We start from the raw sequence: 55,935 nt of genomic DNA, 5'->3' as shown, positions 1-55,935 counted from the left end.
GTAGCCATGGCGGAAAGCGAAAGCGGCGCCGACAAGAGCGAGGAACCCACAGGCAAGCGGCTCGAAGAGTCGCGGAAAAAAGGCCAGATCGCTCGTTCCAAGGAGCTCAACACCCTGGCGGTGACCTTTGCCGGCACGACGGCGCTGATCCTGTTCGGTGCCCAGATTGGCAGCGCCTTGCTGGATCTGATGCGCGGCACCTTCAGCCTGCCGCGCGAGGTGCTGATGCGCGAAGACAGCATGGCGCTCTACCTGCTGGCCTATGGCAAGCAGACCCTGCTGGCCCTGCAGCCCTTCTTCATCGTCCTGCTGATCGCGTCGGTGATCGGCCCCATCGGTCTGGGCGGCTGGTTGTTCTCCTCCGAGGCGCTGTTGCCCAAGGGCAGTCGAATGAACCCGCTGGCGGGCCTCAAGCGCATGTTCTCGGTACAGGCGCTGGTGGAGCTGCTCAAGGCCTTCGCCAAGTTCCTGGTGATCCTGGCGGTGGCTTTGCTGGTGCTGGCCACGGATCAGGACGACCTGCTGGCCATCGCCAACGAGCCGGTGGAGCCGGCCATCCTGCATAGCCTGAAGGTGGTGGGCTGGAGCGCCTTCTGGTTGTCCTGCGGGCTGATCCTGATTGCCGCCGTGGATGTGCCGTTCCAGCTCTGGAGCCACAAGCAGAAGCTGATGATGACCAAGCAGGAGGTCAAGGACGAGTACAAGGACGCCGAGGGCAAGCCCGAGGTCAAGGGGCGCATTCGCCAGTTGCAACGCGAGATGGCCGAACGGCGCATGATGCAGGCGGTGCCGCAGGCCGACGTGGTGATCACCAACCCGACCCACTTCGCCGTGGCGCTGAAATACGACCCCAACTCCGGTGGGGCGCCGGTGTTGCTGGCCAAGGGCAACGACTTCATCGCCCTGAAGATTCGCGAGATCGCCAATGAGCACAAGGTCATGGTGCTCGAGTCGCCGGCCCTGGCGCGGGCGGTCTACTACTCAACCGAACTGGAGCAGGAGATTCCCGCCGGCCTCTACCTGGCCGTGGCCCAGGTGCTGGCCTACGTCTACCAGCTCCGCCAGTTCCAGGCGGGCAAGGCCAAACGCCCCGGCCCGTTGCCGGATCTGCCGATTCCAGACGACCTGCGTAGGGATGAGTGAGCGGCAAGCTGCAAGCTACAAGCTGCAAGAAAGACCAGCTTTGGGGGCGGTGCGCTTTTGCACTTTCTTGCTTGCAGCTTGAGGCTTGCAGCTTGTAGCCGCCTTTCTGGAACACTTCTTGCCATTAGCCAATCAGGACGCAGTTTCGCGTCAAAAGTTTGATTCGGCTGGGGTAGGCAAGTGGCAGTAGATCGCGCACAAATCATCGGTGATGTTCGCAGCAACCTGGCGGGGCTGCGCCAGGGCAATCTGGGCATTCCATTGCTGCTGCTGGTGATGCTCGGCATGGTGATGCTGCCGGTGCCGGCGTTTCTCCTCGATGTGCTGTTCACCTTCAGTATCGCGCTGTCGATCGTGGTGCTGCTGGTCAGCATCTACGCGCTGCGACCGCTGGATTTCGCCGTGTTTCCCACCATCCTGCTGGCCGCCACGCTGCTGCGCCTGGCGCTGAACGTGGCCTCGACCCGCGTGGTGCTGCTCAACGGCCACGAGGGGCATGGCGCGGCGGGGCAGGTGATCCAGGCCTTCGGCGAGGTGGTGATCGGCGGTAACTACGTGGTTGGTATCGTGGTCTTCGCCATCCTCATGATCATCAACTTCGTGGTGGTCACCAAGGGTGCCGGGCGTATCTCCGAAGTCAGTGCGCGTTTCACCCTCGACGCCATGCCCGGCAAGCAGATGGCCATCGATGCCGATCTCAACGCGGGCCTGATCGACCAGGTCGAAGCCAAGAAACGTCGCGGCGAAGTGGCCCAGGAGGCGGACTTCTACGGCTCCATGGACGGTGCCAGCAAGTTCGTCCGTGGCGATGCCATCGCCGGCCTGCTGATCCTCTTCATCAACCTTATCGGCGGTATCGCCATCGGCGTGCTGCAGCACCAGCTGGCTTTCGCCGACGCTGGCAAGGTCTACACCCTGCTGACCATCGGTGACGGCCTGGTGGCGCAGATTCCCTCGTTGCTGCTGTCCACCGCCGCCGCGGTGATGGTGACCCGCGTATCCACCTCCGAAGACATGGGCGCGCAGGTCAATCGGCAGATGTTCGCCTCGCCCAAGGCGCTGGCGGTGGCCGCGGCCATCCTCATCGCCATGGGCCTGGTGCCGGGCATGCCGCACTTTTCCTTCATCAGCCTGGGCCTGGTGGCGGCCGGTGGCGCCTACTGGATCGCGCACAAGAACCGCAAAGTCAAGGAAGAGGAAGTCAAGGAAGTGCAGCGTCAGCAGGAACTGCTGCCGGCGCAGAAGGCCCAGGAGGTCAAGGAACTGGGCTGGGACGACGTAACCCCGGTGGACATGGTCGGCCTGGAGGTGGGCTACCGCCTGATTCCGCTGGTCGACCGCAACCAGGGCGGGCAGTTGCTGGCGCGGATCAAGGGGGTTCGCAAGAAACTGTCGCAGGAGATGGGTTTTCTCATGCCCTCGGTGCATATCCGCGACAACCTCGACCTGGCCCCCAACGCCTACCGTCTGACCCTGATGGGCGTCAGCGTCGCCGAAGCCGAGGTCTTCCCCGACCGCGAGCTGGCGATCAACCCTGGGCAGGTGTTCGGCCCGCTCAACGGGGTTGCCGCCAAGGATCCGGCATTCGGTCTGGAAGCGGTCTGGATCGACCCCAGCCAGCGTGACCAGGCGCAGTCGCTCGGCTACACCGTGGTCGATGCCAGTACCGTGGTGGCCACCCATCTCAACCAGATCCTGCACAAACATGCCCACGAGTTGCTCGGCCACGAGGAAGTGCAGCAGCTCATGCAACTGCTGGCCAAGAGCTCACCGAAGCTGGCCGAGGAACTGGTACCGGGGCTGGTGTCGCTGTCCACCTTGCTCAAGGTGCTGCAGGCGCTGCTGCAGGAGCAGGTGCCGGTACGGGATATCCGCACCATCGCCGAGGCCATCGCCAACGTCGCGCCGAAGAGTCAAGATCCCGCCGCGATGGTGGCGGCGGTGCGCGTCTCGCTGGCCCGCGCAATCGTCCAAGGCATCGTCGGGCATGAGCCCGAGCTGCCTGTGATCACACTCGAGCCCAGGTTGGAACAGATATTGCTGAACAGTATGCAGAAGGCCGGTCAGGGCAGTGAGGATGGCATCCTCCTCGAACCTGGCATGGCCGACAAGCTGCAGCGTTCCCTGGTGGATGCGGCGCAGCGCCAGGAAATGCTCGGCAAACCGGTGATCCTGCTGGTGGCCGGCCCGATCCGGGCGATGCTGTCGCGCTTCGCGCGGCTGGCAGTACCCAGCATCCACGTGCTGGCTTATCAGGAAATTCCGGACAACAAGCAGGTCACCATAGTCGCCACTGTGGGCCAGAACTGAGGTAAAGGGTCATGCAGGTCAAACGCTTCTTCGCTGCCGATATGCGAACCGCCATGAAACTGGTGCGCGATGAGCTGGGCGCCGACGCTGCCATCATCGGCAACCGCCGCGTGGCCGGTGGCGTCGAGCTGACCGCTGCGCTGGACTATCAGGTCACGCCTACGCCAGTGCGGCCGAATCCGGCCCTGGAGGCCGAGCTGCGCAAGACCCAGGCACGCATCGCCAACGCCCAGGCCGAGCTGGCCACCCGTAGCGAAGAAGATGCCCTGAAAGACCGTCAACTTTTTGCCAATGACTCGCTGGTGGCGCCGGAGTTGCCGGTCACTCCGGTCAAGCCGCAGCGCCCGCTGGCGGAGAAGCCTGCACCTGCTCCGAGTGTCGATCCGCGCGCGCTGGACGCCATGCGCTTCGAGCTGCACGGCCTGCGTGAGCTGATCGAAGTGCAACTGGGCAGCATCGCCTGGGGACAGATGCAGAACCGTCGCCCACAGCAGGCCAACCTGTGGCGCCGCCTGCAACGCATGGGCCTGTCGGCCGACCTGGCGCAACTGCTGCTCGAGCGTGTGAACACCATCAACGAGCCGCGCCAGGCCTGGCGCATGATGCTGGCGCACCTGGCTCATGCCATCAAGACGCCCAAGGTCGAGCCATTGGAAGAGGGCGGGGTGATCGCCCTGGTCGGCCCGGCCGGCATGGGCAAGACCACCACGTTGGCCAAGCTGGCGGCGCGCTACGTGCTCAAGCATGGCGCCCAGCAGGTCGCCCTGGTGAGCATGGACAGTTACCGCATCGGTGCGCAGGAGCAGCTCAAGACCCTCGGGCGCATCCTTGGCGTCTCGGTGACTCAGGTCGACCCAGGGCAGTCTCTGCTGCAAGCCCTGGCGCCTGTGGCGAAGAAACGCGTGGTGCTGATCGATACCGCCGGCCTGCCAAGCAATGACCCGGCCCTGCGCCTGCAGCTCGAGAGCCTGGCCGCACGCGGGTTGAAGGCGAAAAATTATCTGGTTCTGGCTGCTACCAGTCAAAACCAAGTGCTGAAAGCGGCCTACCATAGTTATAAGCGCTGCGGTCTTGCCGGCTGCATACTGACCAAGCTGGACGAGGCGGCGAGCCTGGGCGAGGTTTTGGGCCTGGCCATAGGCCAGCGTCTGCCGGTAGCCTATGTCACTGATGGGCCACGTATTCCGGATGATCTGCAGGTGCCGCGTAGCCATCAGTTGGTCAGCCGCGCCGTGAGCCTGCAAGCCGCCGAAGAGCCGAGCGAGGATGCCATGGCGCAATTGTTCGCCGGTCTTTATCAAGGAACCGCGCGGCGAGTCGGCTGACGCGCTAAAGTGTTGCAAGCCCTGCGTTTTTTTCTGCAGGGACTAACGGCCGCTAGGCCAAGTCGAAGTTAGACAAGGTGTGTAGAGAACATGGGTATGCATCCCGTACAGGTGATCGCGGTGACCGGCGGCAAGGGTGGCGTCGGCAAGACCAACGTGTCGGTGAATCTGTCCATGGCCCTGGCCGATCTCGGTCGCCGAGTCATGCTCATGGACGCCGACCTGGGTCTGGCCAATGTCGACGTGTTGCTGGGGCTGACCCCCAAGCGCACCTTGGCCGACGTGATCGCCGGTGAGTGCGAGCTGCGTGAAGTGCTGCTGCAAGGGCCTGGTGGCATCCGCATCGTGCCGGCAGCGTCCGGTACGCAGAGCATGGTCAACCTGTCACCGATGCAGCATGCCGGCCTGATCCAGGCCTTCAGCGACATCAGCGAGAACCTCGACGTGCTGGTGATCGATACCGCTGCCGGCATCGGCGATGCGGTGGTCAGCTTCGTTCGCGCGGCTCAGGAGATTCTCGTCGTCGTGTGCGACGAGCCCACCTCGATCACCGACGCCTACGCCCTGATCAAGCTGCTCAACCGTGACCATGGCATCAGCCGTTTCCGCGTTCTGGCCAACATGGCGCACAGTCCGCAGGAAGGTCGCAATCTCTTTGCTAAGCTGACCAAGGTGACGGATCGTTTTCTCGATGTCGCCTTGCAGTACGTCGGTGCCGTGCCCTACGACGAATGCGTACGCAAGGCGGTGCAGAAACAACGCGCCGTCTACGAGGCCTTTCCACGCTCCAAGTGTGCGCTGGCGTTCAAGGCGATCGCGCAGAAGGTCGATACCTGGCCCTTGCCAGCCAACCCGCGCGGTCATCTGGAGTTCTTCGTCGAGCGCCTGGTGAAACAACCGACTGCAGATTCGGCCGTATGACAGCAGCCTCTGGACTTCGTATGTACAACAAGGCTCAGGCGCAGGATTCCCAGTATCAGTTGATCGAGCGCTACGCGCCGCTGGTCAAGCGCATCGCCTATCACCTGTTGGCGCGCTTGCCGTCCAGCGTTCAGGTCGACGACCTGATTCAGGCCGGCATGATCGGCCTGCTCGAAGCCTCACGCAAATACGACTCCAGCAAGGGCGCCAGTTTCGAGACGTTCGCCGGTATTCGCATCCGTGGCGCCATGCTCGACGAGGTGCGCAAGGGCGATTGGGCACCGCGTTCGGTGCACCGCAACAGCCGCATGGTCAGCGATGCGATCCGCGCCGTGGAGGCCAGAACGGGGCGAGACGCTAAAGATCATGAGGTTGCGGCCGAACTCCAATTGAGTCTGGAAGATTACTACGGCATCCTTGGCGACACTTTGGGCAGCCGCCTGTTCAGTTTCGACGACCTGCTGCAGGACGGCGAACACGGCGGGTTGCATGAAGAAGCCGGGCACACCCACCTCGAACCTTCGCGGGATCTCGAAGATGAACGTTTCCAGGCGGCTTTGGCCAACGCCATTGCCGGCTTGCCGGAGCGTGAACGTCTGGTGCTGGCGCTGTATTACGATGAAGAACTGAACCTGAAGGAAATCGGTGAAGTGCTTGGCGTCAGTGAGTCGCGAGTCAGTCAGATTCATAGTCAGTGTGCGGCGCGTTTGCGCTCGCGCCTGATGGAATGGCGGGCGGGTTGAGGCAGAAGCAACGATATTGCTGGGCCGGTTTCACGATTAGAAGGCGTATCTGCAAGCGCAATACGTTTGGGACTGTACGGAGGTCGACTTGGACAAGAACATGAAAATCCTCATCGTTGACGATTTCTCGACGATGCGACGGATCATCAAGAACCTCTTGCGTGATTTGGGCTTTACCAACACGGCGGAGGCTGATGACGGTACGTCGGCGTTGCCCATGCTGCAAAGCGGCAGCTTCGACTTTCTGGTGACCGACTGGAACATGCCCGGCATGACCGGCATCGACCTGCTGCGCGCGGTGCGCGCCGACGAGCGCCTCAAGCACCTGCCGGTGTTGATGGTCACGGCCGAGGCCAAGCGTGACCAGATCATCGAAGCCGCTCAGGCCGGTGTGAACGGCTACGTGGTCAAACCCTTCACCGCCCAGGTGCTGAAGGAAAAGATCGAGAAGATCTTCGAGCGGGTCAACGGCTGATGTCGGCCGCGAGGGTGCTATGGAACACGATGATTCCACACTGGGCGAACTCGAGTCGTCCCTGAAGAAAAATGCCCGTGAATTGGTCGATAGCCTCGAAAGAGGCAACTTCGGCAATGCGGTGCAACTGATCAACGAACTGAACAAGGTTCGTGACCGTGGCTTGTATCACGAAGTCGGCAAGCTGACCCGCGAACTGCACAATGCCATCGTCAATTTCCAGCTCGATCCGCGCATGCCGCACGCCAAGGAGCTGTCGCAGATCGCCGACGCCACCGAGCGCCTGAATTACGTGGTCACCATGACCGAGCGGGCGGCCAACCGCACCATGGATCTGGTCGAACAGAGCGCGCCGCTGGTCAATGACCTGGCCGATGAAGCGCAGAGCCTGGGGGCCGAGTGGGGCCGCTTCATGCGCCGTGAAATCGGTGCCGATGGTTTCCGTGAGCTGGCCAAGCGCATCGAGCTGTTCCTCGCGCGCAGCGAGCGCGATGGCAACAAGTTGTCCGGCCATCTCAACGACATCCTGCTGGCGCAGGACTATCAGGATCTCACCGGTCAGGTGATCAAGCGTGTCACCCAGCTCGTCACCGAGGTCGAGAGCAATCTGCTCAAGCTGGTACTGATGGCCAGCTCGGTGGATCGCTTCGCCGGCATCGAGCATGACCACGAAGTACTGCGTGCCGAACAACAGAAACAAAAAGCGCCATCTCATGGTGAAGGTCCGCAGATTCATGCCGATAAGCGTGATGATGTCGCCTCCAGTCAGGACGATGTCGACGACCTGCTGTCCAGTCTTGGATTCTAAGGAGCACCCCCATGAGCTTCGGCGCCGATGAAGAGATTCTCCAGGACTTCCTGGTAGAGGCCGGAGAGATTCTCGAGCAGTTGTCCGAGCAGTTGGTCGAACTGGAAAGTCGACCGGATGACATGAGCCTGCTCAATGCCATCTTCCGTGGCTTCCACACCGTCAAGGGTGGCGCGGGCTTCCTCCAGCTCCATGAGCTGGTGGAGTGCTGCCACATTGCCGAGAACGTCTTCGACATCATGCGCAAGGGCGAGCGCCGCGTTGATGCCGAGCTGATGGACGTGGTGCTGGCCGCGCTGGATGCGGTCAACGGCATGTTCAACCAGGTACGCGAGCGTACCGAGCTGACCCCAGCCTCGCCCGAGCTGCTGGCGGCGCTGGCGCGTCTGGCCGAGCCGGCCGGTGCCGAGCAGGCGGCCAGCCCCGCGCCGGTGGCCGAAGAGGTTGCGCAGCCGGAACCAGAGCCTGAGCCCGAGCCTGTTGCCGCGGCGCCTGCCTCTTCCGATATCACAGACAGCGAATTCGCCCAGTTGCTCGATGCCCTGGGCGACGAGGCGGCCGCCGAGTCGCCGGCAGCTGCTTCCAGTGCCAGCGATGAAATCACCGATGACGAGTTCGAGTCGCTGCTCGATCAGTTGCACGGCAAGGGCCAGTTCTCCGCACCGGCAGCCGCAACTGCGCCAGCCGCCGCGGCTGCCAGTGCGCCGGCAAGCGAGCCTGCCGGTGACGAAATCACCGACGATGAGTTCGAGGCGCTGCTCGATCAGTTGCACGGCAAGGGGCAGTTCGCTGCGCCAGCCGCACCGGCCAAGAGCCCGGCGGCCCCGAGCAGTGAGGCGGCGCCAGCGGCCCCGGCCAGCGACGAGATCACCGATAGCGAGTTCGAGTCGCTGCTCGACGAGCTGCATGGCAAGGGCAAGTTCGTGCCGCCCGCTGCCCCAGCGCCTGCTGCTGCGGCCAGCAAGCCAGAACCGGCCAAGCCTGCCCCCATAACCCCTGTGGCGCCCGTGGCCAAGCCCGCTGCCAAGGTCGAGCCAGCGGCAGCCCGAGCACCTGCTGGATCCGCAGCCGCTGCCGAGAAGCCGGCGGCCAGTGAGGCCGAAACCACCGTGCGAGTCGATACCGCGCGCCTGGACGAGATCATGAACATGGTCGGCGAACTGGTGCTGGTGCGTAACCGCCTGGTGCGCCTGGGGCTCAACAGTGGCGACGAGGCCATGTCCAAGGCGGTGTCCAACCTCGATGTGGTGACGGCGGATCTGCAGACCTCTGTGATGAAGACCCGCATGCAGCCGATCAAGAAGGTGTTCGGCCGTTTCCCGCGGTTGGTTCGTGACCTGGCGCGTAACCTGAAGAAGGAAATCAACCTCGAGCTGGTAGGCGAAGAAACCGATCTCGACAAGAACCTCGTGGAGGCCCTGGCCGACCCGCTGGTGCACTTGGTGCGCAACGCCGTCGACCACGGCGTGGAAACCCCGGAAGAGCGTGAGAAGGCCGGCAAGGCCCGGGCCGGTCGCGTGGTGCTGTCGGCCGAGCAGGAAGGCGACCATATCCTGCTGTCGATCACCGATGACGGCAAGGGCATGGATGCCGACATCCTGCGGGCCAAGGCCGTGGAGAAAGGCTTGCTGGACAAGGATGCGGCCGATCGCCTCAACGAGTTCGAGTGCTACAACCTGATCTTCGCGCCGGGGTTCTCGACCAAGACCGAGATCTCCGACGTGTCCGGCCGCGGTGTCGGCATGGATGTGGTCAAGACCAAGATTTCCCAGCTCAACGGCACGGTCAACGTGTTCTCGCAGAAGGGCCAGGGCTCGAAGATCATCATCAAGGTGCCGCTGACCCTGGCGATCATGCCGACGCTGATGGTCATGCTGGACAACCAGGCCTTCGCCTTCCCGCTGGTCAACGTCAACGAGATCTTCCACCTCGACCTGTCGCGCACCAACGTGGTCGACGGTCAGGAGGTGGTGATCGTGCGCGACAAGGCCCTGCCGCTGTTCTACCTCAAGCGCTGGCTGGTACCGCAGGCGTTCCAGGAGGAGCAGCGTGAGGGCCATGTGGTAATCCTCACCGTGGGTAGCCAACGCATCGGCTTCGTCGTCGACCAGTTGGTCGGCCAGGAAGAGGTGGTGATCAAGCCACTGGGCAAGATGCTCCAGGGCACCCCGGGTATGTCCGGGGCCACGATCACGGGCGATGGCCGCATCGCGTTGATTCTCGACGTCCCGAGTATGCTCAAGCGCTACGCTCGACGTTTCTGATGGTTTGCGGCGCGGGCCGTGCTCGCGTCGTCTAGGAGAGTGTATGGCTGTCAAGGTTCTGGTGGTGGACGACTCCGGCTTCTTTCGCCGGCGTGTTACGGAAATTCTGTCCGCCGACCCCAGCATTCAGGTAGTGGGTACGGCCACCAACGGGCGTGAAGCGATCGATCAGGCGCTGGCTCTCAAGCCGGACGTGATCACCATGGATTACGAGATGCCGATGATGGATGGCATCACGGCCGTGCGTAACATCATGCAGCGTTGCCCGACCCCGGTGTTGATGTTCTCTTCGCTGACGCACGAAGGCGCGCGGGTCACCCTCGATGCGCTGGATGCAGGGGCGGTGGACTTCCTGCCGAAGAATTTCGAGGACATCTCGCGCAACCCGCAGAAGGTTCAGCAGATGCTCTGCGAGAAGGTGCACACCATCGCGCGCAGCAATCGTCGTTTCAGCTCCGCAGCCGTGGCGCCGGCAGCCGTTGCTACACCCGCACCGGCCTCGCCGCGCCCAGCCGCGCCTGCCCGGCCGGTACCTGCACCGGCACCGGCGGCGCCCGTGCGTACCCCGGCAACTGGCGGCCATTCTGCCGCGCCCAAGCGCAAGGCCTACAGGCTGGTGGCCATTGGCACCTCCACCGGCGGGCCGGTGGCCCTGCAGCGCGTGCTGACTCAACTGCCCGCCAATTTTCCGGCCCCCATCGTGCTGATCCAGCACATGCCGGCGGCCTTCACCAAGGCCTTCGCCGAGCGCCTGGACAAGCTATGCCGAATCCAGGTCAAGGAGGCCGAGGATGGCGACATCATGCGCCCTGGCCTGGCGCTGCTGGCGCCGGGCGGCAAGCAGATGATGGTCGATGCCCGCGGCGCGGTGAGAATCCTGCCGGGTGACGAGCGTCTCAACTACAAGCCTTGCGTCGACATCACCTTCGGTTCGGCTGCCAAGTCCTTCCATGACAAGGTGCTGGCCGTGGTGCTCACCGGCATGGGGGCCGATGGTCGCGAGGGCGCGCGTCTGCTCAAGCAGAGTGGCAGTCAGGTCTGGGCTCAGGACGAGGCCAGTTGCGTGATCTATGGCATGCCGATGGCGGTGGTCAAGGCCGATCTGGCCGATGCGGTCTACGACCTCGACGAGATCGGTCGCCACCTGACCGAGGCCTGTCAGTGATGATGCTTGATGCGGGCGAGCCTGCATGGATGTTCTGAGCCTCATTGGCGTCATCCTGGCGTTCGTCGCCATTCTCGGCGGCAACTACCTCGAAGGCGGGCATGCTTCGGCGCTGCTCAATGGCCCGGCAGCGCTGATCGTCATTGGCGGTACCCTGGGGGCGGCCTTCCTGCAGACGCCGATCAACGTGTTCAAGCGCTCGATGAGCGTGCTGCGCTGGATCTTCTTCCCGCCGCGCATCGACCTGCTCGGCGGTATCGAGCGCGTGGTCGGCTGGAGCACGGTGGCGCGCAAGGAGGGGTTGCTCGGCCTGGAGGCGGTAGCTGACGCCGAGCCCGATGCCTACGCGCGCAAGGGCTTGCAACTGCTGGTCGATGGCGCCGAGCCGGAGGCCATTCGCAGCATTCTCGAAGTCGATCTCTACACCCAGGAAGCACGCGACATGCAGGCGGCCAAGGTGTTCGAGAGCATGGGCGGCTACGCGCCGACCATCGGCATCATCGGTGCGGTGATGGGGCTGATTCACGTCATGGGTAACCTGGCTGATCCCGCTATGCTCGGCAGCGGCATTGCCGTGGCGTTCGTGGCGACCATCTACGGCGTCGGCTTCGCCAACCTGCTGCTGTTGCCGGCGGGCAACAAGCTCAAGTCCATCGCGCTGCGCCAGTCGCGTTATCGCGAGATGCTCCTGGAGGGCATCCTGTCGATTGCCGAAGGCGAGAACCCGCGTTCCATCGAGCTGAAGCTGCAAGGCTTCATGGACTGATGGAGGTATGGCATGGCGCGCAGACGGCATCAGGAAGAACACGAGAATCACGAACGCTGGTTGGTATCCTACGCCGACTTCATCACCTTGCTGTTCGCCTTCTTCGTGGTGATGTACTCGATCTCCTCGATCAACGAAGGCAAGTACAAGATTCTTTCGGATTCCCTGACCGGGGTGTTCAACCAGCCGGATCGTTCGGTCAAGCCCATCCCTGTCGGAGAGGAGCGCCCGCGTGGCTCGCAGGCGCCGGACGACGACAGCGAGATGACCGACAATACCCTGCGCAGCATCGCCTCCAGCGTGCGTGACGCCTTTGGCGATCTGCTGCAGAGCGATCAGTTGACCATCCGTGGCAACGAGATGTGGATCGAGATCGAGCTGAGTTCGAGCCTGCTGTTTCCCAGTGGTGATGCCTTGCCCAACGACAAGGCGTTCGACATCATCGAGAAGGTCGCCAAGATTTTGGCGCCTTACGAGAACCCGGTGAAGGTGGAAGGCTTCACCGACAACCTGCCGATTCAGACCAGCCAGTTCCCAACCAACTGGGAGTTGTCTGCGGCACGCGCTGCCAGCATCGTGCGCATGCTGGCCATGGATGGCGTCAAGCCTGCACGTTTATCCGCAGTGGGGTATGGTGAATACCAGCCGGTAGCCGACAACTCCACGCCCGAGGGGCGTGCGCGCAACCGCCGTGTGGTACTGGTAATCTCGCGTGATCTGGATAACCGCCGCAACAGCGGCAGTACGGCGGCTCAGCAAGGCGGTGCTGGCACGCAACCTGCTACAGCGCCAGGGCAGGGGGCCGCGCAACCGTGAGCCGTCAATTTATCGGTCACCGTGCGGTATCGGTGACAGCCATTCTCGGCTTCAACGCGTCGCGCCGGGAGGATGAGAGAACATGAAAGTCTGGGCAGTAGCCAATCAGAAAGGTGGTGTCGGCAAGACCACCACGTCCATCGCCCTGGCAGGCCTGTTGGCCGATGCCGGCAAGCGTGTGATCGTCGTCGACCTCGACCCGCATGGGTCCATGACCAGTTACTTCGGGCACGACCCCGATGTGCTGGAACATAGCTGCTTCGACCTGTTCCTGCATCAGGGCAACGTGCCGCAGGGCCTGCCCAAGCAACTGCTGCATGGCACCAGCCATGACAACATCGCCCTGCTGCCTTCGAGCACTGCCCTGGCCACGCTGGAGCGCCAGTCGCCCGGGCAGAGCGGCCTCGGCTTGGTCATCGCCAAGAGCCTGGCGCAGCTCTGGGAAGACTACGACCACGCCATCATCGACAGCCCGCCGCTGCTCGGCGTGCTGATGGTCAACGCCCTGGCTGCCAGCCAGCAACTGGTGATTCCGGTGCAGACCGAGTTTCTCGCGGTCAAGGGCCTGGAGCGGATGATCACCACGCTGACCATGATCAACCGTTCGCGCAAGCAGGCACTGCCCTATACCATCGTTCCGACCCTGTTCGATCGGCGTACCCAGGCTTCGATGAGCACCCTTAAACTCTTGCGCAACACCTATCCCGACAACCTCTGGCCGGCCTACGTGCCGGTGGATACCCGTCTGCGTGATGCCAGCCGGGCAGGGCGCACGCCGTCGCAGTTCGACCCCACCAGCCGTGGCGTGATCGCCTATCGCGCGCTGCTCAAGCACCTGCTGAACCATCAGCCTGCCGCGCAGGTAGCCTGAAATGCCGGTCTATGCTGAACTGCACTCAAGCCGGGTCACTGTGCGGCCGATAAGCTGTACAGGTTTTCATCACGGGATTCATCCATGAGTCGTCCCCTCGCCACCGCCACGCGCTCGCAACTGGCTCTGCAGTCCTACCTCGACGGTCTGCTGCAGGAAGCCGCCGTCGAGCTGGAAATGTCCGTCAGCCTCGACGAGTTCGAGGCGGCGGTGCTCGAAGAACAGATACGCGATGCTCGTATGGTGCCGCCCGTGGCCAAGCCTGTGCTGGTCGAACCCCTGGCGAAGCCGGCGCCCGTCGAGCCGCTGGTGCAGCCAGCACCGGTGGTACCCGAGGTGCGCGCAGTACCCCTGGAGCCCGAGGTGCAGGCGCCTGCGCCAGTGATCGAGCTGGCACCGCCGGTGACGGCAACGCAAGGCGAAGCGCCCACGCCGCCGCTTGGCCCTTCGCTCGATGGCAGACCTGCCTGGGCCGAGGAGCCGTTCGAGTGCCTGTTGTTCGATGTCGCCGGCCTGACCCTGGCCGTGCCACTGGTCTGCCTGGGCTCGATCTATCCGCTCGAAGGCCAGGAGCTGACGCCGCTGTTCGGCCAGCCGGACTGGTTTCTCGGCCTACTGCCCGGCCAGTCTGGCAACCTCAAGGTGCTGGATACGGCGCGCTGGGTAATGCCCGACCGTTATCGGGACGACTTCCGCGAAGGCCTGCAATACGTGATTTCCGTAGGCGGCTACGAGTGGGGATTGGCGGTGCACCAGGTCAGCCGCTCGATCCGCCTCGACCCCAGCGAGGTGAAGTGGCGCAGTCAGCGTACGCAACGCCCCTGGCTGGCGGGCACTGTGATCGAGCAGATGTGTGCCTTGCTCGACGTCGAAGCCCTTGCCGAATTGATCGCCAGCGGTGCCGTCAAGGGCATGGCTGGTGGAAAAGCACACTGAGAATTGGTGAGTCCGGGCAAACGGGCTCTATAGTTAATGACAAGCGGGTTCAACCGCGCGTGCCGCACTGAGCGGTTTTTGACGAGGCTAGGGACATGAAGAAAAGTTCTGCACAAGGTGCCGAAGATCCGATTCTGCAGTGGGTGACCTTTCGCCTGGACAACGAAACCTACGGCATCAACGTGATGCAGGTGCAGGAAGTCCTGCGCTACACCGAGATCGCGCCGGTGCCGGGGGCGCCGAGCTACGTGCTGGGCATCATCAACCTGCGCGGCAACGTGGTCACCGTGATCGATACCCGCCAGCGCTTCGGCCTGGGCTCGGCGCCGGTCACCGACAACACCCGTATCGTCATCATCGAGGCCGACAAGCAGGTGGTGGGCATCCTGGTCGACAGCGTCGCCGAGGTGGTCTACCTGCGCCAATCGGAAGTCGAGACGGCGCCGAACGTTGGCAACGACGAGACGGCCAAGTTCATCCAGGGCGTGTGCAACAAGAACGGCGAACTGCTGATTCTGGTCGAACTGGACAAGATGATGTCCGAGGAAGAGTGGTCGGAGCTGGAGAGCATCTGAGCCATGTCCGAGTTCGCCATGCTCGCTGCGGCCCTGGCCTTGGTGGCGCTGCTATGTGTGGCATTGGGCATCGTCTGCAACGGCCTGTACCGCAGTCAGCAACGCTTGCTGGCGGAGCAGGCCAAGCGCGACGCCGTGCGCGATGCGCGGATTCGCGAGCTGACCAAGCGCCTGGACGCCTACCTGACCGGCAGCATCCGCATGGGTGAGGAGCTGCACGAGCTGCGTCGTGTGGTGGCGCCGTTGCCGGACAAGGTCAGCCAGATCGAACAGCGCGACCCCAACAGCCTGTCCTTCACCCAGGCGGCGCGCCTGGTGGGCATGGGCGCCAGTGTCGATGACCTCACCCAGTCCTGTGGCTTGAGCAAGGCCGAGGCCGAGCTGATCAGCCGCTTGCATCAGCCGCGCAGCAAACAGGTGTAACTCCCAATATTCAGGTTCTTCGCGGAATCTCGGGAAAAACAGTATTGACACTGGACTGGCAATACGGGGTGTTGGTTGTTCTTGTGTCTGTTCCGAATTGCCGCGTTTTTGTTGATGTTTTTTGTTTCGCCCTCCCGGGCGAGTCACTTTTGACGGGCAAAAGTAACCAAAACCCTCCGCCCGGTCATCCGGCCCTGGCTGCGCCAGGGTTCGCTCACTCCATCGCCGTTCCAGAGGCCCGCCGCGGTGGGCCATCCCTGGCCCATCGCGGCTCTCGCGGCATCCATGCCGCTCAACCTCTTCCACGACGATTCCGTTCGCCCTCCTGGGCGGGCTCTGCACGCGCCTGAACCCGAGGTAACCCAGAAGCAGTGCGGAATGCTTGAAGGGGCAGCCGTAGGGCGGACTCAGGAGCGCCAGCGAACAGTCCGCCGGGCCATGTCCAGTTCGGCACCACGGCTCACGTCCAATACTCCCACCAACGGCGTACTGCTCCGCGAGTACGCCCTACGCGAATGAAACTATTGGTTTAACTCGACGACCCAGTCGCGAGTTCACAGCTACCAGAACACGCCGCGCATGCTCGGAACAACTGTACGTTCAGGCGCGCTAACTCCCCCTTCAGGAGGCCGAACGTAGGCATTGCGCAGGGGGCGAGTGGCATGGATGCCACGAGATACCGATGGCGGCCCCGCGTAATGGGTCAGGGATGGCCCATGTACGCCGACCCCGGAGCGGTGCCGGAGTGAGGGGAGACGAGCGAAGCGAGACCCGGATGGCGGGGGTGCGTTTCTTTTGCTTACTTTTCTTTGCGCTGGGCGGCAATCCGATTTCAAAGAAAAGTGAGTCGCCCGAGGGGGCGAAACAAGAAGTTTCCGAACACACCGAAGCGGCGTCCAGAACACCAAATAACACACAAACTCGCCAGCCCGGTGTCAACCAAGCATTCCCCCAAAAATGCGAAGAACCAATATTCACTTATTTGGGCGCCGGGCCAGAAAGGCGGGGCAGGGGCGGGGTGACGTCGCGCTCGTCCTCTGGCGCCTGGAAACCTGGTGGCGTCTTGCCCTTGAGGTGCCAGGCGAAGGCGATGATCTCGGCAATGCAGCGGTACAGCGATTCGGGGATGGCATCGCCCAGCTCCAGGCGTGCCAGCAGACGCACCAGCTCGGCATTCTCGTAGATCGGCACTTCGTATTCGCGGGCGATGGCGAGGATGGCCTCGGCCAGTTCGTCGTCACCCTTGGCGCTGAGCAAAGGCGCGCTCTGCCCGTCGTAGTTGAGGGCGATGGCCTGGCGAGCGGCGGGTTGTTGTTTGCGGCTCATGCGGTTTCATCCACCCAGCGTTGTTCCAGCGAGGTCTTCGGCCCCTGCGGTGGCATGCCCTGGCTGCAGGCCAGTTCACCGACCTCCAGGCCGGCAGCCTGCAGGCGCTCACGCAGGTTGCCCAGCTCGGCGTTGATCAGCGCCGTGGTTTCGGCCCGCTCGGCCCATAGCTGGCTGGACAGGCTGCCGCGCAACAATTGCGCACGTACCTGCAGTGGGCCCAGATGTTCCAGGTCGAAGGCCAGGTCGATGCGCCAGAGGGTTTCCTTCTGTTCGTTCTTCTGCCCCTTGGCATTGCCTTCTTCGCGTTGCAGCTTGATCTGCAGCGGGATGATCTCCTGCTGGTGGCGCATGGGCAGTTCCAGTTGCCAGGTGGTCAGCAGGTTGCCATTGGCATCCACCTGGGTCTGCGCCAGGCTCGATAACTGGTGGGTCTGCAGGCGGGAAATGGCTGCGGCGGCCAGCTTCAGCAGGGCTTCCAGATCGGCTTCACCTTCTTCCATGTTCTGCAGCAGGCGCGAGGGCAGGGGGAAGCTCAGTGCCTGTTGGCGGGCCGAGCTGCCGCTGCTGTTGATACCCAGCATCTGCCGCGCCATGGCCGGCAGGTTCTGGCTGACGGCGCCCTGCAGCCCGGCCAGGGTGGCGGCACCGCCCGGCGTTTGCGGCAGCACCTGGGCGATCAGGCGCAGCAGGTTGGCTTTCAGATCCTGTGGCAACGCGCTGGTCTGGCCATGCAGCAGCTTGGCCTCGAGCAGCGCTCCGCTGCTTTCCAGGGCCTTGGCCAAGCCCTTGGCGGTGCTGAGCTGATCGCTGCTGGGCAGGGCTCCGAGCAGTTTGTCGATGCTGGTACGCAGGCTTTCATCGCCTCCGGCCAGGTTCTGCAAGCCTTTGAACAGGCCCTCCAGAGATCCCTGGCGGTTCTGCTGGGCGGCCAGTTGCTGGCCCAGCACCAGTTGATCCAGGCGGCCGCTCAAAGGCAGGAAGCTCAGGCTCTGGCTGCCTTGCACCTGAGCGCTGAGCAGGCTGCCGACTGGCAATGGCATGGGGCTGTCGACGGCCAGCTTGCTGCCGGCCAGCGGCGTGTTGAGCAGGTTGACCAGCAGGCGATAGACCTGCTGGGCGTTCTGCGCGGGCAGAGGCAAGGGCTCACGGCTGATCACCTTGCCCTGCACCAGAGTGCCGAGAGGCAGTTGTTGCAGGTCGAGGCTGGTCAGCGCCTTGTCGCCCCCAGCCTGCAGCGCCAGGGCCAGGCGGGTGTCGGACAGCGCGGTGACCACCAGGGCGCTGCCCTGGGCTAGCGGGCGCGGGCTCTCGGCTTGCAGGGTGGTCTGCTTGCCACCTTCCAGGGTCAGTTTCAGTAGCAGTTGGAAGCTCTGCGCCTGCTCGCGCACGGCCACCACTTCGGCCTTGGCGCTTTCCCCGGCGGCCAGCATGCCTTCCAGCGGCTGCAGCAGGCGCACGGCCATGTCCGCCGCCGTCGCGCTGCTGCGAATTGGCGGCGAGGAGGGGGGAGGAAGCGGGCGTGGGCTGCTGATCTCGCTCATGGGTTCTCAGGTGTCGGGTGGCGTACTGCTGCGCGAGTACGCGCTATGACCGGTTTGTCTGTTTGCATGGGCGCGCTACTGGGTTCACCCTACGCGATTCACACCCTGTCGAAAATGCCGACTGCGGGTGCCGTGCTGTGACATGTATAATGCCGCCCCGTTGCGTACAGCGCTTCCGGCACGCCTCAGTATAGCGGCCGAACCATCGCCGACTTGAACCCTGCCAGGTATCGATGACCTCTTCCGTTCCTCTTCTCGAAGCCGTGGCGCTCTCTTGTGAGCGGGACTGGCGCATGCTCTTCGAGCATCTGGCGTTTCGCCTCGACAGTGGCGACATGCTGCAGATCAGCGGCCCCAACGGCAGCGGCAAGACCAGCCTGCTGCGCCTGATAGCCGGGCTGCGTCAACCGACCGCCGGGGACATCCTGCTGCAGGGACGGGCGCTGGCCGAGCAGCGCGGCGAACTGGCGCGCAATCTGCTTTGGATCGGCCATGCTGCCGGCATCAAGGGCCTGCTCACGGCTGAAGAGAATCTCGCCTGGCTCTGCGCCCTGCATCGCCCGGCCAGCCGCGAGGCGATCTGGCAGGCGCTGGAAGCGGTTGGCCTGCGCGGTTTCGAGGACGTGCCCTGCCACACCCTGTCCGCCGGCCAGCAGCGCCGTGTGGCCCTGGCGCGCCTGTATCTGGATGACACACCGCCACTGTGGGTGCTCGACGAGCCCTTCACCGCGCTGGACAAACACGGCGTGGCGCAGCTCGAAGCGCACCTGGCCAGCCATTGCCAGCGTGGCGGCGTGGTGGTGCTGACCACCCATCACAGCCTGCAGCACAAGCCGGCTACCTACCGCGAACTCGATCTGGGGCAGCACGCCGCATGAGCAACGTCTTCACTCAATTGCTCAGTCGCGAGATGCGTTTGCTGGCCCGTCGTCCGTCGGATCTGGCCAACCCGCTGGTGTTCTTCGCCATCGTCATCGCCCTGTTCCCTCTGGCGGTGGGGCCGGAGACGCAATTGTTGCAAACCCTTTCCCCTGGCCTGGTCTGGGTGGCGGCGCTGTTGGCCGTGCTGCTCTCGCTGGACGGGCTGTTCCGCAGTGATTTCGAGGACGGCTCGCTGGAGCAGTGGGTCCTTTCGTCGCACCCCCTGCCTCTTCTGGTGTTGGCCAAGGTGCTGGCACACTGGCTGTTCAGCGGCCTGGCGCTGGTATTGCTGGCGCCCTTGCTGGCCTTGATGCTCGGTTTGCCCGGGCGTTGCCTGCCGGTGCTGCTGATCTCCCTGCTGCTCGGCACTCCGGTGCTGAGCCTGCTTGGCGCGGTGGGCGCAGCGCTCACCGTCGGCCTCAAGCGCGGCGGCCTGCTGCTGGCGCTGCTGATTCTGCCGCTGTACATCCCGGTGCTGATTCTCGGTAGCGGAGCATTGCAGGCGGCCCTGCAAGGATTGCCGGCGAGCGGCCACCTGTTGTGGCTGGCGAGCCTCACTGCCCTGGCGGTGACCCTGACACCTTTTGCGATTGCCGCCGGCCTGACCATCAGCGTTGGCGAATAAGAACGAACCGTGATGTAGCCCGGATGCAATCCGGGAGCTCTCGATAGCCTCCCCGGAGTTCCTCCGGGCTACGTGTAGATGATGAGTCGAGCGAATGAACTGGACGTGGTTTCACAAATGGGGTTCGCCCAAGTGGTTCTATGAGATGAGCGGTCGTTGGCTGCCCTGGCTCAGCGTCGCCGCCATGCTGTTGATCATCACAGGCCTGGTCTGGGGCCTGGCCTTCGCGCCACCGGACTACCAGCAGGGCAACAGCTTCCGCATCATCTACATCCATGTGCCGGCCGCCTTCCTGGCGCAGTCGATCTACGTCATGCTCGCCGTCGCCGGCCTGGTCGGCCTGGTGTGGAAGATGAAGCTGGCCGACGTGGCCCTGCAGCAGGCCGCGCCTATTGGCGCCTGGATGACCTTCATCGCGCTGATCACCGGCGCCATCTGGGGCAAGCCGACCTGGGGCACCTACTGGGTGTGGGACGCGCGCCTGACTTCCATGCTGATCCTGCTGTTCCTCTACTTCGGCGTCATTGCCCTGGGCAACGCCATCAGCAACCGCGACAGCGCGGCCAAGGCCTGCGCCGTGCTGGCCATCGTCGGCGTGGTCAACATTCCGATCATCAAGTACTCGGTGGAGTGGTGGAACTCGCTGCACCAGACCGCCACCTTCAAGCTCACCGAGAAGCCCGCCATGCCCGTTGAAATGTGGTTGCCGCTGTTGCTCGGGGTATTGGGTTTCTACTGCTTTTTCGGCGCCGTGCTGCTCTATCGCATGCGTCTGGAAGTGCTCAAGCGCGAGTCGCGCAGCAGTTGGGTGAAGGCCGAAGTGCAGAAGCTGGTGGAGGGGCGCGCATGAGCTTTTCCTCGTTCGCCGAATTCCTTGCCATGGGCACCCATGGCGCCTACGTCTGGAGCGCCTATGGCATCAGCCTGGTGGTTCTGGCGTTGAATGTGGCATTGCCGATCCTGGCGCGCCGCCGTTACCTGCAAGACGAGGCGCGCCGTTTGCGCCGGGAGAAGTCCAAGTGAATCCGGTTCGCAAGAAACGCCTGTACATCGTTCTGGCCATCCTCTGCGGTGTGGGCATCGCCGTGGCACTGGCGCTCAGTGCGCTGCAGCAGAACATCAACCTGTTCTACACGCCGACGCAGATTGCCAACGGCGAAGCGCCGGAAGGCACCCGCATCCGCGCCGGTGGCCTGGTCGAGGAGGGCTCGGTGAAGCGCTCGGCCGATTCGTTGGAAGTGGACTTCGTGGTCACCGATGGCGCCCATGAGGTGACCATCCGTTACCACGGTATCCTCCCGGATCTGTTCCGCGAAGGGCAGGGCATCGTCGCCCTCGGCCGGGTCAACGGCGACGGCGTGCTGGTGGCCGACGAGGTGCTGGCCAAGCACGACGAGAACTACATGCCGCCGGAAGTGATGCAGGCGCTGGAAAAGAGTGGGATGAAACAGCAGCACGACGCGGCGACTGCCGGCAAGCAGGGTTACCAGCAGGAGAACGCGCAATGATCCCCGAGCTCGGCCAACTGGCAATGATCCTGGCCCTGTGCCTGGCGTTGGTGCAGGCCACCTTGCCGCTGATCGGTGCCTGGCGTGGCGACCACCAGTGGATGAGCCTGGCGCAGCCGGCGGCCTGGGGGCAGTTCGCCTTCCTGGCATTCTCCTTCGGCTGTCTGACCTACGCGTTCATGGTGGACGATTTCTCCGTCGCCTACGTGGCGCACAACTCCAACACGGCGCTGCCCTGGTACTACAAGTTCAGCGCCGTGTGGGGCGCGCATGAGGGCTCCTTGCTGCTGTGGGCGCTGATCCTGGGGGGCTGGACTTTCGCCGTGTCGATCTTCTCGCGCCATCTGCCAGAGGAAATGCTGGCTCGCGTGCTGGCGGTGATGGGCATGATCAGCGTCGGCTTCCTGCTGTTCCTGATCATCACTTCCAACCCCTTCGAGCGCCTGCTGCCCAACGTGCCGGTCGACGGTCGTGACCTCAACCCGCTGCTGCAGGACTTCGGCCTGATCGTGCATCCGCCGATGCTGTACATGGGCTATGTCGGCTTCTCCGTGGCCTTCGCCTTCGCCATCGCCGCGTTGCTCGGCGGCAAGCTGGACGCCGCCTGGGCGCGCTGGTCGCGGCCCTGGACCATAGTCGCCTGGGCTTTCCTTGGCATCGGTATCGCTCTCGGTTCCTGGTGGGCCTACTACGAACTGGGCTGGGGCGGCTGGTGGTTCTGGGATCCGGTGGAGAATGCCTCGTTCATGCCCTGGCTGGTGGGCACCGCGCTGATCCATTCGCTGGCGGTGACCGAGAAGCGTGGTGTGTTCAAGAGCTGGACCGTGCTGCTGGCCATCGCCGCCTTCTCCCTCAGCCTGCTCGGTACCTTCCTGGTGCGCTCCGGCGTGTTGACCTCGGTGCACGCCTTCGCCACCGACCCGGAGCGTGGCGTGTTCATCCTCGCCTTCCTGCTGGTGGTGGTCGGCGGTTCGCTGGCGCTGTTTGCGCTGCGCGCGCCTGTGGTGCGCAGCCAGGTGGGCTTCGGCCTGTGGTCGCGCGAGACGCTGCTGCTGGTGAACAACATCGTGCTGGTGGTATCCGCCGCGATGATTCTGCTCGGCACGCTCTATCCGCTGGTGCTCGATGCCCTGACCGGTGCCAAGCTGTCGGTCGGCCCGCCTTACTTCAATGCTCTGTTCCTGCCGCTGATGGCGCTGCTGATGGCGGTGATCGCCGTGGGTGTGCTGGTGCGTTGGAAGGACACCCCGCTGAAATGGCTGGGCAGCATGCTGACCCCGGTACTGGTGGCCAGCGCGGTGTTGGCCGTGATCGCCACCTTCCTCCATGGCGATTTCCACTGGGCGGTGCTAGCAGTCTGCCTGCTGGCCTTCTGGGTGGTTCTGGCTGGCGTGCGCGATGTACTCGACAAGACCCGTCACAAAGGCCTGCTCAAGGGCCTGCCGAGCCTGGGTCGCAGCTACTGGGGCATGCAACTGGCGCATTTCGGCTTCGCCTTCTGCGCCCTCGGCGTGGTGCTCACCAGCCTGGGCAGCTACGAGCGTGACTTGCGTATGGCGCCGGGCGATTCGGTGGAGCTGGGCGGCTATCGTTTCCAGTTCGAGGGTGCCGTGCATCACGAAGGCCCCAACTTCATTTCCGACAAGGGCACGGTGCGCGTCTTCGACGGCGAGCGGCAGATCAAGGTGCTGCACCCGGAAAAACGCCTGTACACCGTGCAGCAGGCCACCATGACCGAGGCGGGCATCGACGCCGGCTTCACCCGTGACCTCTTCGTCGCTCTCGGTGAGCCGCTGGAGCAGGGCGCCTGGGCCGTGCGCATCCATATCAAGCCCTTCGTGCGCTGGATCTGGCTCGGCGGCCTGCTGATGGCCTTCGGTGGCCTTCTCGCCGCTGCCGACAAGCGCTATCGCATCAAGGTCAGAACCCGGGTGCGCGAAGCACTGGGCATGGAGGCAACCGCATGAGACGTCTGTTACTGCTGCTGCCGCTGCTGGCGTTTCTGGCGATGGCCGTGTTCCTCTATCGCGGCCTGTTCCTCGATCCGTCCGAGCTGCCTTCGGCGCTGATCGGCAAGCCGTTCCCGGCGTTCAGCCTGCCGTCGGTGACCGATCCATCCCGTACCCTGACCGAGGCCGACCTCAAGGGCAAGCCCGCGCTGGTCAATGTCTGGGGCACCTGGTGCCCATCCTGCCGCCATGAGCATCCGGTACTGAACAAACTGGCCGAAGCCGGCGTGGTCATTCATGGCATCAACTACAAGGATGAACGTGAGCCTGCGCAGAAGTGGCTGCGTGACCTGCACAACCCTTACCAGCTCAACATCGAGGATGCCAAGGGCACCTTGGGGCTGGATCTGGGGGTTTATGGCGCGCCAGAAACCTTCTTCATCGATGCCAAGGGCATCATCCGCCACAAATACGTCGGCGCCATCGACGAGCGCATCTGGCGCGAACAACTGGCGCCGATCTACCAGCAACTGGTCGACGAGGCCCAGCAATGAAGCGCCTGCTGATCGCCACTGGTCTGGCGCTGGGCCTGCTGGCCAGCGCCCATGCCGCCATCGACACCTACGAGTTCGCCAACGAGGCGGAGCGTGAGCGCTATCGCACGCTGGTCGAGGAACTGCGCTGCCCCAAGTGCCAGAACCAGAACATCGCCGACTCCAATGCGCCGATCGCCATGGATCTGCGCAACGAGGTCTACCAGATGCTCGAAGCGGGCAAGACGGACGCGCAGATCATCGATTTTCTCGTCGCCCGCTACGGTGACTTCGTTCTCTACAACCCGCCCGTGACCAGCCGCACCCTGCTGCTCTGGTACGGCCCGGCCGGCCTGCTGCTGATCGGCTTCGGCGTGCTCGGGGTGATCGTCCTGCGCCGCCGTGGCCAGAAAGCGCGCCCGGACAATGGCCTCAGCACTGACGAAAAGCAGCGCCTCGCCGCACTGCTCGAACAAGCCTCTCAGGACAAGAAAGACCGATGATCGATTTCTGGTTACCCGCCGGGCTGCTGTTGCTCACTGCCCTGGCCTTCCTGCTGATCCCCGTGCTGCGCGTGCGCAAGCTGCAGGCCGAGGAAGACCGTACCGCCCTCAACGTCACCCTCTATCAGGAGCGCCTGCAGGAGCTGCAGACCCAGCACCAGCGCGGCGTGCTCGACGATGCCGGGCTGGAAGCCGGCCGTGCCGAGGCTGCGCGCGAGCTGCTCACCGACACCGAAGGCATGCAGCGCCGTAGCAGCGTGCTGGGCAGCAAGATTCCGCTGCTGGCGGCGATCCTGGTGCCGGTGCTCGGCGTGGGTCTGTACATGCACTGGGGCGCCCTGGAGCAATTGCAGCAGGCCCGCGAAATGGCTGCGCAGCAACCGCAGAGCATCGAGGAAATGACCGCCCGCCTGGAGCGTACGGTGCAGGAGCAGCCGGAGTCCGCCGAAGCCTGGTACTTCCTCGGCCGTACCTACATGGCGCAGGATCGTGCCGCCGACGCCGCCAAGGCCTTCGAGAAAGCGGTGGGCCTGGCAGGCCGCGCGCCCGAGCTGCTCGGGCAGTGGGCCCAGGCGCTGTACTTCGCCAATGGCAAGCAGTGGAACGCGCAGTTGCAGGCGCTGACCGACGAGGCGCTGAAGGCGGATGCGGAAGAAGTCACCAGCCTCGGCCTGCTCGGTATCGCCGCCTACGAAAGCCAGCGCTATGCCGATGCCGTGCGCTACTGGGAGCGCCTGGTCGCGGTATTGCCCGAGCAGGATCCGTCGCGTGCCGCCATCGCCAGCGGCATCGAGCGTGCCCGCCAGCAGATCGGCGAGGGCGAGCAAGCCAGCGCTGCCAGCGAGCCTGCGGCCAAGGTACAGGCCCTGGAGGTCAGCGTCTCGCTGGCGCCCGAGGTGCAGGCGCAGGTCAAGCCGGACGATGCCGTGTTCATCTTCGCCCGTGCCCTCAGCGGCCCGCCCATGCCACTGGCGGTCAAGCGCCTGAAGGTGTCCGACCTGCCGGCGCAGGTCAGCCTGTCCGATGTCGATGCGATGATGCCGGAGCTGAAGCTTTCCCGATTCGACCAGGTGCAACTGGTGGCCCGTGTTTCGCGGGCCGGCAATGCCACCCAGGGCGAATGGACGGGGCAGGTCGGGCCGGTCTCCAGCAGCGCCGGTGATGTGCAGAAGCTGTTGATCGACAGTCCCGAGGCCAAGGCACAATGAAACGACTGGCGCTGCTGTGCACGCTGAGCCTGGCGCTGGCCGGCTGTGCCGGCCTGCAGCCAGGGGCACCGGGTTCCCCCGCGCCTGATGTGCAGCAACCGGCGCACCCGCGCTACGCACCGCCGCCCGGGGTCAAGAGCCACTGGAGCCCGGCATTGGGCGTCTATGTGGTGGAGGGTGCGCATGATCTGTTCTACCGCGAGCGCATCTTCTACCGCTGGAATGGCGGCTGGAGCTGGTCGCCGCAAGCCGCTGGCCCCTGGACGGAAACCGATAGCTCGGGTATTCCGCCGGGCTTGTTTCGGCATTACCAGAATCGTTGAGGCGAAACTCGGCAAACACGCGATATGACAACGGCGCCCGCAGGCGCCGTTGTCATCTCTGCTGAGTCCGGCTCAATGCGCCCAGATCAGCCCCACCAGCAGATAGCTGATCACCGTCACCAGCAGCACCCCGAACAGGTTGAGGGCGAAGCCGGCCTTGATCATCGATTGGATGCGCATATGCCCGGTGCCGAACACGATGGCATTGGGCGGCGTCGCCACCGGCATCATGAAGGCGCAGCTCGCGGCGATGGCGGCGGGAATCGCCAGCAGCTCGGCAGGCATGCCTTGCGACACCGCCAGGGCGCCCAGCAGCGGTAGGAAGGCGGCTGCGGTGGCGGTGTTGGAGGTCACTTCGGTAAGGAAGATGATCACCAGCACCACCACGCCGATCATCGCGATCACCGGCAGTGCGCCCAGCGCACCGAGGCTCTGCGCGATCCACTCGGCCAGGCCGGTGCTGCGGATCACCCCGGCCAGGGACAGGCCGCCACCGAACAGCAGCAACACGCCCCAGGGCAGTTTGCTGGCGCTTTCCCAATTCATCAGGAACACGCGCTGCTTGCTGTCCACCGGGATGATGAACAAGGCTAGCGCCGCGGCGATGGCAATGCTGGTGTCATTGACCCCTGGCACCCAGTCGCCGATCAGCGGCTGGAACACCCAGGCCAGTGCGGTGATCACGAATACCAGGGCCACCAGTTTCTCGCCACGGCTCAAGGGGCCGAGCTCGGTCAACTCGTTGCGGATCAGTTGCGTGCTGTCGTGCCCGGCCAGGTTGAAACCGCCACGGGTCAGCCACCACCAGATGAATACCAGCATCAGGCTCGCCACCGGCAAGCCAATCAGCATCCACTGGCCGAAGCCGATCTGCACCTCGTAATTTTCCTCGAGGAAGGCCGCGAGCAGGGCATTGGGCGGCGTACCGATAAGAGTGGCGATACCGCCGACGCTGGCGGCATAGGCGATGGCCAGCAGCAGGGCGGTGGCGAAACGTTCACGCTCGGCGTTGCTGGCAGCCTGTTCGCCCGCCAGCAGGCCGATCACCGACAGGCCGATGGGCAGCATCATGATGGTGGTGGCGGTGTTGCTCACCCACATGCTGAGAAAGGCGGTGGCCAGCATGAAACCGGCGATCTGCCGGCTCGGCTTGCTGCCTACTGCCAGCAGGGTCATCAGGGCGATGCGCTTGTGCAGGTTCCAGCGCTCCATGGCCAGGCCGAGGATGAAGCCGCCGAGGAACAGGTAGATGGTCGGGCTGGCGTAGGGGGCGGTGGCAGCGTTGAGGCTGTCGATGCCCAGGGCGGGTACCAGCAGGATCGGTAACAGCGAGGTGGCCGGAATCGGAATGGCCTCGGTCGACCACCAGGTGGCCATCAGCAGCGTCAGGCCAACGGTGGCCCAGGCGGTGGCGGACAAGCCGCTGGGCGGGTCGGTGATCAAGCACACCAGCAGGAGCAAGGGCCCCAGGATCAGACCGATCCAGGCAGCCTTGGCTGGTGCCGTGGCATTGTTGGTGGTGACTGCCATCAGGCGCATCCTTCAGCTAAAAAGGCGGTGTTATAGCTCAGTGAGCGCCTTTCAGACCACGCATGGGGCCCATGGTTTTACTTCAAGCTGTGTCCACGTCCTCGTGCTTGCGACTGAACAGCGGCCCTCCGCAACGGTTGCAGAAGGCTGCGCTGTGTTCGTGAAAGGGTTTGCGGCAGTGCGGGCAGTCATGCTCCATCGAGCCGTCCTGGCGCATGGCGTTGGCCAGCTCGGCGGTGAAGATGCCGGTGGGCACGGCGATGATCGAATAGCCGGTGATCATCACCATGGTCGCCAGCATCTGGCCCACGGGTGTCTGTGGGGTGATGTCGCCAAAGCCCACCGTGGTCAGTGTCACCACCGCCCAGTAGATGCTGATGGGAATGCTGGTGAAGCCGTTGCTCGGCCCCTCGATCACATACATCAGCGCGCCGAACACCGTGACCAGGGTGGACACCGTGACCAGGAAGACCACGATCTTCTGCCGGCTGCCGCGTAACGCCACCAGCAGGAAGTTGGCCTGGTTCAGGTACTGGCGCAGCTTGAGCACGCGGAAGATACGGATCATGCGGATGGCGCGGACGATCATCAGGTACTGCGCATCGGCGAACACCAGCGCCAGGATGGCCGGCAGCACGGCGAGCAGATCCACCAGGCCGAAGAAGCTGAAGGCATAGCGCATGGGTTTGGGTGAGCAGTACAGGCGCAAACCATATTCGATGGCGAACAGGGCGGTGAAGAACCACTCCAGCGCGCTGAACAGCTCGGCGTGCTGGCTATGGAAGCGCTCGACGCTATCGAGCATCACCACCACCAGGCTGGCCAGGATGGTCACCAGCAGCCAATTGTCGAAGCGCTGCGCCGCCGGCGTACTGGTCTCGAAAATGATGATGTAGAGGCGTTGACGCCAGCTCTGCTGCTTATCCATGGCCATGTCCTAAGTGGGCGAAGGGGCACAGCCTAGGCAGGAAGCGACTGGCAGGGCAAGGGAGGGAGTGTCTGTCGGATTTCCTCTCCGGTGTGACGAGCGGTCGAGCACAACGGCCGAACGAATGGTCGCCTGTTCCTGTCCTCAGCAAACACACCCATGAACAGGAGGCAGCATGCGTATCACGCTCCCAACGCTCGGCTTCGGTGGCGCGCCGCTCGGCAACATGTTCAAGGCGGTACCCGAAGAGCAGGCTCAGGCCACCCTGGAAAACGCCTGGCAGGCCGGTATTCGCTACTACGACACTTCGCCCCATTACGGCGCGGGATTATCGGAAATGCGCTTCGGCAAATTGCTCAGCGGCAAGCCGCGCGACCAGTTCGTGCTAAGCAGCAAGGTGGGCCGGCTGTTGCAGCCAGCCAATCAACCCGAGAACGCCAAGCCCTTTACCCAGGAGCTACCCAACCGTCGGGTGATCGATTACTCGGCCGACGGTGCGCGGCGCTCCATCGAGAGCAGTCTGGAGCGTTTGGGCGTGGATCGCCTCGATGTGGTGTTCATCCATGACGTTTCCGAAGACCAGCACGGCCCCAAATGGCGCGAATACTTCGCCGAGGCCATGCAGGGAGCGGCGGTGGCGCTTACCCGCATGCGCGAAGAGGGCATGATCCGTGGCTGGGGCCTTGGCGTGAACCTGGTCGAGCCCTGTCGTCTGGCGCTGGAGCAGGCCGACCCGGACGTGTTCCTGCTGGCAGGGCGCTACACGCTGCTCGATCACCGTGAAGCGCTGGATACCCTGTTTCCCGAATGCGCCCGGCGTGATGTCGGCATCGTCGTCGGCGGGCCGTTCAATTCGGGGGTGCTGGCTGGCGGCGAGCATTATGAGTACGACCGCATCCCCGAAGACATCCGCCGCAAGACCGAGCAACTGCAGGTGCTGGGCGAGCGCTTTGGTGTCGATATCCGCGCGGCGGCGATGCAGTTCTGCCTGGCCAACCCGGTGGTGCAATCGGTCATCCCCGGCAGTGCTACCCCGGCTCGCCCGGCGCAGTATGTGCGCCTGCTGGAGGCGGCGATTCCCGCGGGCTTCTGGCAGGCGCTGCGCGAGCAGGGCATCCTGCCCGAGGATGCACCGTTGCCGCGCTGATTCAATGCTGCTGCTCGGCCAGTACCTGCTGGTAGATCGCCAGATCGCTGGCCGAGAAGCAGCAGAACAGCACTTCGTCGATCCCTGGATGGCGGGCCAGTTCCTCATGAACCGTGGTCACGGCCAGGCGGGCCGCAGCTTCGATGGGGTAGCCGTAGATGCCGGTGCTGATGCTGGGAAAGGCAATGGAGCGGGCGCTACATTCGGCAGCCAGGTGCAATTCGTTGCGATAGCAGGCTTCGAGCAGGGCGGGTTCACCCTCGCTGCCGCCGTGCCAGACCGGCCCGACGGTATGGATGATGAACGCGGCGGGCAAGCGATAACCGCGCGTGCGCTTGGCTTCCCCTGTTTTGCAACCGCCGAGTAGGCGACATTCGTGTAGCAGCTCGTTACCGGCTGCGCGGTGGATGGCGCCGTCCACGCCACCGCCACCCAGTAGCGATGAATTGGCGGCATTGACGATGGCATCGACCTTCAACGTGGTGATATCGGCCTGGATAGCCAGCATTCGAGCGCTCATTGGCGAACTCCTGCTTTCGTTCAGTGGTGATGGCTATGAGTGTGCTGTGCATGTGCCGAAATTCGCTAGGCAGGTTGTGCCGCAAGTCCAGCCATGCAGACCTTGGCAAGCTTACACGGGGGTATCTCCCATTGCTCCCTGGCGTTCGCGCGCTCCGATGTGCCGTGGCGCCGTGTTGTTCCCCTCACGAAAATTTGACAAGGCACCGTCCATTTCATAATTTCTGCCTCTCGCAAACGTTTGCGTATCGATAAGAACGACAATAACCACGGAGTACTCCCTCATGTCCGGTTTCCGTCCTGCCCGTCTCTGCGCCGCCATCGCTCTTGGCGCCGCCGCTCTTGTCAGCCTTTCCACTGCATATGCCGCCGAAGGCGAGCCGCCGCGTGTGGCGCTGGTGATGAAGTCGCTGGCCAACGAGTTCTTCCGCACCATGGAGGACGGCGCCAAGGCCTATCAGAAGGAACATCCCGATCAGTTCGAGCTGGTCGCCAATGGCATCAAGGATGAAACCGACACCTCGGCGCAAATTCGCATCGTCGAGCAGATGATCGTGTCCAAGGTCGATGCCCTGGTCATTGCGCCGGCCGACTCCAAGGCCCTGGTGCCGGTGATCAAGAAGGCCAGCGACGCGGGCATCAAGGTGGTCAACATCGATAACCGCCTCGACCCCGAAGTGGTCAAGAGCAAAGGCCTGGACGTGCCCTTCGTGGGCCCGGACAACCGCAAGGGCGCGCGTCTGGTGGGTGAATACCTGGCCAAGGAAAAGCTCAAGGCCGGTGACGAGGTCGGCATCATCGAAGGCGTTTCCACCACCACCAATGCCCAGCAGCGCACTGCCGGTTTCAAGGATGCGATGGAAGCGGCTGGCATGAAGATCGTCAGCGTGCAGTCTGGCAACTGGGAGATCGACCGCGGCAACGCCGTGGCCTCGGCCATGCTCAATGAGTACCCGAACCTCAAGGCACTGCTGGCCGGTAACGACAGCATGGCCCTCGGCGCGGTGTCGGCCGTGCGTGCGGCGGGCAAGAAGGGCCAGGTGCAGGTGGTCGGTTACGACAACATCAACGCCATCAAGCCGATGCTCGAGGATGGCCGCGTGCTCGCTACCGCCGACCAGTTCGCCGCGCGCCAGGCGGTGTTCGGCATCGAAGCGGCGCTCAAGCTGGTCAAGGGTGAGCCCACCGGCGCGAAAGACGGCGTGATCGAAACTCCGGTCGAACTCGTGACCAAACCGTGACCCACGCGGTAGTGGCCGGCGAGACCGTTCTCGCCGCCCGCAATATCGGCAAGACCTACGCTCAGCCCGTGCTGGGCGGGGTCGAGCTGGAGCTGCGCGCCGGTGAAGTGCTGGCGCTGACCGGCGAGAACGGCGCCGGCAAAAGTACCCTTTCCAAGATTTTCTGCGGGCTGGAGCAGCCGACCACCGGCTCTTTGAGTTTTCTCGGCCAGCCCTATGCGCCGGCCAGCCGCCGCGAGGCCGAGCGCCTCGGCGTGCGTATGGTGCTGCAGGAGCTCAACCTGCTGCCCACCCTGACCGTGGCCGAGAACCTGTTTCTCGACAACCTGCCCAGCCGCGCTGGCTGGATTGCCCGTGGTCGCCTACGCGAGATGGCCCGTGAGGCCATGGCCCGGGTCGGCCTGGAGGCGGTGGATCCGGATACGCCGGTGTCGGCGCTAGGTGTCGGCCATCAGCAGATGGTGGAGATCGCCCGCAACCTGATCGGTGACTGCCGCGTGCTGGTGCTGGACGAGCCCACGGCGATGCTCACCGCCCGCGAGGTGGATCTGCTGTTCGAGCAGATTCAGCGCTTGCGTGCCGCTGGTGTGGCCATCGTCTACATCTCCCACCGCCTCGAAGAGCTGGCCAAGGTGGCGCAGCGCGTGGCCGTGCTGCGCGATGGGCAACTGGTGGCGGTGGAAGCCATCGACCGCTACAGCAGCGACGAGCTGGTCACCCTGATGGTGGGCCGCGAGGTCGGCGACGCCATCGACCTGGGTGAGCGGCAGATCGGCGCGCCACTATTGCAGGTGAGCCAGCTCAGCCGGCGCGGCAAGGTGGACGAGGTGTCGTTCAGCGTGCGGGCAGGGGAGATCTACGGCATTTCCGGGCTGATCGGCGCCGGTCGTACCGAATTGCTGCGTCTGATCTACGGCGCCGACCGTGCCGACAGCGGCCAGGTAGCCATCGGTAACCCGCCTGTGCCGGTGCAGGTGCGTTCGCCCGCCGAAGCGGTACGCCACGGCATCGCCCTGATCACCGAAGACCGCAAGGGCGAAGGCCTGCTGCTCGGCCAGCCGATTGCCGCCAACCTGGCGTTGGGTAACATGCCGGCGGTTTCCCGGCACGGCGTGCTGCGCCCGGCGGCCGAACAGGCGCTGGCGCAGCGGCATATCGATGCCATGCGCATCCGTTGCAATGGTGGCCAGCAGGCCGTGGTCGAGCTGTCCGGTGGCAACCAGCAGAAGGTGGTGATTGGCCGTTGGTTGGAGCGTGACTGCCAGGTGCTGCTGTTCGACGAGCCGACCCGTGGCATCGATGTTGGTGCCAAGTTCGAGATCTACGGCCTGCTCGGCGAGCTGGCGCGCCAGGGCAAGGCGCTGGTGGTGGTGTCCAGTGACCTGCGTGAGCTGATGCTGATTTGCGACCGCATCGGCGTGATGTCGGCCGGCCGCCTGATCGAAACCTTCGACCGCGACGACTGGAGCCAGGATCGTCTGCTGGCTGCCGCGTTCGCCGGCTATCGCAGCCGCGAGGCCTTGCTCGACGAGGCCGTTCCCCCGTTACAGGAGCTTTCCCGATGACCACTCCATCCGCCATGCCCGCCAAACGCAGTGGCCTGCATCAGGGCCTGGGCACCTACCTCGGCCTGGCTGGCGCGTTGCTGGCGATGATCGTGCTGTTTTCTTCGTTGAGCAGCCATTTTCTCTCCTACGCCACCTTCACCACCCTGGCCAACCAGATTCCCGACCTGATGGTACTGGCGGTGGGTATGACCCTGGTGCTGATCATCGGCGGCATCGACCTGTCGGTGGGCTCGGTGCTGGCCTTGGCGGCAGCCGTGGTCAGCGTGGCCACCCTTGGCTTTGGCTGGGGCATCCTGCCCGCCGCGCTGCTGGGCATGGCTTGCGCGGCATTGGCCGGCAGCGTAACCGGCATCATCACCGTGGCCTGGGGCATTCCCTCGTTCATCGTCTCCCTCGGCGTACTGGAGATGGCCCGTGGTGTGGCCTATCAGCTTACCGATTCGCGCACCGCCTATATCGGCGATGCCTATGCCTGGTTGTCGACGCCGTTCGCCGCCGGCATCTCGCCGTCCTTCGTCATCGCTCTGCTGGTGATTGCCGCCGCGCACCTGCTGCTGACCCGCAGCGTGTTTGGTCGCTACCTGGTGGCCATTGGCACCAACGAAGAGGCCGTACGCCTGGCTGGAATCAACCCCAAACCCTACAAGGTGTCGGTGTTCGCCCTGATGGGCCTGCTCGCCGGCCTGGCGGCGCTGTTTCAGATTTCCCGCCTGGAAGCGGCTGACCCGAACGCCGGTTCCGGCCTGGAGCTGCAGGTGATCGCCGCCGTGGTGATCGGCGGCACCAGCCTGATGGGCGGGCGTGGTTCGGTGATCAGCACCTTCTTCGGCGTGCTGATCATCTCCGTGCTGGCGGCGGGCCTGGCGCAGATCGGCGCCAGCGAGCCGACCAAGCGCATCATCACCGGCGCGGTGATCGTGGTGGCGGTGATCCTCGACACCTACCGCAGCTACCGCGCCAAACGTCGGGCCTGAGCACGCATGGCCACCATCAAGGACGTCGCCGCACTGGCCGGTATTTCCTTCACCACGGTGTCACACGTGGTCAACGGCACCCGCCCGGTGAGCGATCAGGTGCGGCGCAAGGTGGAGGCGGCCATCGCCGAACTGGGCTATGTGCCCAGCGGCGTGGCCCGTTCGCTGCGCGTGCGCGCCACCGGCACCATTGGCCTGCTGGTGCCCAACGCCAGCAACCCCTATTTCGCCGAGCTGGCGCGGGGCATCGAAGACCACGCCGAGCGCAACGGTTACAGCGTGATCCTGTGCAACTCCGATGACGACGGCGACAAGCAGTTGCGTTACCTGCGGGTGCTGCTGGAGCGGCGCATCGACGGGCTGATCGTCGCCACCGTGGCCAGCGACCCGGCCTTCGCCCAGGCGCTGGCGGCGGTAAAGGTGCCGCTGATGTTGGTCGACCGTTCCCTGGACGGGGTGCAGGCCGATCGCGTGCAGGTCGACCATGAGCTCGGCGGTTACCTGGCGACCCGGCATCTACTGGAGCTGGGGCACCGGCGTATCGCCTGCATTGGCGGGCCGGCCAGTACCCAGGTGGTGCAGTTGCGCGTGGCCGGTTATCGACGCGCCCTGAGCGAGGCGGGCATAGAGGCGTTGCCGGTGGTGGACTGCGCTTTCACCAGCCCGGGTGGGCACGCCGCTGCGCAGGCGCTGCTGAGCAGCGCCGATGCACCCACGGCGATCTTCGCCGGCAACGACATGATCGCTCTCGGCGTGCTGCGCGCCGCAGCCGAGCGTGGGGTCAGGGTGCCGCAGCAGCTCTCGCTGGTGGGCTTCGACGACATCGAGGTCAGCCGTTACCTGCATCCAGCGTTGACCACCGTGGGCCAGCGCATCGGCCAGCTTGGCGAGCAGGCGGCCCAACGGCTGCTGGCGCGGGTGCGTGAGCCGGGGTTGGAGGCCGAGCAACGCCTGCTCGAACCGACCCTGATCGTCCGCGAGTCCAGCGCTGAACATTATTCCAGTGGGCGCAAGGCGCCCTGAGGCAGAGACAGATGCAAGGCAAAGTGCTGGTGGTCGGCAGCTTGAACATGGACCTGATCGTGCGCGCGCCACGCCTGCCGCGTGGCGGCGAGACCCTGGCCGGGCAGGCTTTCGCCACCGCCGCTGGCGGCAAGGGCGCCAACCAGGCCGTGGCTGCCGCGCGGCTTGGGGCGCAGGTGGCGATGATCGGTTGCGTCGGGGCTGACGCATACGGGCAGCAACTGCGCAGCGGGCTGATCGAGGAGGGTATCGATTGCGCGGGCGTGGAAACGGTTGATGGCGTACCCACGGGTATCGCCTCGATTCTGGTGGACGATGCCGGACAGAACGCCATCGTCATCGTCGCCGGTGGCAATGGCGCGCTGACGCCTGCGCATCTGGAGGCCCAGCAGCACCTGCTGGCCGCAGCGCAGGTATTGATCGTGCAACTGGAGGTGCCGGATGCCAGTGTCGAGGCCGCCATGCGCGTGGGCCGCGAGGCGGGGTGTACGGTCATCCTCAACCCGGCACCCGTGGCCGGGCCGTTGCCGGCGCACTGGTACGCCATGGCCGATTACCTGATTCCCAATGAAAGCGAGGCTGCCGCCCTGACCGGCATGCCGGTGGATTCACCGCAGTCGGCGCAGCTTGCTGCGCACAGCCTGTTGCAGGCCGGCGCTTGCCGCGTGCTGATCACCCTTGGCGCGCAGGGCGTGCTTTATGCCGATGCCGAGCAACAGAGGCATTTCAGCGTGACGCCGGTGCAGGCCGTGGACACCACGGCAGCCGGCGACACCTTCGTCGGCGGGTTCGCCGCTGCCCTGGCGGCCGGCCAACCGCTGCCGGCGGCCATCGCCCTGGGCCAGCAAGCCGCAGCCCTGGCGGTGACCCGGCCAGGCGCCCAGCCTTCGATCCCTTATCGTCACGAGTTGCCCGCATGAAGAAGACCCCACTGCTCAACGCCGAACTCTCCGCCGCCATCGCCCGTCTCGGCCATGGCGATGTCATCGTCATCGGCGACGCCGGCATGCCGGTGCCGCCTGGCACGCCCTGCATCGACCTGGCGCTGACGGCCGGCGTGCCGGACTTCGTCACCACGCTCAAGGTGCTGCTCAGCGAAATGCAGGTGCAGGGCCATCTGCTGGCCCGCGAAACCCTGGAGGTAGCGCCGCCGGCGCTGGCGGAGATCGAGGCGTTGACGGCAGATGGCGAGCTGGGCGAGCGGCAACTGCTCAGCCACGATGAACTCAAGGCAGCCTGCCGCACGGCACGCGTGCAGATCCGCACGGGTGAGTGCCAGCCCTACAGCAATATCGCCCTGATCGCTGGCGTGACTTTCTGAGCCGTTTGGGAGGCTGCGCGGGGCAGCGACCTGAAGCCTGTGTTTACAGCGTTTCTTCTGCGATGAAATCCGTGGGCACATGGCTGGTCAGCCACACCCCGTTCTCCGCCTGATAGAAGCAGAAACCCTGCGCATGCATGCGTTGCGCCGCAACCTTCAGCACCACAGGTTTTCCATAACGCTGGCCTACCGCAACGGCGGTGGGGATGTCCTGCGACAGGTGGACATGGTGGCGCGAGCCCGGGATCAGGCCCTGTTGTCGAATCGACTGGAGAAAGCGGGTTGCCGTGCCGTGGTAGAGAAACTCCGGTGGCGTCCTTTCGACATGTTGCAGGCTCACGCTGCTGGTTGAGTGGCCCTGGACTGCACGGATGCGCAGGCCATCGGCGGAAATGCTGAAGCGCTTCTTGTCGCTGCTGTCGACCACCGCCTGGATCAAGGCCTTGTCCAGGGCCCGCCCAGCCTTGGTTGCTGCGCTTATCAGCGATTCGAGATCGGCCCAACCTTCGCTGTCGAGTCGCAGGCCGATGGCTTGTGGCTCATGCCTGAGCACATAGCTGAGAAACTTGCTGGTTTCGTTGAGTCGTTTGCTATCCATACGCTTTGTCATCTCCAAGGTGAGACGGGCTGCTCGTCAGCCATCAATCGCCGCTTACCCGCTCACTGGCGCTGCCCGGCGCAGGTGCGACCTCGCAGCCCTTGAGCACCAGGCGGATGATGGTCTGCGCGGCGGCTTCATAATCGGCGTCGTCGAGCTTGGCCTTGCCGGTGACCACGGAAATCTGCCAGTCGAAGTCGGCGTAGGTCTGGGTGGCGGCCCAGATGCTGAACAGCAGGTGGTGGGGATCCACGCTGGCCATCAGGCCCTGGTCGATCCAGCGCTGGATGCAGGCGATGTTGTGGCTGGCCTGGGCGTTGAGCTGTTCGGTTTGCTGTGGCGACAGGTGCGGCGCGCCATGCATGATCTCGCTGGCGAACACCTTAGAGGCATGCGGCAGTTCGCGGGAAATGCGGATCTTCGAGCGGATGTAGGCGGTGAGTACTTCGCCAGGCTGGCCCGGCTGGTTGAACGGGGCCGAGGCGGCGAGCAGGGGCTCGACGATGCTTTCCAGCACCTCGCGGTAGAGGTTTTCCTTGGACTTGAAGTAGTAGTAGACGTTGGGCTTGGGCAGCCCGGCCTTGGCGGCGATGTCGCTGGTCTTGGCGGCGGCGAAGCCCTTGTCGGCGAATTCCTCGCTGGCGGCTCGCAGGATCAGCTCTTTGTTACGCTCGCGAATGCTGGTCATAAACCCTTGATTTCCCTGGCCGCCGGGCGGCGGCAAGGCATGGTAGCACTGGCCTTTGCGCGGTCTCAAGGCGAGGGGCGTGCACCGCATTTGGTCAGTAACTGCAGAGGCTTTGCGTTTTCCTCGATATGCCGTTTCGGCTATGGCCGAGTGCCGTTGCCGGCTCGCCACGATGGAGTGATAGCCTCTAAACTCTGTGCTTTCTATCTCGCATTTTCTGGAGTCCGGCTTTGTCCAGCACCCAGCTCGTCGACCCCTTCGGTCGCCGCATCACCTATCTGCGTCTGTCGGTGACCGACCGTTGCGATTTTCGCTGCACCTACTGCATGAGCGAGGACATGGTCTTCGCGCCGCGCGCGCAGATCCTCACCCTGGAGGAGCTGTACACCGTGGCCGACGCCTTTATCGGCCTGGGGGTGAAGCGCATCCGCATCACCGGTGGCGAGCCGCTGGTACGCAAGAATCTGCTCAGCCTGCTGCAACGCCTGGGGCAACGCGAGGAGCTGGAAGACCTGGCGATCACCAGCAATGGCTCGCAGCTCAGCGAGCTGGCGCCGCAGTTGCGTGCCGCTGGGGTCAAGCGCCTGAACATCAGCCTGGATTCGCTGCAACGCGAGCGCTTCGCCGCTTTCACCCGGCGTGACCGCCTGCCGCAGGTACTGGCCGGCATCGAGGCGGCGCGGGCGGCCGGTTTTGCGCGGATCAAGCTCAACTGCGTGGTGCAGCGCGGGCGCAACGACGACGAGGTGCTGGACATGGTCGAGTTCGCCATGGCCCGAGGCCTGGATATCAGCTTCATCGAGGAAATGCCGCTGGGCAGCGTGGTCAGCCATAGCCGCGAGCAGACATTCTGCAGCAGCGACGAGGTGCGCCAGCGTATCGAGCAGCGCCATGCCCTGGTGCGCAGCAGCGCCAGCACCGGTGGGCCGTCACGCTATTGGCAGGTGGCGGATAGCGATACGCGCATCGGTTTCATTTCGCCGCACAGCCACAACTTCTGTGGCGACTGCAACCGCGTGCGGGTCACCGCCGAAGGCAAGCTGGTGCTTTGCCTGGGGCATGACGATGCGCTGGATCTCAAGCGCCTGCTGCGCAGCCATCCGGGGGACAGCGAGCGCCTGCGTCAGGCCTTGGTCGATGCCTTGCGCCTCAAGCCGCAGCAGCACCACTTCGCCAGCGACGAGCAGGTGCAGGTGGTGCGCTTTATGAGCGTCACCGGCGGCTAGGCTTTGTACGAAAAGTGCCTGCGCTCGGTGATGCTGCGTTGAAATCGCTCTCAGAATGCTCATTTACAACGCGTAAACTGCGCTTCTTCGAGCGATTTCGCCTTGCCTGACCTTCGCTCGACGACTTTTCGTACAGAGCCTAAGGCGCCGGGTCGCCAGACCTGGCGCAGGCCTGCTTCAGCTACGGAAGCGAGCGCAGGCGGGCAGGTACTGCATCATCAGGTAGTAGCTCAGCCCGGCGGGGAGCAGGCTGGCGTACCAGGACACCGCCGGCAGGCTCAGGGCGACACCGGCGCCGAGCAGCGAGGCGGCGATGGCCGCGTAGTTCACCCCGCGATAGGGGCCGTTCTCGTCGTACAGCTTGGCGATGTCCAGTTGCCGGCGGCGCAGGATGAAGTAGTCCACCACCATCACCGCGAAGATCGGGCCGAGAAACGCCGAGTAGGTCTGCACGAAGATTTGCAGGCCCGCCGAGGATTCGTCCTTGACCAGCTCCCAGGGGAAGGTGGCGAAGGCGAGCAGGCCGACGATGATGGTGGCGCTGCGAAACGGCAGCTTGAACACGTCCATCAGGATGTAGGTCGGTGGCACCACGTTGTTCAGCACGTTGGTGGTCACCTGGGCGAAGGCGATGAACAGCAGGGTGATGATCAGCAGGGGCGTGTTGTCCACCGCGTTGGCGAACACCTGGATCGGGTCGTTGACCCCGGTGGCGCCGGACACCATCAGGCCGATCAGGCCCATGAACAGGGTGCACGGCAGGATCGACATGGCGTAGAGGGTGGTCAGCAGGCCTGGGCCGCTGCCTTGCTTGAGCTCGCGGGAGTAGTCGCTGACGTTGAGCATCATGGTGCTGTAGATGCCCAGAAAGAGCATGGTGGCGCCCCAGAACGGCAGGCCCCAGGTGCCTTCGATGTTCACCAGATTGCTCATGATCTGCTCGCCGTAGCGGTTGATCACGCTGTAGAACATGTACACCAGGGAGAACAGGATGAACACGCTGCCGACGTTCTCCAGCCACTTGATGCCCTGGAAGCCGAAGATCGACAGACCGATCTGCAGCAACTGGAAGACGATGAAGTAGAACACCAGGTTGTCGAAGCCGAACATGGAGGCCGACACGGTGTTGATCGCCGCGGCGCCGATCCAGCTCTGGAAGCCGTACCAGACGATGGCCGGCACCGCCCGTACCAGCCCGGGGAAGCGCGTGCCGGCGAAGCCGAAGGCGCTGCGTGCCTGCACCATGAAGGGGATGCCGTACTTGTAGCCGGCGGCGCCATTGATGGCCAGGGCGATACCGATGATGAAGCAGCCGATGGCGATGGCCAGGGTCGCCTGCAACAGGTTGAGGGTACCGACGATGCTCGAGCCCATGGCGAAGGTACCGATGGACACACAGCCGCCAAACCAGGCCAGCAGGTAAGACACCCGGCCCATGATGCGGGTCTGCTGCGGAGCCAGGGACTCCGCCCCCGCGGCCTTGCTGGCGGTTGCTTGCTCAGGGTAATCGAGTGCTTGCGAGACGACGTTTTCACTGTTCATTGCAGGAGCCTCTCAGGAGGGATCAGAACGGTTTTTCTTGTAGTTGTCTTGTCGTGCCCTATCAGGCTGTTGAAAAATTACCTCGGCTTTGGCTTCCTGCGTCGCTCTACCTCCTGCATCCATGCAGTCGTCGCCTACGTTTTCCAACGGCCTGCTAACTCGGCAGGGGCCATGCGCCTCGATGAGCCGAGGCGCGTGTCTGTCATCAACCGCCCGAGAGGTAGTCGAACTGGCCGCTGAAGGCCTTGGGTCGGGGGAAGTCCAGGTCGCCATGCTTGCTGGTGCCCAGACCCAGGCTGACCAGCGATTCGGCCAGTTTCACCGCCGCTGTCACCCCCTCGACCACCGGCAGGCCGACGGCATCGCTGATCTGCGCGGTCAGGTCGGCCATGCCGCCGCAACCGAGCACGATGGCGCCGATGTTGTCCTCGGCCTTGGCCCGCAGGCATTCGTCGATGATCCGCTGCAGCGCGCTGTCACCGCTGTCTTCCAGATCCAGCACCGGAATCTCGGCGGCGCGAACGCGCCGACAATGATGGGCGAAGCCATAGTTCTGCAGCAGGTGCTCGGCGATGATGCCGGTGCGGCCCAGGGTGGTGACGATAGAGAAGCGGGTGCTGATCAGGGTGGCCATGTGGAAGGCCGCCTCGGCAATGCCGATCACCGGAGCACGGGTCAGCTCGCGCGCGGCGAGCAGGCCGGGGTCACCGAAACAGGCGAGGATGTAGGCACCCGTACCCTCGCGCTCGCCCTTGCGCACCTCCTCGAGCACACCGACGGCACTGATGGCCTCATCGAAATGGCTTTCTATCGAGACCGGGCCGCTGACCGGGTTGCTCGCCACGATCTGCGTGCCCGGTGCGGCGATACGGCTGGCCGCCTCGCCGATCTTCTCGGTCATGCTGGCAGTGGTGTTGGGGTTGATGACGCGAATCTTCATGAGGGCTCTCGTTTCGGTGAGTGGGCGTGCGGCGCCGGTTTCAGACCGGGGCGTCGGCGTTTTTCAGGGCGCGTGCCTGGCCGTGCATCAGGCCGTAGTGCAGCAGGGCACCGAGCAGGGCGCCGAGCAGCCAGGCATAGCCCGAGAGCTGCGCCAGTGCCGGCAGCCAGACGGTGGAGACGGAGAACAGCGAGGCGACGACGAAGGCGATCAGTGCCTTGCGGTTCCAGCCGCCATCGAAGTGGTAGGCGCTGCCGGCTTCGGCGCTGAATAGCTGTTGCAGGTCGAGCTTGCGCCGCCGCACCAGGTAGTAGTCGGCGACGATGATGCCGTACAGCGGGGCCAGCACTGCGCCCAGGGTGTCGACGAAGGCGGCGATGCCGACATGGCTGATGAAGGCCACCCACAGCGCGCCGATGAAGAAGGCGATGGCGGCGGTGATGAAGCCGCCGGTACGTGCGCTGATATGCGCCGGTGCCAGGTTGGCCAGGTCATAGGCCGGCGGGATGAAGTTGGCCACCAGGTTGATGCCCACGGTGGCGGCGAAGAAGGTCAGCGCGGCGATGATGGTCAGCGCCAGGTTGTCCACCCGCGCGACGATGTCGGTGGGGTTGGTCAGCGTCTCGCCGAACACCACCACGGTGCCGGCGGTGATCACCAGGGCGATCAGCGAGAAGAACGCCAGGCTTACCGGCAGGCCGAGGAAATTGCCCAGGGTCATCTGCTTTTCGCTTCTGACGAAGCGGGCGAAGTCACCGTAGTTGATCACCACCGCGGCGAAGTAGGCGACCATGGTGCCGACCACGGCGAAGAAGGCGGCTACCGGGCCGGCCTTGTATTCGCCCGTGCCGCTGAAGATGTTGCCCAGTTCGCTGAGCAGGCTCGGCCCGGCCTTGTACCAGATCAGCAGCATCAGGGCGATCATCACCACATAGACCAGCGGCCCGGCCCAGTTGAGGAAGCGGGTGATCCAGCTCATGCCGCAGACGAACAGGCCAACCTGGAACAGGCAGACGATCACGTAGGACAGCCAGCCGATGGCGGTCAGGCCCAGGTAGAGGGCCGGGTCTTGCGGCTGCAGCAGCGAGTTGAGCAGCAGCGCCACTGCGGTGGAGGCGAAGTAGGTCTGCACGCCATACCAGAAGATGGCGACGATGCCACGGATCAGCGCGGGGAAGTTGGCGCCGCGCACGCCCATGCTGGCACGGGCGAACACCGGGAAGGGGATGCCGTACTTGACGCTGGGTTTGCCGGTGAGCTGCACCAGGCCCATGACGATGAAGCCGGCGAGCACGATGCCGGCCAGCACCGCCCAGCCATTGAGCCCGTAGGAGATGAACAGGGTGGCGGCCAGGGTGTAGCCGAACAGGCTCTGAATGTCGTTGGACCAGACGTTGAAGATCTCGAACCAGCCCCAGGTGCGTTTTTCCGGGGCGAGCGGGGCGAGATCCTCATTGTGCAACGTCGGGTCGATGTGCTTGATGCGGAACTCTTCGGCGGTGGACATGGCAGCTCCCTGATTATTGTTGTGCCCAAGGACGTTTAGGCCACCTCAAAAAACTACCTGCGTTGCCATCGCTGCGTTAAAAACAGGCTCAGAATGCTCATTTACAACACGTAAACCCGAGTGCGGGCCCAGTGCTTTCTTCGCCTGTTTTTGCCTTGCGCTGCCTGCCTCGCCTATGTTTTTAGAGGTGCCCTTAGGAGGTTTGTCTGCAGGTTCCGTTCCGTTTTGTCGCTTCCGGCTGAAAAGATTGCTGTATACAGGCGGTCGACTAACTGAAAGGATTTTTATGAGGGAATTTGTACACATAAATGCTGTGCATGAACATGTTTTGTTTGCATTTTGTGTACAAAATTAATTTTTATTGAGCACATGAATGCCGCCGGATTGAACGGACGACATGGGCTGGAGGAAGGAGAATAAGGCGCTGGCTGCGCCTTTTCAGGGCGCAGAGCAGGCTTGCGCCTTGTCTTGGTGCGGCGGTCGGCCGTGAGGCTTGCCGTTAGCGTGGATACAGGGGCGGCAGGGCGCTGGTTTCCGGCGCTGCGCTGCTTGGCTCCTGGGCGGCGGGCAGGCTGCGGATGGCTTTCCACAATTCCTCACCTTGCCATTGCTGGCCGGTTTCGCTGTACAGCGCAGCATTCAAGCTATCGAGGGCGTCGGACAGCGGCACGTCGCGCGCGGCCATGTCCGCCAGGGTTTCCGGCTGTTGGCGCGCCCAGGCGTCGAGGGCGTGGCGGGTGGCCTGGGCATCGCCCATCAGGCAGGCGCGCTTGAGGTCGTCGAGCAGGGTGCGCGGGCTCGGGCCGCTCTGCGCCGCCCGCAGGATCGCTGGCTGGCGACGCGCGTGCCACCACAAGCCGAAGCCGAGCAGGGTGGTCAGGGCGAGCAGGGCGCAGGCCAGTTGCCAGGGCCACAACGGGGCACCTTCCATGCGCTGCACTTCGCTGGGAATCGGCGTGACCGGCTCGTCCACCTGCAGCGCCGGGTTCTCCGCTACCTGCAGGGTGCGCGCTGGCAGGGTGGTGCGCTCCAGGCTGTCGGTCTTGGTGTTCCACCACACCACTTGCAGTGGCGGTAGCTCGAAGCTGCCGCTGCGGCTCGGCACCAGGGCTTCGCGATCCTCGCGGCTGCCGAGCATACCGGTGTCACTGGGTTGGTCGCTGAGCTGGGGTTGATCCGGGTAGCGGCGCAGGCCGTCGACCTGAGTGGCCGGCAGTGGCGGCAACTGTGCGCTGGACAGGCCATCCACCTTGAGGGTCAGGCTGCGGGTCAGGGATTCGCCCACCTTGGCCTGCTCTGGCTGAGGGTTCCAGCTTTCCGCCAGGCCCAGGGCGCGCGCCGGTAGCCAGGGCACGTCGGCCGGGTAAGCGGCGGGTTTGGGGCGTACCTGCAGGGGGATGTCCGGCGACTTGACCCGCGTCACGCGGCCAGGGCGCGGGCCGAAGGGGTTGAAATCGTTACCGCCGCGCTCGACCAGGGTGGCGCTGAACACCTGGCCGGGGATGATGAGCTGGCCGCTGCGCTGCGGGTAGATGGCATAACGCACTTCGATCACGCCATGGCGTACGCCGCCGATGTCCTTCTCGTAGGTACGCGGCTCGCCCAGGCGCTCGACACGGGCGTCGTCGATCTGCAGCGGCGTCAGGCTGCTGTCGTCATACAGCGACACCGAGTGGTAGATGCGCAGGGTGAGCACGGCCTGGGCCTGCACATAGACGCTTTCCTGATCGAGGCTGGCGTCGATGAACACCGGTGCCAGCTTCTCGCTCTTGCCGCTTTGCCGGGCAGGCTCGACCTGCAGGGTGATGGGCAGGCTGGCGGCGTCTTCCAGGCGGATCGGCGGAATCTCGACCTGGCCGCTGCGTTTGGGTTGTAGCGTGAGGATCCAGCGTGTCGCCGTGCGCGGGGTGTCGCCGAGGGTGGTCAGGCGGTTGACCTGGCGGCTGCCGAGAATCTCGAAGTCGGCGTCCAGCGGGCTGAGGTCGGGGCGACCGAAGCGGGTGGGGTCGGTGGACTCCAGGGTCAGCACTACGGTCTCGCCTTCGCTCAGGTGCGTGCGGTCGACGCTGGCGACGAACGCGTCGGCGTGGGCCAGGCCGCCCAGGAGCAAGAGAAAAAGCAGGCTGACGAGACGCTTCATCGGGATCGTTCCTGACGCTGTTGCTGTTCGTACCAGAATTTACGCCGCAGCAGCTCGCCCGGGTCGTCGGGAATCTGCCGCAGCCATTGTTCCAGCGCCTGCTGGCGCTCCTGGGTGGTGCCCAGGTCGGCATCGCTCATGGGTGTTTGCGGGGTAGCTTGGCCATCGGCCTCGCTCTCGGCGCTCTGGTCGCTGTCGGGGGTATCTTCGTTCGGCGCGGGCTGGGGCTGGTCAGCGTCGGCCTTGGCGTCATCGCTGGGCTTGGCTGCATTGTCTGCAGACTCACCCGACTGCGCGGCCTGGCTCTGATTGGCCTGCTCACCGGCTTGCGCCTGGTCGTTGCGTGACTGCTGCGGTTTCTGCGTCTGCCCGCCGTCCTTCTGTTCGGCCTGACGCTGGTGCAAGGCCTCTTCCACCAGGGCCTTGTTGTGCTGCGCGACGGCCAGATCGGGTTGCCGTTCCAGCGCCTGTTCGTAGGCGTCCAGTGCGGCTTCCAGTTCACCGGCCTTGGCCAGGGCATTGCCGCGGTTGTAGTGGTCGCGGGCCTCGTCGCCCTGGGCGAAGCGCTCGGCGGCGGCGCCATATTCACCAGCTTCGTAGAGCGCCTTGCCTTGCCACTGTGGGTTCTCGAAGCGTTGCGCCGCCTCGGCCGGGCGCTGCGCCTCGAGCAGGCGCTGGCCTTGTTGATCCGGGCGCAGCCAGAGGTCGTCGAAGCCGAAGGCGTAGCTGTTCTGCGTCGGCAGTATCAGCAGCAGGGGCAGCACCAGCAGCCAGCCGCGCCGGCCGGCGCAGGCGGCCAGCAGCAACAGCGGCAGGAGCAGCCAGTAGCCCTGATCGATGCGCGCGTCGAGCTGGGTGGGTTCACCGGCATCGCGCATCACCACGGGGGCGTCGAGCAGGCCGAGGCGCTTGAGGTCGCCGTCGTCCAGGCGAATCTGTGCGTAGCGCCCGCCCTGTGCTTCGGCGAACTGGCGCAGGCCCTGAGCATCCAGGCGCGGAATGACGATGCCGCCGTCGCGATCCTTGAGGAAGCTGCCGTCCTCCTGCGTCACCGGCGCACCTTCGCGGGTGCCAACGCCGAGGATCAGCAAGGGTGTGGCGCGGCGTGCCAGGGCCTGGGCGATGCCGCTGCGCTCCTGTTCGTCCAGGCTGCTGGTGATCAGTAGCAGGCGGCCCTGGCCCAGTTGCGCTTGCTCCAGCAGTTGCAGGGCGCGTTGCACGGCGAGGTCGGCACGTTGTCCGGCCTCGGGCATCAATGAGGGTTTGAGCGCCTCCAGCAGGTTGCGGCTGGTGGCCAGGTCGTCGGACAGCGGCACCAGGCTGTGGGCGCTGCCGGCGTAGACGACGATGGCGGTCTGCGCATCGCGACGCGCTTCGAGCAGGTCGAGCAGCTTGCGCCGGGCCTGTTCCAGGCGCGTCGGCGGCGTGTCACCGGCGAGCATGCGCGGGGTGAGTTCGAGTATGACCACCAGCGGGTCGGCCGGCTTCTGGCTGCTCTGCTGCACCTGCTGCCAACTGGGGCCGAGCAGGGCCAGCACGGTCAGCAGCCAGGCCAGGGCCAGTGCCAGCAGGGGCAGGCGGTTGCTGCGCTGGCCGCTGCCACTGAGCAGTACGGCATGGAAGGCGGGTGGTAGCAGTTGCTGCCAGCGCCCGCTCTGCCGTTCGCGGTGCCACAGGCGCCACAGCAGCCAGGCCAGCAGGGGCAGTGCCAGCAGCCACCAGGGCCGCAACCAGTCGGGCCAGAGCAGGCTCATCCTTGCCTCCGCAGGCGTTGCGGCCACTGCGGCCAGAGCGTGTGGCCGGCCAGCAGCAGGCTGCCGAGCAGGGCCAGGCTCAGCGGCCAGGCGTACAGGGCCTGGGCCGGGCGGGCGAGGATGGGCTGCTGGCTGACCGGTTCGAGACGATCCAGGGTCGCTTCGATCTGCTGCAGCTCGGCCTGGTCGCGGGCGCGGAAGTATTCGCCGCCGGTGGTGTCGGCGATACCGCGCAGGGTCGGTTCATCCAGATCCAGCCCGCTGCTGAAGCCGAACAACCCCAGCACATCGCTTTGCTGCGGATCGGCGCCGATGCCGATGGTATAGATGCGCACGCCTTCCTCGGCAGCCAGGCGTGCCGCGGTCATTGGCTCCAGTGTGCCGCCGTTGCTGGCGCCGTCGGTGATCAGTACCAGCACGCGGCTCTCGGCTGGGCGCTGGCGCAGGCGCTTGACGGCCAGGCCGATGGCATCGCCGATGGCGGTGTTCTTGCCGGCAATGCCGATCAGCGCTTCGTCCAGCCAGGTGCGCACGGTGTGACGGTCGAAGGTCAGCGGCGCCTGCAGGTAGGCCTGGCTGCCGAACAGGATCAGGCCGACACGGTCACCCCGGCGGCCTTCGATGAAGTCGCCGAGCAGGCGCTTGACCAGCTCCAGGCGGCTGACCGGCTCGCCGTCCCACTGCATGTCGGCATAGTCCATGGAGCCGGAGACATCCACCGCTAGCAGCAGGTCACGGCCGGTGGCCGGCAGCGGCAGGGGCTCGCCGACCCATTGCGGGCGTGCCGCCGCGCACAGCAGCAACAGCCAGATGCACGCCAGCGGCACCTGCTGGCGCCAACCGGGCAGGGCAGCACGGGCGCGGCGACCGCTGAGCGCCTGCAACTCGTCGAGAAAGCCGACGCGCAGCGCCGCGTCGCCGCTGTCGGCGGGCGGCAGCAGCAGGCGCAGCAGCCAGGGCAACGGCGCGAAGGCGAAGACCCACCACCAGGCGAACTCAAACATGCTTGCGAATCCAGGTGGCGATGGCCTGCTCGAGTTCCTCGATGGCCTTGTCGCTGAGGCTGCACTGCGGCTTGTAGGCGCCCTCGACCAGGATCATCCAGCGCGTCAGCCCGGCCGCCGGGCAGCGGTTGTCGAGGAAGGCCAGCCAGGCACGGCTGCTCAGGGTATGGCTGGCGCTGTCCGGGTAGCGCTCGCGGCACAGGCGCTTGAGCAGGGCATTGAGCTGTTGCAGCCAGGGGCCTGCCGGCGCGCCGTCATAGGGTTTGCGCAAGGTGGCCAGCTCATCCAGGGCAGCCTGGCGCAAGGCATCGAGCGGCTGCTCGGCGGCCACCTGGCGGGGCCGGCGGCGCCAGCGGCGCAACAGCCGCCAGAGGCCCCAGAGCAGCAGCGGCAGCAGGGCGGCCAGCAGCCACCAGCCAGGCGCCGGCGGCCACCAGGGTACCGGCGGTGGGTCGATCAGCGGCTGCAACTGATCGAGGGGATTCATGGGGTCTTCCTCGGGTGCAGGGCGCTGAGTTGCTCCTGCAACTGCGTCACCAGCTCGAACTGGGTGCTCAGTGGCAGCAAGGGCACACCGAGTTTCTGGGCCAGGCGTTGCCAGCGCGCTTCACGGGCCTGCCCCTGGCTGCGGTAGGCCTGGCGCAGGGCGTCGTTGTGGCTGTCGAGCTCGAGCAGGGCGCCGCCCTGGGTGAAGCGCAGCAGACCGGCGGCTGGCAGGGCATGGTCGAGTGGATCGGACAGCGGCAACAGCAAGAGGTCGGTATGCCGGGCGAGCAGGGTCAGTTGTTGTTCGGCGTTGTCGTTCAGAGCGCGCTCGTCGCACAGCACGATCACCAGGCTGCCGGGGCGCAGCACCTCGCGGGCGCGGCGCAGGGCCAGGCCGAGGGTATCGCGCGTGCTGGCCGCGGCGACCTCGGCAGTCAGCGCCTGGTTGGCGCGGGCCAGCAGGTTGAGCAGTTGCAGCAGGCTCTGCTTGCTGCGCCGAGGTTTGACCTCGTGGTGCTCCTGGTCGGCGAACACCAGGCCGCCGATGCGATCATTGTGTTCCAGCGCGGCCCAGCCGATCAGGGCGGCGGCACGGGCGGCGAGGACGGACTTGAAACACTGTTCGCTGCCGAAGAACAAACGCTGGCTCTGCTCGGCGATGATGAAGATGGGCCGCTCGCGCTCCTCGTGGAACAGCTTGGTGTGCGGCTCCTGGGTGCGCGCGGTGACGCGCCAGTCGATGGTGCGCACGTCGTCGCCAGGTTGATACACGCGCACCTGGTCGAAATCCACGCCGCGCCCGCGCAGGCGCGAATGGTGCAGGCCCACCAGCGGGCTGCGCCGTGCCGGGGTGGAGAATAACGGCACCTCATGCACCTGGTGGCGCATGTCGATCAACTCGCCGAGGGCGATATGGATGCCGGGGGGGGGGTGTAGGTGCATGGCGGCCTCAGACTGCCCTGCCGTGCTCCCTCTCCCATTCATGGGAGAGGGTTGGGGAGAGGGTTGGACGTTTCGATGCCCTCTCCCCCGGCCCCTTTCCCGCAAGCGGGAGAGGGGAGACATGCGTGCAGCCCGTAGCCCGGATGCAATCCGGGGATAGCGCTCGAACCCTCCCGGATCGCATCCGGGCCAGGCGGGGCTGAATGCTGGCTTGCAGCTCATGGCTTGCAGCTTGCGGCTGCATCTATGCCACCGCGACCACGTCGAGGATGCGCTGGATCACGCGATCCTGGTCGACCCCTGAGGCCTCGGCCTCGAAGGAGAGGATGATGCGGTGGCGCAGCACGTCGAACAGCACCGCCTGGATGTCCTCGGGGCTGACGAAGTCGCGCCCGGCCAGCCAGGCATGGGCACGCGCGCAGCGGTCGAGGGAGATGGAGCCACGCGGGCTGGCGCCGTAGGCGATCCACTCGGCCAGCTCGGCGTCGAACTTGGCCGGGGTGCGGCTGGCCATCACCAGTTGCACCAGGTATTCCTCCACGGCGTCGGCCATGTACAGGCCGAGGATTTCCTTGCGTGCGGCGAAGATTGCCTGCTGGCTGACCCGGTGCTCGGGCTTGGCTTCGCCGTTGAGGGCATCACCACGGGCCTGGGCGAGGATCTTGCGCTCCACGGCGGCATCGGGAAAGCCGATCTTCACGTGCATCAGGAAACGGTCGAGCTGCGCCTCGGGCAGTGGGTAAGTGCCTTCCTGCTCGATGGGGTTCTGCGTGGCCATGACCAGGAACAGGGGCGACAGATCATAGGTGGAGCGGCCCACCGACACCTGGCGCTCGGCCATGGCTTCGAGCAACGCCGACTGCACCTTGGCCGGGGCGCGGTTGATCTCGTCGGCCAGCACCAGATTATGGAAGATCGGCCCCTGCTGGAACACGAAGCTGCCGGTTTCCGGGCGGTAGATTTCGGTGCCGGTGATATCCGCCGGGAGCAGGTCGGGGGTGAACTGGATGCGGTGGAACTCGCCCTCGATGCCTTCGGCCAGCTCCTTGATCGCCTTGGTCTTGGCCAGGCCGGGCGCGCCCTCCACCAGCAGGTGGCCGTCGGCGAGCAGGGCCACCAGCAGGCGGTCGATCAGGCGGTCCTGGCCGAGAATCTGGGTGGAGAGAAATTGGCGTAACGCGACCAGCGCTTCACGGTGTTCCATCGGCGGACTCTTAATGGCGGTAGGCGAGTGCGGTTGCCCGGCACGGGCAGGTCGTCGACTTTAATCCATTTGCTGCTTCAGTCGCTATGTCGGGCATCACGGCGATGGCGACAAGCCGCCGGCATCCGACTGCAGTGACGAGCGAAGGTTGGCAATGAATGGGCAACGCCCGAACAGAACTTGCACCGTAACGGTGCAGCCTTGAAAGAAAATGTCGCAGCGCCGCAAGCCTTGGAGGGGCAAGCCTCGTTAAGCTGGCCCGCCAAGCGTGACCGATCGGTCGCCAGTTTCCGTCATGATCGTCCGGCTTCAGCCCGTGTCATCGTCGCTTCAGGGCACCTCTAAAAACGTAGGCGAGACAGCCAGCACAAGGCAAAAACAAGCGAAAAAGCGGAGTTTACGAGTTGTAAATGAGCATTTTGAGCTTGTTTTTAACGCAGTGATGGCAACGTAGGTAGTTTTTAGAGGTGTCCTTCATGGGCTAACGTTGAACTAACGGATGGATGGCGCGATCAAGTCTCGCGACTGCCTCTACCAGAGACACCTGTAAAAGATCGACGTTTTCCAGGTGTCCTTCTGTCGAACCACCAGCCCAATGGAGCAAAACCATGGCGTTCTTTACGGCGGCCAGCAAAGCCGACTTCCAGCAGCAACTGCAAGCGGCCCTGGCGCAGCACGTGAGTGAGCAGGCGTTATCACAGGTTTCCCTCTTCGCCGAACAGTTCTTCAGCATCGTTGCCCTCGACGAGTTGACCCAGCGGCGCCTGTCCGACCTGGTCGGCTGCACCCTGTCGGCCTGGCGTCTGCTCGAGCGCTTCGACCAGGCCAGGCCGCAGGTGCGGGTGTTCAACCCGGACTACGAGAAGCATGGCTGGCAATCGACCCATACGGCTGTGGAGATCCTCCACGGCGACATTCCCTTCTTGGTCGATTCGGTGCGCATGGAGCTCAACCGTCGCGGCTACAGCATCCACACCCTGCAGAACAGCGTATTCAGCGTACGCCGTGACAAGAACGGCGACCTCAAGGAAATCCTGCCCAAGGGCACCCAGGGCGACGGCGTGCTGCAGGAAGCGCTGATGTTCCTGGAAATCGACCGCTGCTCCAGCGCCAGCGAACTCAAGACGCTGGAGAAAGCCATCGACGAGGTGTTCGGCGACGTGCGCCTGGCGGTCACCGATTTCCAGCCGATGAAGGACAAGGCCCGCGAGCTGCTGACTTGGCTCGACCGTGCCAAGCTCAAGGTGGACAAGAGCGAGCTGGACGAGATCAAGGTGTTCCTCGGCTGGCTGCTGGACAACCATTTCACCTTCCTCGGCTACGAGGAGTTCACCGTGGTCGACAACGCCGAGGGCGGCCAACTGCAGTATGACGAAAAGTCCCTGCTGGGGCTGTCCAAGCGCCTGCGCCCGGGGCTGAGCGCCGAAGAGCTGCAGATCGAGCCGGAGGCGGTGGCCTACCTGCGCGAGCCGCAACTGCTGTCCTTCGCCAAGGCCGCTGTGCCCAGCCGCGTGCATCGCCCAGCCTACCCGGATTTCGTCTCCATCCGTGAGCTGGATGCCAAGGGCAAGGTGGTCAAGGAATGCCGCTTCATGGGCCTGTACACCTCGGCGGTGTATGCCGAGAGCGTGTGGAACATTCCCTACATCCGCCGCAAGGTGGCGGTGATCAAGCAGCATTCCGGCTTCGAGAGCAGCGCGCACCTGGGCAAGGAACTGGCGCAGGTGCTGGAAGTGCTGCCGCGCGATGATCTGTTCCAGACGCCGGTGGACGACCTGCTCAGCACCGCCATCGCCATCGTGCAGATCCAGGAGCGCAACAAGATCCGCGTGTTCCTGCGCCGCGACCCTTATGGCCGCTTCTGCTACTGCCTGGCCTACGTGCCGCGTGACGTGTATTCCACGGAAACCCGGATGAAAATCCAGCAGGTGCTGATGGAGCGCCTGCAGGCCACCGACTGCGAGTTCTGGACCTTCTTCTCCGAATCGGTGCTGGCGCGGGTGCAGTTCATCCTCCGTGTCGACCCCAAGAACAAGGTGCAGATCGACCCGCTGCGCCTGGAGAAGGAAGTCATCCAGGCCTGCCGCTCGTGGAAGGACGACTATGTCAGCCTGATGGTGGAAAGCCTCGGCGAGGCCCAGGGCACCAACGTGCTGGCCGAGTTCCCGGAAGGCTTCCCGGCCGGCTACCGCGAACGCTTCGCCGCCCATTCGGCGGTGGTGGACATGCAGCACCTGCTCAGCCTGAGCGCGGAAAAGCCGCTGGTGATGAGCTTCTACCAGCCGCTGGCGCAGAACGAGCAGCAACTGCACTGCAAGCTGTATCACGGCGACACGCCGCTGCCGTTGTCCGACGTGCTGCCGATCCTGGAAAACCTCGGTCTGCGCGTGCTCGGCGAATTCCCCTACAAGCTGCGCAGCGCCGATGGTCGCGAGTTCTGGATCCACGACTTCGCCTTCACCTATGCCGAAGGGCTGGATGTCGATATCCAGCAGCTCAACGACACCCTGCAGGATGCCTTCATCCACATCGTCAGGGGTGAGGCCGAGAACGACGCCTTCAACCGCCTGGTGCTGACCGCCGCCATGCCCTGGCGCGACGTGGCCCTGCTGCGCGCCTATGCACGCTACCTCAAGCAGATTCGCCTGGGCTTCTCGCTGAGCTACATCGCCGCCACCCTGATCAACCACGCCGATATCGCCAAGGAGCTGGTGCGCCTGTTCCGTACCCGTTTCTACCTGGCGCGCAAGCTCAGCGGCGAAGACCTGGAAGACAAGCAGCAGAAGCTCGAACAGGCCATTCTCGCGGCCCTGGACGACGTTGCCGTGCTCAACGAGGATCGCATCCTGCGGCGCTATCTGGATCTGATCAAGGCGACCCTGCGTACCAACTTCTACCAGCCGGGCGAGAGCGGCCAGGGCAAGAGCTATTTCAGCTTCAAGCTCAGCCCACGGCTGATCCCGGACATTCCCCGGCCGGTGCCGAAGTTCGAGATCTTCGTTTACAGCCCGCGTGTCGAGGGCGTGCACCTGCGCTTCGGCGATGTCGCCCGGGGTGGCCTGCGCTGGTCGGATCGCGAAGAGGACTTCCGCACCGAGGTGCTCGGCCTGGTCAAGGCGCAACAGGTGAAGAACGCGGTGATCGTGCCGATGGGCGCCAAGGGCGGCTTCGTGCCGCGCAAGATGCCGGCGGGTGGTTCGCGTGACGAGGTGATGGCCGAGGGCATCGCCTGCTACCGCATCTTCATCAGCGGCCTGCTGGACATCACCGACAACCTCAAGGATGGCGAGGTGGTGCCGCCGCTGGGCGTGGTGCGCCACGATGCCGACGACCCCTACCTGGTGGTCGCGGCGGACAAGGGCACCGCGACCTTCTCCGACATCGCCAACGGCATCGCCGCCGAATACGGCTTCTGGCTCGGCGACGCCTTCGCCTCGGGCGGCTCCGCCGGTTACGACCACAAGGGCATGGGCATCACCGCCAAGGGCGGCTGGGTCAGCGTGCAGCGGCACTTCCGCGAGCGCGGCATCGACGTGCAGAAGGACAACGTCACCGTCATCGGCATCGGTGACATGGCCGGTGACGTGTTCGGCAACGGCATGCTGCTGTCGGACAAGCTGCAACTGGTGGCTGCCTTCAACCACCTGCACATCTTCATCGACCCCAACCCGGACGCGGAAAAGAGCTTCGCCGAGCGCAAGCGTCTGTTCGAGCTGCCGCGTTCGAGCTGGGCCGACTACGACAGCAAGCTGATCTCCGAGGGTGGCGGCATCTTCCTGCGCAGCGCCAAGAGCATCGCCATCAGCCCGCAGATGAAGGCGCGCTTCGACATCGCCGCCGACAGGCTGGCGCCCACCGAGCTGCTCAATGCGCTGCTCAAGGCGCCGGTCGACCTGCTGTGGAACGGCGGCATCGGCACCTACGTCAAGTCCAGCCAGGAGAGCCACGGCGACGTCGGCGACAAGGCCAACGATGCCCTGCGCGTGGACGGCCGCGAGCTGCGTGCCAAGGTGGTGGGCGAGGGCGGCAACCTGGGCATGACCCAGCTCGCTCGCGTCGAGTTCGGCCTGCATGGCGGCGCCAGCAACACCGACTTCATCGACAATGCCGGTGGTGTGGACTGCTCCGACCACGAAGTGAACATCAAGATCCTGCTCGGCGAGATTCTCTCCTCCGGCGACATGACCGAGAAACAGCGCAACAAGCTGCTGGCGCAGATGACCGATGATGTCTCCGAGCTGGTGCTGGCCAACAACTACAAGCAGACCCAGGCGCTGTCGCTGGCCGAGCGCCGCGCGCGCGAGCGCATCGGCGAGTACAAGCGCCTGATGAATGCCCTGGAGAGCGCCGGCAAGCTGGATCGTGCCCTGGAGTTCCTGCCTTCCGACGAGGCGCTGAACGAGCGTGTCACCAATGGCTGCGGCCTGACCCGCCCGGAACTCTCGGTGTTGATCTCCTACAGCAAGATCGACCTCAAGGAATCCTTGCTCAAGTCCCAGGTGCCGGATGACGACTACCTGGCGCGCGAGATGGAAACCGCCTTCCCGGCCATCCTCACCGAGAAGTTCGGCGATGCCATGCGCCGTCACCGCCTCAAGCGCGAGATCGTCAGCACGCAGATCGCCAACGATCTGGTCAACCACATGGGCATCACCTTCGTGCAGCGTCTGAAGGAGTCCACTGGCGTGAGCGCGGCCAACGTCGCCGGGGCCTACGTCATCGTCCGTGACCTGTTCCGCCTGCCGCACTGGTGGGCACAGATCGAGGCGCTGGATTACCAGGTGCCGGCCGAGCTGCAACTGCAACTGATGGACGAGCTGATGCGCCTGGGCCGTCGCGCCACCCGCTGGTTCCTGCGCAGCCGGCGTAACGACCTGGACGCCGCGCGTGACGTGGCGCACTTTGCGCCGCGCATCGAGGCGTTGGTAGGGCGTTTGGACGAATTGCTCGAAGGGCCGGCCCGCGAGCAATGGTTGGCGCGCTACCAGAGCTATGTCGAAGCCGGCGCTCCGGAAGAACTGGCCCGTGTGGTCGCCGGCACCAGCCACCTCTACACCCTGCTGCCGATCATCGAGGCGGCGGACGTCACCGGCAAGGACGCCAGCGAAGTGGCTGCGGCCTACTTCGCCGTTGGCAGTGCGCTGGATCTGTCCTGGTATCTGCAGCAGATCACCAACCTGGCGGTGGAGAGCAACTGGCAGGCGCTGGCCCGCGAGGCCTTCCGCGATGACCTGGACTGGCAGCAGCGTGCCGTCACCGTGTCGGTCTTGCAGATGGCCGACGGCCCGCAGGAACTGGAAGCGCGTCTGGCCCTGTGGCTGGAGCAGCACCAGCGTCTGGTGGATCGCTGGAAGGCCATGCTCACCGAGCTGCGTGCTGCTACCGGCAGCGATTACGCCATGTACGCCGTGGCCAACCGCGAGCTGATGGATCTGGCGCAGAGCGCCTGATCTGCGCTACCTCCAGCCGCAACGACCAGGCCCCGCGATTGCGGGGCCTGGTCGTTTTTAATGGTTCTTCGCGGGATCTCGGGGAAATCAGTATTGGCACCGGACTGGCAAGTTTGTGTGCTTGTTCGGGGGCCTGTTCCGAATAGCCGCGTTTTTGTTGATGTTTTTGGTTTCGCCCTCCCGGGCGAGTCACTTTTGCCCGGATGGCCGGCCCGACAAAAG

At 64.7% G+C, this 55,935-nt stretch carries 52 protein-coding genes (1 of these 52 only partly in view); 36 read left to right on the top strand and 16 right to left on the bottom strand.

Going from position 1 to position 55,935, the window contains the following annotated elements:
* The 16 genes from fliR to ACSVIK_RS19200 all read left to right on the top strand — a co-directional run.
* A protein-coding gene (gene fliR / locus ACSVIK_RS19275; RefSeq protein ID WP_442445832.1) for a flagellar biosynthetic protein FliR crosses the window boundary here: on the top strand, positions 1-4 show its final stretch. The gene continues 773 nt to the left of window position 1, outside the view; only the last 4 of its 777 coding nucleotides appear in the window; the start codon falls outside the window, past its left edge; the stop codon is at positions 2-4.
* A gap of 2 nt (positions 5-6) precedes the next feature.
* Positions 7-1,143, top strand: coding sequence for a flagellar biosynthesis protein FlhB (flhB, locus tag ACSVIK_RS19270; protein WP_442445831.1), 1,137 nt, complete (start codon positions 7-9; stop codon positions 1,141-1,143).
* A gap of 180 nt (positions 1,144-1,323) precedes the next feature.
* On the top strand, positions 1,324-3,453 hold the full coding sequence (gene flhA / locus ACSVIK_RS19265) for a flagellar biosynthesis protein FlhA (RefSeq protein ID WP_442445830.1): 2,130 nt from the start codon (positions 1,324-1,326) through the stop codon (positions 3,451-3,453).
* A gap of 11 nt (positions 3,454-3,464) precedes the next feature.
* Positions 3,465-4,778 (top strand): flagellar biosynthesis protein FlhF, encoded by a 1,314-nt coding sequence (flhF, locus tag ACSVIK_RS19260; protein ID WP_442445829.1) that lies wholly within the window; start codon positions 3,465-3,467, stop codon positions 4,776-4,778.
* Positions 4,779-4,868: 90 nt separating this feature from the next.
* Complete coding sequence (gene fleN / locus ACSVIK_RS19255) at positions 4,869-5,699, top strand: flagellar synthesis regulator FleN (RefSeq protein ID WP_268178234.1); 831 nt, start codon at positions 4,869-4,871, stop codon at positions 5,697-5,699.
* On the top strand, positions 5,696-6,442 hold the full coding sequence (fliA, locus tag ACSVIK_RS19250) for an RNA polymerase sigma factor FliA (RefSeq protein ID WP_268178233.1): 747 nt from the start codon (positions 5,696-5,698) through the stop codon (positions 6,440-6,442). Before fleN ends, fliA begins: the two co-directional genes overlap by 4 nt.
* A 100-nt stretch (positions 6,443-6,542) precedes the next feature.
* On the top strand, positions 6,543-6,917 hold the full coding sequence (locus ACSVIK_RS19245; protein WP_169968482.1) for a chemotaxis response regulator CheY: 375 nt from the start codon (positions 6,543-6,545) through the stop codon (positions 6,915-6,917).
* Between the two features lie 19 nt (positions 6,918-6,936).
* Entirely contained in the window at positions 6,937-7,725 is a 789-nt protein-coding gene (locus ACSVIK_RS19240) for a protein phosphatase CheZ (protein ID WP_442445828.1), read from the top strand.
* Between the two features lie 11 nt (positions 7,726-7,736).
* Positions 7,737-9,989, top strand: coding sequence for a chemotaxis protein CheA (locus tag ACSVIK_RS19235; protein WP_442445827.1), 2,253 nt, complete (start codon positions 7,737-7,739; stop codon positions 9,987-9,989).
* Positions 9,990-10,032: 43 nt separating this feature from the next.
* Positions 10,033-11,154, top strand: a complete 1,122-nt coding sequence (locus ACSVIK_RS19230) for a protein-glutamate methylesterase/protein-glutamine glutaminase (RefSeq protein ID WP_442445826.1) — start codon at positions 10,033-10,035, stop codon at positions 11,152-11,154.
* Positions 11,155-11,179: 25 nt separating this feature from the next.
* Positions 11,180-11,920: a flagellar motor protein gene (locus ACSVIK_RS19225; RefSeq protein WP_268178229.1), complete on the top strand. Its 741-nt coding sequence runs from the start codon at positions 11,180-11,182 to the stop codon at positions 11,918-11,920.
* Between the two features lie 12 nt (positions 11,921-11,932).
* Entirely contained in the window at positions 11,933-12,736 is an 804-nt protein-coding gene (gene motD, locus ACSVIK_RS19220; RefSeq protein ID WP_442445825.1) for a flagellar motor protein MotD, read from the top strand.
* An 82-nt stretch (positions 12,737-12,818) separates the two neighbouring features.
* Positions 12,819-13,607, top strand: coding sequence for a ParA family protein (locus ACSVIK_RS19215; protein WP_442445824.1), 789 nt, complete (start codon positions 12,819-12,821; stop codon positions 13,605-13,607).
* Between the two features lie 84 nt (positions 13,608-13,691).
* A complete protein-coding gene (locus ACSVIK_RS19210; RefSeq protein WP_442445823.1) occupies positions 13,692-14,543 on the top strand; it encodes a chemotaxis protein CheW in 852 nt (283 codons plus the stop codon).
* Positions 14,544-14,638: 95 nt separating this feature from the next.
* Entirely contained in the window at positions 14,639-15,118 is a 480-nt protein-coding gene (locus ACSVIK_RS19205) for a chemotaxis protein CheW (protein ID WP_268178225.1), read from the top strand.
* 3 nt (positions 15,119-15,121) lie between these two features.
* A complete protein-coding gene (locus ACSVIK_RS19200; RefSeq protein WP_268178224.1) occupies positions 15,122-15,541 on the top strand; it encodes a DUF2802 domain-containing protein in 420 nt (139 codons plus the stop codon).
* Between the two features lie 978 nt (positions 15,542-16,519).
* On the opposite strand, the gene ACSVIK_RS19195 is transcribed toward ACSVIK_RS19200, so the two are convergent.
* Positions 16,520-16,867, bottom strand: coding sequence for an EscU/YscU/HrcU family type III secretion system export apparatus switch protein (locus ACSVIK_RS19195; RefSeq protein WP_442445822.1), 348 nt, complete (start codon positions 16,865-16,867; stop codon positions 16,520-16,522).
* Entirely contained in the window at positions 16,864-18,333 is a 1,470-nt protein-coding gene (gene fliK, locus ACSVIK_RS19190) for a flagellar hook-length control protein FliK (RefSeq protein WP_442445821.1), read from the bottom strand. Before fliK ends, ACSVIK_RS19195 begins: the two co-directional genes overlap by 4 nt.
* Between fliK and ACSVIK_RS19185 the strand changes: the two genes are divergently transcribed.
* The 11 genes from ACSVIK_RS19185 (at position 18,332) to ACSVIK_RS19135 (ending at position 25,981) form a co-directional block, all read left to right on the top strand.
* Complete coding sequence (locus tag ACSVIK_RS19185) at positions 18,332-18,460, top strand: hypothetical protein (protein WP_442445820.1); 129 nt, start codon at positions 18,332-18,334, stop codon at positions 18,458-18,460. The genes fliK and ACSVIK_RS19185 overlap by 2 nt on opposite strands.
* A gap of 184 nt (positions 18,461-18,644) precedes the next feature.
* On the top strand, positions 18,645-19,289 hold the full coding sequence (ccmA, locus tag ACSVIK_RS19180) for a cytochrome c biogenesis heme-transporting ATPase CcmA (protein ID WP_442445819.1): 645 nt from the start codon (positions 18,645-18,647) through the stop codon (positions 19,287-19,289).
* Positions 19,286-19,957 carry a heme exporter protein CcmB gene (gene ccmB, locus ACSVIK_RS19175; protein ID WP_268178220.1) on the top strand — a complete coding sequence of 224 codons (672 nt, stop codon included), beginning with the start codon at positions 19,286-19,288 and terminating at the stop codon, positions 19,955-19,957. Before ccmA ends, ccmB begins: the two co-directional genes overlap by 4 nt.
* Before the next feature lie 94 nt (positions 19,958-20,051).
* Entirely contained in the window at positions 20,052-20,807 is a 756-nt protein-coding gene (locus tag ACSVIK_RS19170) for a heme ABC transporter permease (protein WP_442445818.1), read from the top strand.
* Positions 20,804-20,980: a heme exporter protein CcmD gene (gene ccmD / locus ACSVIK_RS19165; RefSeq protein ID WP_442445817.1), complete on the top strand. Its 177-nt coding sequence runs from the start codon at positions 20,804-20,806 to the stop codon at positions 20,978-20,980. The genes ACSVIK_RS19170 and ccmD overlap by 4 nt, the downstream gene beginning before the upstream one ends.
* The gene (ccmE, locus tag ACSVIK_RS19160) at positions 20,977-21,465 is read left to right on the top strand and encodes a cytochrome c maturation protein CcmE (protein WP_442445816.1); all 489 of its coding nucleotides are present in this window, start codon (positions 20,977-20,979) and stop codon (positions 21,463-21,465) included. The genes ccmD and ccmE overlap by 4 nt, the downstream gene beginning before the upstream one ends.
* Positions 21,462-23,432, top strand: a complete 1,971-nt coding sequence (locus tag ACSVIK_RS19155; RefSeq protein ID WP_442445815.1) for a heme lyase CcmF/NrfE family subunit — start codon at positions 21,462-21,464, stop codon at positions 23,430-23,432. The genes ccmE and ACSVIK_RS19155 overlap by 4 nt, the downstream gene beginning before the upstream one ends.
* Positions 23,429-23,968, top strand: coding sequence for a DsbE family thiol:disulfide interchange protein (locus ACSVIK_RS19150; RefSeq protein ID WP_442445814.1), 540 nt, complete (start codon positions 23,429-23,431; stop codon positions 23,966-23,968). The genes ACSVIK_RS19155 and ACSVIK_RS19150 overlap by 4 nt, the downstream gene beginning before the upstream one ends.
* Entirely contained in the window at positions 23,965-24,450 is a 486-nt protein-coding gene (locus tag ACSVIK_RS19145) for a cytochrome c-type biogenesis protein (protein WP_442445813.1), read from the top strand. The genes ACSVIK_RS19150 and ACSVIK_RS19145 overlap by 4 nt, the downstream gene beginning before the upstream one ends.
* Complete coding sequence (ccmI, locus tag ACSVIK_RS19140; protein WP_442445812.1) at positions 24,447-25,658, top strand: c-type cytochrome biogenesis protein CcmI; 1,212 nt, start codon at positions 24,447-24,449, stop codon at positions 25,656-25,658. Before ACSVIK_RS19145 ends, ccmI begins: the two co-directional genes overlap by 4 nt.
* Positions 25,655-25,981, top strand: coding sequence for a hypothetical protein (locus tag ACSVIK_RS19135; RefSeq protein ID WP_442445811.1), 327 nt, complete (start codon positions 25,655-25,657; stop codon positions 25,979-25,981). Before ccmI ends, ACSVIK_RS19135 begins: the two co-directional genes overlap by 4 nt.
* A 72-nt stretch (positions 25,982-26,053) precedes the next feature.
* Here the strand turns inward: ACSVIK_RS19135 and ACSVIK_RS19130 are convergent, their stop codons facing one another.
* Both ACSVIK_RS19130 and ACSVIK_RS19125 read right to left on the bottom strand, forming a co-directional pair.
* Positions 26,054-27,511, bottom strand: a complete 1,458-nt coding sequence (locus ACSVIK_RS19130; protein WP_442445810.1) for an SLC13 family permease — start codon at positions 27,509-27,511, stop codon at positions 26,054-26,056.
* An 82-nt stretch (positions 27,512-27,593) separates the two neighbouring features.
* Entirely contained in the window at positions 27,594-28,439 is an 846-nt protein-coding gene (locus ACSVIK_RS19125; RefSeq protein ID WP_268178211.1) for an ion transporter, read from the bottom strand.
* 175 nt (positions 28,440-28,614) lie between these two features.
* On the opposite strand from ACSVIK_RS19125, the gene ACSVIK_RS19120 reads away from it, so the two are divergent.
* Positions 28,615-29,586: an aldo/keto reductase gene (locus ACSVIK_RS19120; protein ID WP_442445809.1), complete on the top strand. Its 972-nt coding sequence runs from the start codon at positions 28,615-28,617 to the stop codon at positions 29,584-29,586.
* A 1-nt stretch (position 29,587) separates the two neighbouring features.
* Here the strand turns inward: ACSVIK_RS19120 and ACSVIK_RS19115 are convergent, their stop codons facing one another.
* Positions 29,588-30,106: an O-acetyl-ADP-ribose deacetylase gene (locus ACSVIK_RS19115; protein ID WP_442445808.1), complete on the bottom strand. Its 519-nt coding sequence runs from the start codon at positions 30,104-30,106 to the stop codon at positions 29,588-29,590.
* A gap of 283 nt (positions 30,107-30,389) precedes the next feature.
* Here ACSVIK_RS19115 and ACSVIK_RS19110 point away from each other — a divergent pair, with 283 nt between their 5' ends.
* The 6 genes from ACSVIK_RS19110 to rbsD are packed head-to-tail and all read left to right on the top strand — an operon-like array spanning position 30,390 to position 36,232.
* Positions 30,390-31,346: a sugar ABC transporter substrate-binding protein gene (locus tag ACSVIK_RS19110; protein WP_442445807.1), complete on the top strand. Its 957-nt coding sequence runs from the start codon at positions 30,390-30,392 to the stop codon at positions 31,344-31,346.
* 11 nt (positions 31,347-31,357) lie between these two features.
* Positions 31,358-32,911 (top strand): sugar ABC transporter ATP-binding protein, encoded by a 1,554-nt coding sequence (locus ACSVIK_RS19105; RefSeq protein WP_442445840.1) that lies wholly within the window; start codon positions 31,358-31,360, stop codon positions 32,909-32,911.
* Positions 32,908-33,888 carry an ABC transporter permease gene (locus ACSVIK_RS19100; protein ID WP_442445806.1) on the top strand — a complete coding sequence of 327 codons (981 nt, stop codon included), beginning with the start codon at positions 32,908-32,910 and terminating at the stop codon, positions 33,886-33,888. Before ACSVIK_RS19105 ends, ACSVIK_RS19100 begins: the two co-directional genes overlap by 4 nt.
* A 6-nt stretch (positions 33,889-33,894) precedes the next feature.
* Positions 33,895-34,911 (top strand): LacI family DNA-binding transcriptional regulator, encoded by a 1,017-nt coding sequence (locus ACSVIK_RS19095; RefSeq protein WP_442445805.1) that lies wholly within the window; start codon positions 33,895-33,897, stop codon positions 34,909-34,911.
* 11 nt (positions 34,912-34,922) lie between these two features.
* A complete protein-coding gene (rbsK, locus tag ACSVIK_RS19090) occupies positions 34,923-35,831 on the top strand; it encodes a ribokinase (protein WP_442445804.1) in 909 nt (302 codons plus the stop codon).
* On the top strand, positions 35,828-36,232 hold the full coding sequence (gene rbsD / locus ACSVIK_RS19085; protein ID WP_277372415.1) for a D-ribose pyranase: 405 nt from the start codon (positions 35,828-35,830) through the stop codon (positions 36,230-36,232). Before rbsK ends, rbsD begins: the two co-directional genes overlap by 4 nt.
* Before the next feature lie 43 nt (positions 36,233-36,275).
* Here the strand turns inward: rbsD and ACSVIK_RS19080 are convergent, their stop codons facing one another.
* Together ACSVIK_RS19080 and ACSVIK_RS19075 are read right to left on the bottom strand one after the other, a co-directional pair.
* Positions 36,276-36,830, bottom strand: a complete 555-nt coding sequence (locus tag ACSVIK_RS19080; RefSeq protein WP_442445803.1) for an RNA 2'-phosphotransferase — start codon at positions 36,828-36,830, stop codon at positions 36,276-36,278.
* A gap of 43 nt (positions 36,831-36,873) precedes the next feature.
* Complete coding sequence (locus tag ACSVIK_RS19075; RefSeq protein ID WP_442445802.1) at positions 36,874-37,518, bottom strand: TetR/AcrR family transcriptional regulator; 645 nt, start codon at positions 37,516-37,518, stop codon at positions 36,874-36,876.
* Between the two features lie 230 nt (positions 37,519-37,748).
* On the opposite strand from ACSVIK_RS19075, the gene moaA reads away from it, so the two are divergent.
* The gene (gene moaA / locus ACSVIK_RS19070) at positions 37,749-38,744 is read left to right on the top strand and encodes a GTP 3',8-cyclase MoaA (RefSeq protein WP_442445801.1); all 996 of its coding nucleotides are present in this window, start codon (positions 37,749-37,751) and stop codon (positions 38,742-38,744) included.
* Positions 38,745-38,921: 177 nt separating this feature from the next.
* Here moaA and ACSVIK_RS19065 read toward each other — a convergent pair whose 3' ends face one another.
* The 9 genes from ACSVIK_RS19065 to ACSVIK_RS19025 all read right to left on the bottom strand — a co-directional run bounded on the left by ACSVIK_RS19065 (position 38,922) and on the right by ACSVIK_RS19025 (position 50,263).
* The gene (locus ACSVIK_RS19065) at positions 38,922-40,286 is read right to left on the bottom strand and encodes an NCS1 family transporter (protein ID WP_442445800.1); all 1,365 of its coding nucleotides are present in this window, start codon (positions 40,284-40,286) and stop codon (positions 38,922-38,924) included.
* A 205-nt stretch (positions 40,287-40,491) separates the two neighbouring features.
* Positions 40,492-41,226: an aspartate/glutamate racemase family protein gene (locus ACSVIK_RS19060; RefSeq protein ID WP_442445799.1), complete on the bottom strand. Its 735-nt coding sequence runs from the start codon at positions 41,224-41,226 to the stop codon at positions 40,492-40,494.
* Positions 41,227-41,266: 40 nt separating this feature from the next.
* Entirely contained in the window at positions 41,267-42,733 is a 1,467-nt protein-coding gene (locus tag ACSVIK_RS19055) for an NCS1 family nucleobase:cation symporter-1 (protein WP_442445798.1), read from the bottom strand.
* A gap of 499 nt (positions 42,734-43,232) precedes the next feature.
* A complete protein-coding gene (locus tag ACSVIK_RS19050; RefSeq protein WP_442445797.1) occupies positions 43,233-44,873 on the bottom strand; it encodes a BatD family protein in 1,641 nt (546 codons plus the stop codon).
* A complete protein-coding gene (locus tag ACSVIK_RS19045) occupies positions 44,870-46,627 on the bottom strand; it encodes a VWA domain-containing protein (protein ID WP_442445796.1) in 1,758 nt (585 codons plus the stop codon). Before ACSVIK_RS19045 ends, ACSVIK_RS19050 begins: the two co-directional genes overlap by 4 nt.
* A complete protein-coding gene (locus ACSVIK_RS19040) occupies positions 46,624-47,631 on the bottom strand; it encodes a vWA domain-containing protein (RefSeq protein ID WP_442445795.1) in 1,008 nt (335 codons plus the stop codon). The genes ACSVIK_RS19045 and ACSVIK_RS19040 overlap by 4 nt, the downstream gene beginning before the upstream one ends.
* Entirely contained in the window at positions 47,624-48,118 is a 495-nt protein-coding gene (locus tag ACSVIK_RS19035) for a DUF4381 domain-containing protein (RefSeq protein ID WP_442445794.1), read from the bottom strand. Before ACSVIK_RS19035 ends, ACSVIK_RS19040 begins: the two co-directional genes overlap by 8 nt.
* Positions 48,115-49,059 carry a DUF58 domain-containing protein gene (locus tag ACSVIK_RS19030; RefSeq protein WP_442445793.1) on the bottom strand — a complete coding sequence of 315 codons (945 nt, stop codon included), beginning with the start codon at positions 49,057-49,059 and terminating at the stop codon, positions 48,115-48,117. Before ACSVIK_RS19030 ends, ACSVIK_RS19035 begins: the two co-directional genes overlap by 4 nt.
* A gap of 244 nt (positions 49,060-49,303) precedes the next feature.
* Complete coding sequence (locus tag ACSVIK_RS19025; RefSeq protein WP_442445792.1) at positions 49,304-50,263, bottom strand: AAA family ATPase; 960 nt, start codon at positions 50,261-50,263, stop codon at positions 49,304-49,306.
* A gap of 608 nt (positions 50,264-50,871) precedes the next feature.
* Here ACSVIK_RS19025 and ACSVIK_RS19020 point away from each other — a divergent pair.
* Positions 50,872-55,713 carry an NAD-glutamate dehydrogenase gene (locus tag ACSVIK_RS19020; RefSeq protein ID WP_442445791.1) on the top strand — a complete coding sequence of 1,614 codons (4,842 nt, stop codon included), beginning with the start codon at positions 50,872-50,874 and terminating at the stop codon, positions 55,711-55,713.
* Positions 55,714-55,935 lie beyond the last annotated feature (222 nt).

It is taken from the genome of Pseudomonas sp. NCHU5216 (assembly GCF_052156495.1).
In the GTDB taxonomy this organism is placed as follows: Bacteria; Pseudomonadota; Gammaproteobacteria; order Pseudomonadales; family Pseudomonadaceae; genus Aquipseudomonas.
Note: the sequence above shows the minus strand (reverse complement) of the source record. Positions and strands in the feature narration are given on the sequence as shown.

What these genes read in the sequence shown, in the direction of transcription:
- flhB (WP_442445831.1), top strand. Translation starts at nt 7, where the DNA reads ATGGCGGAAAGCGAAAGCGGCGCCGACAAGAGCGAGGAACCCACAGGC.
- flhF (WP_442445829.1), top strand. Translation starts at nt 3,465, where the DNA reads ATGCAGGTCAAACGCTTCTTCGCTGCCGATATGCGAACCGCCATGAAA.
- fleN (WP_268178234.1), top strand. Translation starts at nt 4,869, where the DNA reads ATGGGTATGCATCCCGTACAGGTGATCGCGGTGACCGGCGGCAAGGGT.
- fliA (WP_268178233.1), top strand. Translation starts at nt 5,696, where the DNA reads ATGACAGCAGCCTCTGGACTTCGTATGTACAACAAGGCTCAGGCGCAG.
- ACSVIK_RS19245 (WP_169968482.1), top strand. Translation starts at nt 6,543, where the DNA reads ATGAAAATCCTCATCGTTGACGATTTCTCGACGATGCGACGGATCATC.
- ACSVIK_RS19240 (WP_442445828.1), top strand. Translation starts at nt 6,937, where the DNA reads ATGGAACACGATGATTCCACACTGGGCGAACTCGAGTCGTCCCTGAAG.
- ACSVIK_RS19235 (WP_442445827.1), top strand. Translation starts at nt 7,737, where the DNA reads ATGAGCTTCGGCGCCGATGAAGAGATTCTCCAGGACTTCCTGGTAGAG.
- ACSVIK_RS19230 (WP_442445826.1), top strand. Translation starts at nt 10,033, where the DNA reads ATGGCTGTCAAGGTTCTGGTGGTGGACGACTCCGGCTTCTTTCGCCGG.
- ACSVIK_RS19225 (WP_268178229.1), top strand. Translation starts at nt 11,180, where the DNA reads ATGGATGTTCTGAGCCTCATTGGCGTCATCCTGGCGTTCGTCGCCATT.
- motD (WP_442445825.1), top strand. Translation starts at nt 11,933, where the DNA reads ATGGCGCGCAGACGGCATCAGGAAGAACACGAGAATCACGAACGCTGG.
- ACSVIK_RS19215 (WP_442445824.1), top strand. Translation starts at nt 12,819, where the DNA reads ATGAAAGTCTGGGCAGTAGCCAATCAGAAAGGTGGTGTCGGCAAGACC.
- ACSVIK_RS19210 (WP_442445823.1), top strand. Translation starts at nt 13,692, where the DNA reads ATGAGTCGTCCCCTCGCCACCGCCACGCGCTCGCAACTGGCTCTGCAG.
- ACSVIK_RS19205 (WP_268178225.1), top strand. Translation starts at nt 14,639, where the DNA reads ATGAAGAAAAGTTCTGCACAAGGTGCCGAAGATCCGATTCTGCAGTGG.
- ACSVIK_RS19200 (WP_268178224.1), top strand. Translation starts at nt 15,122, where the DNA reads ATGTCCGAGTTCGCCATGCTCGCTGCGGCCCTGGCCTTGGTGGCGCTG.
- ACSVIK_RS19195 (WP_442445822.1), bottom strand. Translation starts at nt 16,867, where the DNA reads ATGAGCCGCAAACAACAACCCGCCGCTCGCCAGGCCATCGCCCTCAAC.
- ACSVIK_RS19185 (WP_442445820.1), top strand. Translation starts at nt 18,332, where the DNA reads ATGTCCGCCGCCGTCGCGCTGCTGCGAATTGGCGGCGAGGAGGGGGGA.
- fliK (WP_442445821.1), bottom strand. Translation starts at nt 18,333, where the DNA reads ATGGCCGTGCGCCTGCTGCAGCCGCTGGAAGGCATGCTGGCCGCCGGG.
- ccmA (WP_442445819.1), top strand. Translation starts at nt 18,645, where the DNA reads ATGACCTCTTCCGTTCCTCTTCTCGAAGCCGTGGCGCTCTCTTGTGAG.
- ccmB (WP_268178220.1), top strand. Translation starts at nt 19,286, where the DNA reads ATGAGCAACGTCTTCACTCAATTGCTCAGTCGCGAGATGCGTTTGCTG.
- ACSVIK_RS19170 (WP_442445818.1), top strand. Translation starts at nt 20,052, where the DNA reads ATGAACTGGACGTGGTTTCACAAATGGGGTTCGCCCAAGTGGTTCTAT.
- ccmD (WP_442445817.1), top strand. Translation starts at nt 20,804, where the DNA reads ATGAGCTTTTCCTCGTTCGCCGAATTCCTTGCCATGGGCACCCATGGC.
- ACSVIK_RS19155 (WP_442445815.1), top strand. Translation starts at nt 21,462, where the DNA reads ATGATCCCCGAGCTCGGCCAACTGGCAATGATCCTGGCCCTGTGCCTG.
- ACSVIK_RS19150 (WP_442445814.1), top strand. Translation starts at nt 23,429, where the DNA reads ATGAGACGTCTGTTACTGCTGCTGCCGCTGCTGGCGTTTCTGGCGATG.
- ACSVIK_RS19145 (WP_442445813.1), top strand. Translation starts at nt 23,965, where the DNA reads ATGAAGCGCCTGCTGATCGCCACTGGTCTGGCGCTGGGCCTGCTGGCC.
- ccmI (WP_442445812.1), top strand. Translation starts at nt 24,447, where the DNA reads ATGATCGATTTCTGGTTACCCGCCGGGCTGCTGTTGCTCACTGCCCTG.
- ACSVIK_RS19135 (WP_442445811.1), top strand. Translation starts at nt 25,655, where the DNA reads ATGAAACGACTGGCGCTGCTGTGCACGCTGAGCCTGGCGCTGGCCGGC.
- ACSVIK_RS19130 (WP_442445810.1), bottom strand. Translation starts at nt 27,511, where the DNA reads ATGGCAGTCACCACCAACAATGCCACGGCACCAGCCAAGGCTGCCTGG.
- ACSVIK_RS19125 (WP_268178211.1), bottom strand. Translation starts at nt 28,439, where the DNA reads ATGGATAAGCAGCAGAGCTGGCGTCAACGCCTCTACATCATCATTTTC.
- ACSVIK_RS19120 (WP_442445809.1), top strand. Translation starts at nt 28,615, where the DNA reads ATGCGTATCACGCTCCCAACGCTCGGCTTCGGTGGCGCGCCGCTCGGC.
- ACSVIK_RS19115 (WP_442445808.1), bottom strand. Translation starts at nt 30,106, where the DNA reads ATGAGCGCTCGAATGCTGGCTATCCAGGCCGATATCACCACGTTGAAG.
- ACSVIK_RS19110 (WP_442445807.1), top strand. Translation starts at nt 30,390, where the DNA reads ATGTCCGGTTTCCGTCCTGCCCGTCTCTGCGCCGCCATCGCTCTTGGC.
- ACSVIK_RS19100 (WP_442445806.1), top strand. Translation starts at nt 32,908, where the DNA reads ATGACCACTCCATCCGCCATGCCCGCCAAACGCAGTGGCCTGCATCAG.
- ACSVIK_RS19095 (WP_442445805.1), top strand. Translation starts at nt 33,895, where the DNA reads ATGGCCACCATCAAGGACGTCGCCGCACTGGCCGGTATTTCCTTCACC.
- rbsK (WP_442445804.1), top strand. Translation starts at nt 34,923, where the DNA reads ATGCAAGGCAAAGTGCTGGTGGTCGGCAGCTTGAACATGGACCTGATC.
- rbsD (WP_277372415.1), top strand. Translation starts at nt 35,828, where the DNA reads ATGAAGAAGACCCCACTGCTCAACGCCGAACTCTCCGCCGCCATCGCC.
- ACSVIK_RS19080 (WP_442445803.1), bottom strand. Translation starts at nt 36,830, where the DNA reads ATGGATAGCAAACGACTCAACGAAACCAGCAAGTTTCTCAGCTATGTG.
- ACSVIK_RS19075 (WP_442445802.1), bottom strand. Translation starts at nt 37,518, where the DNA reads ATGACCAGCATTCGCGAGCGTAACAAAGAGCTGATCCTGCGAGCCGCC.
- ACSVIK_RS19065 (WP_442445800.1), bottom strand. Translation starts at nt 40,286, where the DNA reads ATGAACAGTGAAAACGTCGTCTCGCAAGCACTCGATTACCCTGAGCAA.
- ACSVIK_RS19060 (WP_442445799.1), bottom strand. Translation starts at nt 41,226, where the DNA reads ATGAAGATTCGCGTCATCAACCCCAACACCACTGCCAGCATGACCGAG.
- ACSVIK_RS19055 (WP_442445798.1), bottom strand. Translation starts at nt 42,733, where the DNA reads ATGTCCACCGCCGAAGAGTTCCGCATCAAGCACATCGACCCGACGTTG.
- ACSVIK_RS19050 (WP_442445797.1), bottom strand. Translation starts at nt 44,873, where the DNA reads ATGAAGCGTCTCGTCAGCCTGCTTTTTCTCTTGCTCCTGGGCGGCCTG.
- ACSVIK_RS19045 (WP_442445796.1), bottom strand. Translation starts at nt 46,627, where the DNA reads ATGAGCCTGCTCTGGCCCGACTGGTTGCGGCCCTGGTGGCTGCTGGCA.
- ACSVIK_RS19040 (WP_442445795.1), bottom strand. Translation starts at nt 47,631, where the DNA reads ATGTTTGAGTTCGCCTGGTGGTGGGTCTTCGCCTTCGCGCCGTTGCCC.
- ACSVIK_RS19035 (WP_442445794.1), bottom strand. Translation starts at nt 48,118, where the DNA reads ATGAATCCCCTCGATCAGTTGCAGCCGCTGATCGACCCACCGCCGGTA.
- ACSVIK_RS19030 (WP_442445793.1), bottom strand. Translation starts at nt 49,059, where the DNA reads ATGCACCTACACCCCCCCCCCGGCATCCATATCGCCCTCGGCGAGTTG.
- ACSVIK_RS19025 (WP_442445792.1), bottom strand. Translation starts at nt 50,263, where the DNA reads ATGGAACACCGTGAAGCGCTGGTCGCGTTACGCCAATTTCTCTCCACC.
- ACSVIK_RS19020 (WP_442445791.1), top strand. Translation starts at nt 50,872, where the DNA reads ATGGCGTTCTTTACGGCGGCCAGCAAAGCCGACTTCCAGCAGCAACTG.